Source organism: Lamprocystis purpurea DSM 4197, assembly GCF_000379525.1.
In the GTDB taxonomy this organism is placed as follows: domain Bacteria; phylum Pseudomonadota; class Gammaproteobacteria; order Chromatiales; family Chromatiaceae; genus Thiodictyon; species Thiodictyon purpureum.
Genome location: NZ_KB902430.1, coordinates 57,672 through 101,171, shown reverse-complemented (window position 1 = coordinate 101,171; position 43,500 = coordinate 57,672). Strand labels below are relative to the sequence as shown.

Here is a 43,500-nt window from a genome sequence, read left to right as displayed (position 1 = left end):
CGCTGGGACACGTCAAAGCCGGTCGCCTCGAACAAATGCGTTCGCTGGTTCAGCCCATCCCCGCGACCGGATAGCCCCTCACCGACTGCCACGTCCGGCCAGGCCGCTCGCGCGTCGCCTGCGGGCGCGGCTGTCCGCGGGACAGGGTTGTTGAGAATAATTCTCAAATGGGCGCCCCGGCGACCCGATTTCGCCGATGCTCGCCAGGAAATGCCTGTGCGTCAGCCCACCTGGCGCCGACCCCGGGTTCCGGCGCGTCCGCGAAAAACGCCGCAGCGCAAATGTCTCAATCAACGCGGGTATGGACGCATCAGCAACACCGATGTAAACTTACCCGTCCGGTGGATCCATCAAAAATGGCATCCAGGTGACCCGTCAAGCCGCCAGGCCTTGGGTCCTTCCCGGTTCCCACGCGCCCGTAGCTCAGATGGATAGAGTACAGCCCTCCGAAGGCTGGGGTCACAGGTTCGAATCCTGTCGGGCGCGCCATTTTTCGATGCCATTTTCCAATGAGTTCCTGCGCGAGGCGCGCACCCTGGCCCAGATCGACCACCCCAACATCGTGCGGGTGCGCCAGTTCTTCGACGCCAACGGTACCGCCTATTTGGTCATGGCCTATATACCGGGGGCTGTCGCTCGCCGAGCACCTGGAGCATCAGGGCGGGCGCCTGCCGGAGGACCAGACCAAGCAACTGATGCTGCCGATCTTGGACGGCCTGCGGGCGGTTCATGCCAAGCACTTTCTGCACCGTGACATCAAGCCCCAGAACATCTACCTAGCACGCATCGACTCGGGCGGGACGCGGCCCGTCCTCCTGGACTTCGGTGCCGCCCGGCAGGCGTTGGGCGAGCCCAGCCGCTCTTTGTCCGTGGTGGTCAGCGCCGGTTACGCCCCCTTCGAGCAATATTACCGCAAGGACAACCAAAGCCCCCGCGTCTCCTGCGAGCCCCGAAACCTTCGGGATGGGATTGCAGAGCCCGTCTCGCTCAGAGCGACACGCAACGCCGGAGTCCCACCAGTGGGCCACCAAACTGAAGCTTCGAGACCAGGAAAGGACTGGTGGCAGCACGTTTAAGCGTCACTAAACGGGTTCAGCAGCCCGATACCGCAGTGCTCGAAGTCCCGCGTGTTGCGTGTCACCAGGGTCAGTTGATGCGCCTGAGCCGTCGCGGCGATGAGCATGTCCGCCTGATGCCGCACGACACCGCGGGCGGCGAGCTGGCCCCGCAGTTCGCCCGCGCGGCGCGCGATCACCGGCGAGATCGGCAGTGCCTCATGGCGCTGGAAATAACCGTCCATCCAGGCGAGCACGCGGGCGTTGGGACGCCACGCCAGTCCGAAGAAGACCTCGTCCACGCTGATGACCGAGACGGCATACCGGATGACGGTCCCGGCCCAGGCCAGAACGCCCGGATCGGGCTCGCGCCGGGACAGTTCGCTGATGACGTTGGTGTCAACGAGGTAGGTCACGCCCATCCGCCTCCAGCGTCTCGACCAGGGCGTTCGGTCGGGTGGACCTTGGTGAGGCGACCAGCGTACAGTTCTCCTCGGACAGGATTTGGCGCAGCTCGGCGAACTCGTCGGCGAGGGTAGGCCCGCCGCCCTTTTGCGACCATTGCTGGAAGGCGCGGTACTCCTCGACGTCGATGACCGCGGCGACAAGACGCTTGCGGTTGTAGATCAATTGCGGCCCCGCGGCCGCCTGTTTGACGAGATCGGAGAAACGTTGCTTCGCTTGCGCGATATTCCAGGGCACGATGGCCTCCTTATGTCTATTTGTTGCGTCCATTGTAGACAGGTTCGATCCGAGGAACCAAGAGCAACGATGACTCCCGATCAGCATCCCCATAAGCCCAGGTGCCACTGGCCCATCCCCCCTGGCCGCCGCCTGTCTGCTGCTCCCATAGATCGCGGCGGCAAACGCGCTCGCCGATGACATGGACGCCTCGACCGTGCGCGTGATCTGCTTCTCGAAGGAGGGCAACGTCGGAGCGTGCTCCGGTTTCGTGGTCGGCCGCGGCGACTACGTGGTGACGAACAACCATGTGTTGACGGCTGTCTAAGTCTGCGTCTAAACGGTGCACATCCGACGGCCAAGTAGGCCGTATGGTCGGCGCCACAGTAGGGTTCAGAACGGAACGTCGTTGCCGCGGGTCGACCGGTTGATGCGACTCCGGCGGCCAGCCCTGGTAAAGACTTCGGCTCTCACGGACATCTCCGGGGCGCCAGGCTCAGCCTGGCCAGGCGGCCGCCAGCAGGGCGGGCAAGACCTCGGCGCAGGTCCCGCGCAGGGTGTGGCGGGCCATCCCGTCCAGCGGCGTGGGGCTCGGATTGACCTGGACCAGGGCCGCCCCAGCATCGCGGGCGATCCCCGGCAGGGCAGCGGCCGGGTAGACCAGGGACGCGGTCCCGACCGTCAGGCACAGGTCGCAGGCGCGGGCCGCCGCCTCGGCCGCGTCCAGGACCGCGGGCACCAGCGACTCGCCGAACCAGACGACCCCGGGGCGGATGGCGCCCCCGCACTGCGGGCAGCGCGGCGGGGCCAGACGGCGTCCACCCTCGGGCTCGTCGGGAACACCCGGCGCAAGGTCGAACGGTCGGGCGCAGCGAACGCATCGCGGGGCGTGCAGACTCCCGTGCAGGTGCAGAACCGCCGGGCTGCCCGCCCGTTCGTGCAGGTCATCGACGTTCTGGGTGACGAGGGTCAAGCGCGGCACCCGCGCCGCCAGGGCGGCGATGGCCCGGTGTCCGGGATTGGGCGCGGCTTGGAGCGCCTTCATCCGCCGCCACGCGTACCAGCCCCAAACCAGGTCCGGATCGCGCGCAAAGGCATCGGGGGTGGCCAGCGATGCGGCGTCGAACCGCGACCACAGGCCGGTCAACGCGTCACGGAAGGTGGGGATGCCGCTTTCGGCAGAGGCCCCGGCGCCGGTGAGGACCAACAGATGCCTGGTCCTGCGGAGCGTCTCGATGAGGGCGGGGACGATGCGCATAGCGATGCGGCTCCTGATCGGACCGGGGATCGGATCGCGGGTCGGGCACCGGGTGCCCTGGCCAGGTCTCGTCGATTGCCCGACGCAGGGAGCATGTATCGAGCCAGTCTACCGCAGTCGGCTAATGGTTGGGATATTGGATTCAGGCAGCAGCAGTTCCACATCTTACTCGTCATCACTTGGCGCACTTCTTCCGGAGGCAAGCATGAGCGGATTCGTAGATAAACTCAAACTCAAGGAGCGGGCCGAAGAGGGTCAGTATTTCGCGCGTCAGGACCAAGCCCTGCTCGCCGCTCTGCGCCATCGAGAGGCCTCCCAGGACGCCACCCGACGGGTGTTTTCGGGCGGCCAGACCGGGGTCGAACGGGCCGCGCTGGAAGCCGCGCTGGCCCTTGGCCTGCCGATCGGCGGGTGGTGCCCCGCCGGGCGCCTCGCGGAGGACGGACCCATCCCGACCGGTGATGCCCTCACGCCGACCCCGAGCACCGACCATGCAACGCGCACCGAGTGGAACGTGCGCGACAGCGACGCCACCTTGATCCTGCACCGGGGCGACCTTGCGGGCGGCACCCGGCTCACCATTCAACTCTCCCGGCGCTGGGGCCGCCCACTCCTGCTGCGCAACCTCGACCACCCGGTCGTGGTCGCCGAGCTGGTGGCCTGGCTGCGGATGAATAGCGTGCGGGTGCTCAACTGCGCCGGCCCCCGTGAGTCTGAGCGTCCGGGTATCCAGGCGCAGGCGCAGTCCGTGCTGAGCGCGGTCTTTGGTGCCTGGCAAAATGCGGCGTAGACCCGAACGAAAAGGCACCGAATCGAATCGTGGTCAACTCTGGGGCTGGAAAACGTCATCGAGAGCCTGTGCGTCCAGCACCCGGTCGGTCCAGTATTCGAGGTCCACGTTGTTGGCCTGCTCCAACCGTTGATCCACCCACGCGGGCAACGCGCCGAAACGGCGGCTCAACAGTCGGTGCAACACCTTGGCCTCGCCTTCCTGTCGCCCTTCCTGCCTGCCTTCCTGGCGACCCTGCCGAAGTCCCTGCTGGAGACCCTGCTGCTTCCACTCCTCGATCCAGGTCTTGACCCGTTCGGCTCGCGTGGCCTGCATCTCTTGTCATCGACTGCCGCGAGCTTGACCTCGAGGAAGGCTGTGTAGAGCACCTATTTCCTCGATCCTCAGCACTCGCCCTGACCTATACTGCGGCCCAGTTACCAACGACCGCTCAACCCCGGGCCGCCGCAGCTTGCGACCCGGTTTACCAAGGTCCTGTCATGCCAGATCTGAGCCGTATCACCCTCGACCCGGACATTTGCCACGGCAAGCCGTGCGTCCGTCACATGCGCTGGCCGGTGGAAGTCGTCCTCGATCTCGTATCCGCGGGTATGGGGACGGACGAGATCCTCGCCGATCACCCGGAGTTGGAGCGCGAGGATATCCTTGACTGTCTGCACTATGCGCGGTTGGTGGTTTCCGGCGAGCCGCTACGGCGAGTCGCCTGATAACGCTTTGCTTGCCTTGTTCGACGAGCATTGGGAAGCGCTGGCCCAGGCACTTGCAGTAAGCCCTCGCTATGTCGAGCTGGGAAGCGAGAGCGTTGTCGTTTACGAATAGCATCCCCGATGCCTGTTGTCCTGCACAACTGGCTGAGACCTGCCCAAGCGGACGCCAAGTCTCAGGCCCCTCAATGTGCTGACTTCCGCCGTCCCGTCGCTCGTCTACCCCCCAGACCCCGCCTACAACCGCTTCTGTGTATTCGCCAAAGCCAACCCCAGGAGCAATGCGATGGCCGCCCCGACTATGGGCACACCCAGCGCCGGCAACGGCACCGGCGCCACGAGCAGCAGCAGCGCCCCGGTGACCAGCCACAGCACGACCCGCAACGCCAGATGATGGGTCAGCGGACTGGCATAGGCGAAGGAGAACTGCCGGATGGGCCGCCGCAGCCAGCCATCGCCCCATGCAGCAAGCCCCAGGAGACCGAGCAACGGCCACCACGAGAGCAACACCGCGAGCCGCTGACACGCCTGGCCGAGGGACCACCAGACGACGGTCAGCCGCCCGGCGAGCCATGCCCAACAGGGACTGTCGGCGAGCTTCGCGAGCCCCGCCCCACCGGTATCGGGACCCGGTAGCAGAATCTGGTCGCTCGCCGCGTGTAGAACTCCATCACGAACAGGATCAAGCCCGAGGCGAGGGTCCACAGCCAGACGCCTTTGCCGTCAAAATGGGTAACGCGCTCGGGATGCATCTGCCTGACGCGGTGTTGACACACATGCAGCTCGTGGACGGCGACCGTGTGATCCTGACTGAATCGCCCGAGGGTGGTTATCGACTCACCCCCTATGATCCGGACTTCCAGAAGCAGATGTCAGTGGCCGAAGCAGGCATGCGCCGCTATCGCAACACACTCAAGACGCTGGCTGAATGACGGAGCCGATCTGGATCAGGAACTTGGCGATGATAGCCTGCGGACGCGATAACCAGACGTAGAGGCGGGTTTCAAACCCGCCCCTACACGAAGGTCTGTCTGGCTATCAGGTGCGAACGCTAGAGCTGCTTCTGCAGCTTGATCCTGGACTCGGTGCTTGCTCCAGCGCCACGCGGATCGGCGCCCGGGCCTTGGTCATAACTCCGGCCATTGCGCGATCTGTACGGTCGTCGGTCCGCTTAGCGGACCCTACGGGTTACGGTGTTATCGTAGGGTCCGCTATGCGGACCGTCCGCTGTGCGGACCGTCCGCCGCTCTGGCATCCGCGTGATGCGATCGGTATAGCGCCCGACCTTGTCCGCGGATGCACCAATCCGTAGACGGCACCCAACGGGCGGATGCGCTGTACTCGAAAGGCGGAAGCCGAGGGTGCTGTTGCGATTGGACGGCGCGTTCCTGTTGCAGTACGCCGAACGGCAGTGAAGACCCGGACCAGCATCAGATGACCGCCGCGTCGCCGGGCGCCGGGACGCAGTGCTGCATCGGAGCGGTGCCGGGCATCCCGGCGCGGACGAGGGTAAGAGGGGAAAAGTACCAAGCTATACGGTCCTCGAAAGGCGGAAACCGAGGTCGCCGCGGCGGTAGGACGGCTCGCCCCTGCCGCGGTACACCGAGCGGCAGCCGCCGGCGGTGCTGCCCCAGGAGCCGCCGCGAATCACCCGGACGGAGCCCGACTCAGGGCCACTGGGGTTCACACTGGCAGACTGCTGCATGACACTGGCGCCTGCTGGGTTTCCACTGGCATCGATCCCAAGCGCATTGGCAGCGTGTCGCTGGCCGCTCGCGCGCTGCTGGCCGCCACTCGCCGCCTGCTCGGCGCTGCTCGCGGTTGCTAGCAGTGCGTCAGCGAGTTGCTGGTAGTAGCCCGGCGCATACCAGTCCGCACACCACTCCCACACGTTGCCGTGCGTATCGTGCAGCCCCCAGGCGTTGGCCCGTTTCTCACCGACCGGATGGAGCCGGCCGCCCGCATTCTCACTGAACCAAGCATAGTCGCCCAGCCCGGCCGCGTCGTCACCGCAACACCAGCGGGTCGCACCTCCGGCACGGCAGGCATATTCCCACTGCGCCTCACTGGGCAGTGCGTAACGCTCGCCGGTCTGATCGCTCAGCCACGCGCAGTAGGCACCGGCATCCTCCCAGCCGATGCCGACCACGGGCAGGTCCAGCGCCTCGCGGCCGATGCCGCGCTTCGCGTAATAGTCGTTGTTGCCGGTCTCCAAGTGGTACTGACCGCCCTTTTCCAACCATTCCGGCCAGTGGCTGTCGGTTGCCTCGCAAAAGCGCAGGTAGTCGCGCCAGGTGACCGGGGTGCGCCCCATGGCGAAGGCGGGGACGCTGACCGGATGGACCGGCTGTTCGTCGCTGCCGCCTTGTTCGTCGCCCATTAGGAAGGTCCCGCCGGGGAGATAGACCATCTCCGGGGCCGCGAGCGCCTGCTGCGCAGCGCCGTCCTGGCCCGCGCCATCCAGCGGATCGCGGAAGACCTCATAGGGCGCGAAACGGGGATGGGTGGCCGGTACTGTCGACGCAGGCGCCTTGGGCGGTGGCACGCCGACAAGGGTAAAAGGGTAAGAGTGTAAAGGGCCAGTCCTCGAAAGGCGGAAACCGAGGTTGCTGTAGCGGAGGGACGGCCCGTACCTGTAGCGGTACGCCGAACGGCAGTCGTCGGCGCCGGAGCCCCAGGAGCCGCCGCGAACCACCCGGCAGGAGCCCGTCTCGGGGCCACTGGGATCAGTTGCCAGTGGCTGCTCGCCGCTGCTCGCGGCCACTGCAGCGCCACTCGCAGCCACTGCAAGGCCACTCGCCGTAGTGCGAGTAGACTGCGAGTCGCCGTAGGGTCCGCTGTGCGGACCATGCGCCGCGCTCGCTTCGGGGGCGCCGGTCCGCACAGCGGACCCTACGAACGACTGGTAGTAGTCGCCCGAGTACCAGTCCCGACACCACTCCGACACATTGCCGTGCAGCTCGTGCAGCCCCCAGGCATTGGCTTGCTTTAGTCCGACCGGACGGGTCCCGTCACCCGCATTGCGGCTGTACCAGGCGTAGTCCCCCAGTTGATTCGCATCGTCGCCGAAGCAGTAGCGCGTCACACTGCCCGTCCCGCAGGCGTGCTCCCACTGCGCCTCGCTCAGCAGACCATAGGTCTGACCGGTCTCCTTGCCGAGCCAATCGCAATAGGCTTGGGCATCCTTCCAACTGATGCAGACCACGGGGTGGCGGTCGTCCTGCGCACAATAGGGGTTGCGCCAGCTCGCGTTCTTCTTCTTGCCCCATTCCTCTTTGGTCCGCACAGAGGCACCGTCCCCCTGCTCCGCCTCGGTGCGGTAGCCGGTCGCAACGCAGAACCGGCGAAACTCTCCGACCGCGACCGGATACTTGCCGACCGCATAGTGGCTCAAGGTCACGTCATGGACCGGCCGCTCGTCGTCGGAACGGGCACCTGCGAGGCTGCCCATGCGGAAGGTGCCGCCGGGCAGCCAGATCATCTCCGGGGCCTCACCCGAGCCATCCGTGAAAGGGTCGCGGAAGTGAACGGGCTCCCGCAAGTTCGCATGGGCCGGCGACCTTTGGGGAAGGTCCGCATCCGGCGGCGCAGCAGACGCACTGTCGGACGTCACCGCAACCAGCCGCGGCTCGCGCGCCTGGCGCGCTTGACCCAGCGCCGTGCAGAAGGATTCAACGTCGGGATAACGCTCACCGATCTCCCAGGCGATGGCACGGCACAGGACCGGCTTGACCGCGGCGCGGACCGCCAACCGGTCGATGAAGCGCGCGGCGTTGAACAGGGTCTCCTGCAGGGGCGGGTCCGCGCCGAACAGGGCAAAGATGGCGGTCATCCCCAAGCCGTAGACATCGGCCCGGGCATCGGCATCCTGTGGCCGAGACAGCAATTCAGGGGCCGCGTAGCCGAAGGTCCCGAGCGCGCCGGTGCGGGTGCCCCCGGTCGTATCGCCGGCCCGCACCAGATCGAAGTCGGTGAGCTTGGGCGACCCCGCGGCGTCGAGCACAATGTTGGCCGGCTTGATGTCCCGATGGATGATCCCGCGGGCGTGGGCAAAGGCCAGGGCGGCGCCCACGCTCAGGATCAGGTCCAGCGCCGCCTCGGCCGCCACGCTGCGGCGCAGCACGGCCTGGCGCAGATCCCCGCCGGGGAGACACTCCATGACGAAGAAGTAGTGTCCCTCATCCACCAGGTCGGAGTCGAAGACCTGGACGATGCCCTGGTGGTGCAGCTCCGCCATCTTGCGGGCACCACGGAAAAAGCGTTCCACCCGGCTCTTGTCGTCGCCGTACTGGCCATGCAGGACCTTCAGGGCGACCAGGCGGCGCGCATGCGTATCGAACGCCTTGAAGATCGTCGCGAATCCGCCGTGACCAAGCTTTGCGACGAGCTTGTAACGACCGAGCAGATCATCGCCAACGCGCAACCGCCCGCCTTCGCGGATGCGCCGCTTGAGATCCAGTATCCGCGCCTGGACCGCGCCGGCATCCGCCCCGGCACAGACGAGTCGCACTTCCTCGTCGCGGGCGGCGTCCAGGGCATCCGAGAGGGATTGGGTCTGCAGGTCCGGACACTGGCTGACGGGGCGCACGGCGGTGGCGTCGGGGCTGATCGCAGCGGTGTTTGCGCTTGAAGCCACCGGCACCTTGGTTGGCACGATCGGCGGATCCACCGGGCCTACCGGCGGGTCTGGGGGAGCGCGCGGATGGCCTTGATCATCGTTCCGGCCAGCAGCCCTGGGCGGCCAATCTCGTGATGTTCCGCCGGGACGGTCGCCGGTGATGCCCCAGATCAGCCGATCCAGTGGGGTCAGGTCGCCCGAGTCTGCCCGCGGGCGCAGATCGACCCAGATGCGTTCGGAACGATGATCGAGGCCCGCGTCCGCCGCGGGCTGGGTGCAGTCGAGGTCCGGATCGCACGCGGCGATGGCGTCCCGGATGCGGCGCAGGCGCTGTCGTCTCAGATCGTCCGTGATCGCGGGCTCCAGGCGCGCCAGCACGTCGTAGAGCAAGCGATGGCGGTTCACCAGGCGACCCTTGCGGATCAGCCAGAAGAGAAAGGCAAAGGGGTCGCCGCCGGGCGGAAAGTCGAGTTCGAGGCCGGGGGGTGCGCACCGCTCGCAATGGACCTTGAGGGCGTCGAGGGTCAGGCCCGCGGGGAGCGCCGAAAAGAGGTCGGCGAGCACCTGGACGGCATGGCCGTCGAGCGGCTGGCCCGGCAGGTCTTGCCAGACGGGCCTGGGGGCGTCGTCCGGCCAGATGGCGTTCAGGTGCTCGATGGAGATGGCGTAGCCGGCCTTCCCGTCGCCGTGCTTGTAGCGGGCCACGGCAAAGACGGCGTGCTGAGCCTGACAGATCACCGGCGCGCCGCTGAAGCCGTGGTCGATCAGGGGCGCTTGCGGGTCGAACAGTTGGGGGTCCGCATCGGCGAAACCCACGACCTCCAGCGCCCAGGCGTGCTGGATGGTTCCGGGCTTGCCTGAGAAACGCTTCTTGCGTCCGATCGTCGTCCGCAGCACGTCACACTGGCGATCCTCGCCCTGCGCCACGGCATGCCATCCGGGGATATCCGCCGCCTTGCCGTTCAGGGTGGTCAGATCCCAAGGCCGGGCATCCAGGCGGCCCTTGACCTTGAGGACGGCCAGATCAATGTCGGGGCGCTCCTTGCCGACAACCTGGGCCGGTCTGCCGTCGACCCTGAGCCCGTCCGGCGCGCCGTCCTCGATCACATGGGCACAGGTGACGACCCAGGTGGCGTCGTCCGCGACCTGGACGACGAAGCCTGTCCCGACGGTCTCTTTACTGCCGGACGGCCGGCCGGCAGTGACCTGAACGATCGAGTCCCAGTCGGCCTCGGCCCAGTGTGTCACCAAACGCCCTCCTTGCCGCGCCGCGGGATTCAGCCGACGCTGGGGTCCGGCTTCGGCTCCGGCTTTGGCTCAGGCTTCGGCGCCCCTTGATCAGCCGCGGTCCGTCGGCCACCTGCTCCACCTGCGCCGCGGTCGCCTCGACCTCGATCAAGGTGCCGTCTTCCAACTCGATCAGTCTGAACGCCATGGCAACGACTCCGCGGATTTGCGCTGGTGGATCCACGATTGAGGATAACACGCGCGGAAAGGTGGTTGACAGTGGACGGGACACCGGCCGCCCCAGGCAGTGCAGGACCAGAACGGCGGTTGGCGACTCCGCCGCGATGCGAGACTTTGCGCAGCAGTTCCAATTTTGGGTGGCTGCCCGCCGACAGCGTGCCGGCAGCGAGGCTGATGGTGGATGCGCTGCGCTTATCCACCCTACAACACCGACCCGCTGTAGGGTGGATAAGGCGCGCCGCTCGGTGTCAGGGACCCGGCACGCCGGTCGTGCGCGCCGCATCCACCAGGGGGGCTGCGCGATACTGCCCAAATTTGGAATTGCTGGACTTTGCGTCGAGCGGTCAAGCCTCCCGATTTGGGAGTTAAAATGTGCGGCAACAACCGAGTGGTGTTCAATGAATGACGATTCAGCCGATACGCAATGACGCGGACTTGCGCGCCGCGTTCGAACGGCTGGAGTCCATTTTCCAAGCAACTCCAGGGACGCCCGAGGCAGATGAGATGGAGGTGCTCGTGACGTTGGTCGAGGCTTACGAGAACCGACATTACCCCATCGGCCCTGCCGACCCGGTGGAGGCCATCAAATTCCGCATGGGTCAACAAGGTCTGGCGGCGAAAGACCTGGAGCCTTTCAGTAGTCAGGGCTTCCAGCCCTGACGGTGTCAGGCCAGGATGGCCTAACTACGCACCCGGCGAGCCCAAGTGGCCGGAATCTTGATCGAGGCCATCAGGGGCGGCGGTCACATGGCGGTTCTTGACCTCTGTCCCGACGGCCGCGCTCCCCCGTTCGATGTCAATCGGCCAGCAGACCGAAGACCCAGCGGTCCCGCGGCGCATCGAAACTCCGGACGTCGAGTCGCCCCCGGTCACCCAGCCGCGCCAGCACGCGGCCATCGGCGCTGGCCCGCAAGGCAATGCCGTCCGGGTCGATCGCCACCGGCTCGCCCACCGCCTCCGCCACATCGGCGGTATAGACCTTGACCTCCAGCGGCGGGTCGTCGAGCAAACAGTAGAGCCGATTGCCTTGCAGACCCATCACGGTCCCGCGTCGGCGTGGCCGCTCGGCCGCGGGGAGATCCAGGTCCGCCCGGAAGAGCGCATCGATGACGGCCCGGTTGAGATCCTTCACCAGCCGTGACTGGAGTTCCCGGGCACGGTTGGCGCCGTCGATGACCCGTTGGCGCAGCGCACGATCCTTGCTCGCACCGCTGAGCGCGGCTCCGGTCTGCTTCTCGATGGTTTCGTGGTGCAGGAAGATGCCCACGATCTCCCGCATGGGGGCGGTGAAGCGGCCGTAGACTTCGGCCCCCACCCCCGCATGGGGCGCCGGCTCGGCCGAGTAGGTGGCGCGCAGGTTGGTGATCACCGCCTGCCGGTTCACCACCTGGGCCAGCCGCCCCGCCTCCCCGTCGACCGGCAGCCCGCGCAGATAGTCGGCCAGGCTCTGACCCGCTTGCCGCTGCCAGGTCCAGACCGCCGGGGCGAGCTGCCGCAGCGCGACCAGTCCGGCAAGACGCCGCTCCAACGCGGCCAGCGCCGCGGGCGGCGGGGCCGGGTGGACCCGGTAGATCGGCTCGATGGCATCGTCGGCGTTGTCACCCTCCAGGAGGAAGCACGCGCCCTGCGTGTTGCAGAGCACCGAGACCTCTTCATTCCAGCGCTCCACGGGGTTCACCACCGGCCGCACCGGGACCAGTCCTCGGCCGCCCTCGATCAGGGTCAGATCGACCTCATCGCGCCGATAGCGCACCACCCCCTCCCGGTCGCGCCGCCGCGCCAGGGTCTCGCCCAGGTCGCGAAAGGCGGCCAAGCTCGCGAGTAATGCAGGCGCGTCCGGGCCGGCGCCGGCATCACCGGCAAGCATCCGCGCCACCTGCCCGAACGCCAGCTTGGCGCGGCTGCGGATCCGCGCCCGCACCCAGTCGCGCCGACTGACCTGGCCGTCGGCGTCGAGTTCCAGAACCATGACCAACGCCCGCCGTGCAACCTCAGGGGCGAGCGAGACGATGTCTTCGGACAGCACCCTGGGGAGCATGGGGATCGTGAGCCCCGGCAGATAGAAGCTCGATGCCCGCCGCAGGGCCTCCGCGAACAGGGCGCTGCCCAGGGGCGCGAACCAGGCCGCGTCCGCCAAGGCGTAATGGAGCCGAAAGCCCGTCGCCAAGGCTTCGACGTGGAGCGCCTGATCCAGGTCGCGGGTCGTGGGACCATCAATGGTGCAGAACGGCAGTTCCGTCAGGTCCGCGAGCAGGGGGTCGTCGATTCCTGGGCGTGCGCGCAGCGCATCCGCGTCCGCCATGACCCGAGGCGGAAACACGGGATTCAGCCCGTGGCACACGGCCAGCGCATAAACCGCGGCCAAGGCGCTGCCGGAGGTGGCGAGACGCTCGCGCACCCGCGCGCCACGGGGGTCCGTCTCGGCGAGCACATAGTCGCCCTCACCGACCGCCTCGCCCGCGGCCAGCGGCGACCGGCGCGCGGGGGTGGGGTCGAAGCAACGTTCCAAGAGCGGTCGGCCCTCGACGTGGATGCCGAAGCCCAGAAACAATTCGCGGTCAGACTGGTTCATGGCAACCTCGGCGTGGCCCTCGGGGCGCTTGGTACAGGTAACTCATCGGGGGACTGCCGGAGCGGAATCCGCCGGCCGGTATAAGGCGATCCGGATCAACGAATCGCACGATACCGATAGCCGACAGGCTCAGGATCAGGCGCCCAAGTTGGGCCCAACCTCCCCGATATCGGCGAGCCTGAGCCGTCGCCAGTCGCACCGGCCCGCGGATGTTAGCGGCTTCCGAGAAGCGCTACAGAATGGCAGAGTCACGGACGGCGGTGCAACCGTTGGCGCCCGGAATGCGGCCGGGAAACGCGGGACCGTCAAGTCGTGGAGGTCGAGGCTTTAGCCGGTCCGGCGCGCAGGCACCGCTGATTTTCTTTGAGATCTCGGGAATCGCCACCGGCTAGAGCCTCGATCTCCAGTTGCGGACAGGCCGTCGCCGGCCGGAACGATGATCAAGGCCGCTTGCGGATGGCTGGTTTTCCTCTCCGTCCTTCCTGTACTCTGACCGTGCCTCTTCCCGGCTGACCTCAACCATGTCCTTGTCTGATTAGGAGTCTGCTATGCGTGTGCCCCTCGATGCTCGATCACTGCTCCTCTGCGTCTGCTTGGTCATCCCCATGATCGGCAGCGCGAAACCACCGGGCCATTGGACTGGCGAGGTGAGAGCACAGACCATCATCCTCTCAAGTGGTGATGTTGCCGACGTCTACGCCCCCGTCATTCCGCGCAAGTTCAACCAACGGTTCCAGGACGCGTTTCCCCTGGTGGTGGTCCTGCAAGGCGCGCTGGTGGATAAATCGAATTACTCCCGGTTTGGACGGCGGCTCGCGGCAAATGGCTACGTGGTGATCATCCCGAACCACGAACAATTCATACCGGGTTTCGGTGACGCACTGTTTACCGAGGTCAGCGTGTTGACCGAAGCACTGGATCAAATGATTGTCGAGGATGGCGATCCCTCCTCGAACCTGTTCGGAATCGTCGATACCAACCGCTTGGGCGTGGTCGGTCATTCCTTTGGAGGGTCGGTCGCCATCAATGCCGCCGCCGGCGTCTGTGAACCTCCTTTTCTGTGCAAGGATGTCGACGGCGACGATCAGGTCAATGAGATCAGCTTTTTCGATCCCGGCCCACTCAAGGCCGTCGTGGTTTACGGTAGCAACCGCACCGATGTGGACCGGGATACATCGGGGGTCGCCGTCGCATTGCTGCAGGGAACGGTGGACGGTGTCGCCGCCCCGATCAAGGCCGATCAGACCCTGCCGTTGCTGGAGCAGCCCCACGCCTTGATCGCCATCGCCGGAGCGAACCATTACGGGATCTGCAATGAAAACGATCCCGCGGCCGACCCGAATACCCCTACTTTGGATCAGCAGGCGGGGCTCGATCAGATCGTCTCATGGACGGATCAGTGGTTGCGGGCGAACCTGGGCGGCCTGTCGCAGGACTGATAAGGTATGGGTGATCGTATGAACCCCGGCGATCACGTGATGATCGGTCTGTCGGGCGGGGTGGACTCGGCGGTGGCGGCGCACCGGCTGATTGCGCAGGGATACCGGGTCGAGGCCCTGTTCATGAAGAACTGGGAGGAAGACGACGCACCCGGTTACTGCGCCGCCGCCCAAGATCTGGCCGATGCCGCCGCGGTGGCCGACCGGCTGGGGATCCGGCTGCATACGGTGAACTTCGCCACCGAGTATTGGGACCAGGTGTTCGCGTATTTCCTGGAGGAATACCGGGCGCTGCGCACCCCCAATCCGGACGTGCTGTGCAACCGCGAGATCAAGTTTCGCGCCTTCCTGGATCACGCCCTGGGGCTCGGCGCCGACTGGATCGCCACCGGTCACTATGCCCGGATCACCCGCGACACGGAGGGCTGCCAACTGCGGCTATGCGCCGATCCGAACAAAGATCAGACCTACTTTCTTTACCTCCTGGACCAGACTCAACTCGCCCGCAGCCTGTTTCCGCTGGCCGATCTCACCAAGCCGGAGGTCCGGGCCATCGCCCGCGAGCTCGGGCTGGCCAATGCCGGAAAGCGCGACAGCACCGGCATTTGTTTCATCGGCGAACGGCGATTTCGCGACTTCCTCGCCCGCTATCTGCCGCGCGCGCCCGGTCCGATCGAGACCCCGGACGGACACCGCCTGGGTGAACACCAGGGCTTGTCCTATTACACCATCGGCCAACGCCAGGGACTCGGCGTCGGCGGGGTGGCGGGCGGCGGCGCGGCACCCTGGTTCGTCGCGGCCAAGGATCCGGCCCACAACCGCTTGATCCTGGTCCAGGGCGGCGACCACCCACTGCTCCAGTCCCAATCCCTGACCGCCGACCGGCTGCACTGGATCAGCGGGTCGCCACCCGGCCCGCTGCCGTTCCCCTGTCACGCCCGGCTGCGCCATCGCCAGCCGTTGCAGGCCTGCACGCTGACCCAGATCACGGAGCAACGCTGCGAGGTCCGGTTTGCGGAACCCCAGCGGGCGGTGACACCCGGCCAGGCATTGGTCTTCTACCGGGGGGATTGCTGTCTTGGCGGAGCCACGGTGGACCGGGCACAGCCGTAATCGCCTCAAGGCAAAACGGGGCGGTCGCTGGTATCCTGTCACCTTGCAAGCAATCGCCCCAAGGAGCCGAATCCCCCATGGCCCATGACGATCAGGATCGCATCACCGCCCTCGCCGGCATGTTTCAGGCGGTCGCCAGCGTGGTACGCATCGCCCGCACCGGGAGCGCCGACGTCAGCGCCATGGAGCCCTGCATCCATAGTCTGTTCCAAGTCGATGCGGATGACGTGACCGCCGTCTACGGCCCACCGGGGGCCGTGGCGAATGGGGCGCGTCAGGTCGTCGCGCACCTCACCGGCCGACCCGAGCGCGACCTGGAACTCACCCGTTGTATCGTCTCGGTCCTCAAGCTCGAACGCAGCCTGTCCGCCCGCCCCGACCTGCTCGCGCGCATCGGCCAGGGCATCAAGGCGGCCGCCGAGAAGCGCGAACACTTCCCCTTGCTGCACCCCAATCTGCTCGCCCACTTCGCCGACCTCTACAGCGAGGTGCTCAGCCGCCTGTCGCCGCGCATCCTGGTGCGCGGCGTCGCGCTGCACTTACAGAACCCGGACAACCAACACCGCATCCGCGCCCTGCTCCTGGCCGCCGTCCGCTCGGCCCTGCTGTGGCGCCAGATCGGTGGTAACCGGTGGCAGATTCTGTTCGGACGCAAGCGACTGCTCGCCGAGGCCCGCCATTATCTGGATCAGGCGGGCAGCCTCCGGCCGGCCGATCCCGCACCGCGGGATGACGCGAATTGAGCGCCCATGCCTTGCGGTAGAGCGCTGATCAACGCTCGCTTGATCCAACCCGCGGCCGCGATGCTCCGTGACGGACCGCAGCGGACGCCGCTTGCCTCCCAGGATCAACCGAGACGCACGGGTGAGTACCACGCGGCCCCGTGATACACTGATCCCGTTGGAGAATACGCGCGACCTCGCGACCACCCGACGCGCCAAGGCCCACATCCTTTACATCGAAGACCTGCAGAGCGGCCGCGACAGCGACGGCATCAAGGTCGAACACCCCTTCCGCAAACAGCCATGACCACTCCAAGCCGATCCACCGCCAACTTCATCAACGTCGGTGAACGCACCAACGTCACCGGCTCCGCCGTCTTCAAGAAGATGATCCTGAACGGCGACTTCGATGCCGCCCTGGACGTGGCGCGCAACCAGGTGGAGAACGGCGCCCAGATCATCGACATCAATATGGACGAGGCGATGCTGGACTCCAAGGCGGCCATGGTCCGCTTTCTGAACCTGATCGCGGCGGAGCCGGACATCGCCCGCGTGCCGATCATGATCGACTCCTCCAAATGGGAGGTGATCGAGGCCGGGCTCAAGTGTGTCCAGGGCAAGGCCATCGTCAATTCCATCAGCATGAAAGAGGGCGAGGACGTCTTCCGCGAACACGCCCGCAAGTGCCGACGCTATGGCGCGGCGGTCGTCGTGATGGCCTTCGACGAACAGGGTCAGGCCGACACCGAAGAGCGCAAGTTCGCGATCTGTCAGCGCGCCTACCGCATCCTGGTCGACGAGATCGGCTTCCCGCCCGAGGACATCTGCTTCGACCCCAACATTTTCGCGGTCGCCACCGGCATCGAGGAACACAACAACTACGCGGTGGACTTCATCGAGGCCACCCGCCGGATCAAGGCCCACCTGCCCCATGCCAAGGTCTCGGGCGGGGTCTCCAACGTGTCCTTTTCGTTCCGCGGCAACAATCCGGTCCGCGAGGCGATCCACTCGGTCTTTCTCTACCATGCCATCCGCGCCGGCATGGACATGGGCATCGTCAACGCCGGCCAACTGGCGGTCTATGACGACCTGCCCGCCGAGCTGCGCGACGCGGTGGAGGACGTGATCCTCAACCGACGCCCCGACGCCACCGAGCGTCTGACCGACCTGGCCCCCAAGTACAAAGGCGACGGTTCCGGGATCGAGAACAAACAGGATCTGACCTGGCGTGAACAGCCGGTCGAAAAGCGCATTGCGCATGCCCTCATCAAGGGCATCACCGACTTCATCGAGGCCGATACCGAGGAGGCCCGCCAACAGTTGGGCAAACCGATCAACGTCATCGAAGGCCCGCTCATGGCGGCCATGAACGTGGTCGGCGATCTGTTCGGCGAGGGCAAGATGTTCCTGCCGCAGGTCGTGAAATCGGCGCGCGTCATGAAGAAAGCCGTCGCCTATCTCGAACCCTATCTGGAGCAGGAGAAGTGCGAGGGCGACACCCAGGGCCGCATTCTGCTCGCCACGGTCAAGGGCGATGTGCACGACATCGGCAAGAACATCGTCGGCGTGGTGCTCCAGTGCAACAACTATGACGTCATCGACATGGGCGTCATGGTCCCGGCCGACCGCATTCTCGCCAAGGCGCGCGAGGTCAATGCCGACCTCATCGGGCTCTCGGGGCTCATCACCCCCTCGCTCGATGAGATGGTCCATGTTGCGAAGGAGATGCAGCGCCAGGGCTTCACCGTGCCGCTGCTGATCGGCGGCGCCACCACGTCCAAGCTCCACACCGCGGTCAAGATCGAGCCCCAGTACGCGCACCCGGTGGTGCACGTGAAAGATGCCTCGCGCGCCGTCGGCGTGGCCGGCAGCCTGCTCTCCAAGGATCTGAAGCCCAACTACGTGGCAGCCATCCGCGCCGAGTACGAGGAGATCCGCATCCGCCGCGCCGCCCGCGACGAGGCGCGCGACCTGATCCCGCTGGCGCAGGCCCAGGCCAACCGGGTGCCGATCGACTGGGAGCATTACCAGCCGCCCACTCCGGCCGAGCCGGGTATTCAGGTGCTGCGCGACATCCCGCTGGATGAGATCGCCGCCTATATCGACTGGACCTTCTTCTTCCACGCCTGGCAGCTCAAGGGGCGCTTCCCGCAGATTCTGGACGACCCCGAGAAGGGCGAAGAAGCGCGCAAGCTGCACGCCGATGCGCTGGCCATGCTGCACCAGATCGTGACCGAACAATGGCTGTCCGCGCAAGCCGTGATCGGGCTCTTTCCCGCCAACGCGGTCGGCGACGATGTCGTGATCTATACGGATGAGACCCGAAGTGATGAGCGTCTGCGCTTCCACTTTCTGCGCAAACAGGGCAAGCAGCCCCCGGGCCGGCCCAACGAGTGTCTGGCGGACTTCATCGCCCCGGCGGAGATCGGGATTCCGGACTATCTGGGCGGTTTCGCCTGCACCGCGGGCGCGGGAATCGATGCCCATGTCAAACGCTTCGAAGCCGATCACGACGACTATTCGGCCCTGCTGCTGAAAGCGCTCGCCGACCGCCTCGCCGAGGCCTTAGCCGAACTGCTCCATCACCGGATCCGCACCCGTCACTGGCGGTATGCGCAGGACGAGGGTCTCGACACCGCGGCGCTGATCGACGAGCAATATCAGGGCATCCGCCCGGCCATCGGCTACCCGGCCTGTCCGGATCACACCGAGAAGGACTTGCTGTGGGAACTGCTGGACGCGGAACGCAATACCGGTATCTGGCTCACCGAGTCCAAGGCCATGGTCCCCACCGCGGCGGTCTCCGGGCTTTATTTCTCTCACCCCGACAGCCGCTATTTTGCCGTCGGCAAGATCAATAAAGACCAGGTGATCGACTATGCCGAGCGCAAGGGCCTGCCGCTCGCCGAGATAGAGCGCTGGCTGGGACCCAATCTGGCCTATGACATTTAAACCGCGCCCGGCGCGGTATGCGATGCTTTTGGATGGGATCGGCTTGGGCAGACTTGACGATTGCTGGAGCGGGCGCGGTTTAAAGGGTCTCGACCTCAAAGCCGACCACGCCGCGCTGCTCGCGGCTGAATTCGATGCCGATCAGATGGATCGGCTGGCCCGCCGCCCGGTATTTGTCCGCGTAGCCCCGATCCTTGAGCTGTTGCAAGGCCCGCCCAGCGGGTTCGAGTTCGACCACCTTGAACTCGAACAGCCAAATCCGGCCGTTGAATCTCAGCGTCAGATCGACCCGACCCTGGCGGCTGGCGTCCTCCGCCGTCAAGTCCAGGCCGAGCGCGGCCAGGTGGCTGTAGAAGACGCTGGCGTAGTAGCCCTCATAGCGGGCGATGGGATTGCCGGTATGCCAGTGATAGGGAATGGCGGCAAACAGGCTGTCGAGATGGGCGCGCAGGCCGTCGAAATCCGCTGCCAGCAGCAGATCGTAGAGCCGGCTCGTCAGCTCGCTGGCGCGTCCCGGATGGCCGATCAGTGCTTTGATCAGGCTATCGTTCAGCGCGCTCTCGACTTCCAGATTGGGATAACCCAGGGTGTATTCGAGTCGGGCACCGATGCGCCGCGCGCCGGTGAAGGTGAGATAGCCGGTCTGCCACAGCAGCGCCTCGGTGGCCAGATGATCCACGTCGAAGGCCGACAGCAGCGCTTCGTCGGCGCGCAGGCGCGCCAGACTGGGGCTGAAAAAGCCGCGCTGCATGAGCAGATCCACCAGAAAAGTCGGCGTGCCGGTTTCGAACCACCAGGTTCTGAATTCGCGTTCCTGAAACAGCAGCAGCAGATCAAAGGGATTGTAGACGGCCGCGCCGGTCCAGTTGTAACCGTTGTACCAGCGGCGGATTTCGTCCCGGTCCAACTCGGGAAGTTCGGGGGCGAAGACGGTCTCGACATCCTGCTCGGTATAACCGCAAAGGGCTGAATAATCGGCAGAGACCGTGATGTCACGCAGGTTATTCAGCCCCGAGAAAATGCTCACCTTGCTGAACTTACTCACCCCGGTGATGAATACAAAGCGAACATGGGCGTCGTTGTCCTTGATGACCGAATAGAGATCGCGCAGCCCATCGCGGGCGGCGCGCGCGGTGTCGGGATCGGTGAGATTGTCGAGGATCGGCTTGTCGTATTCGTCGACCAACACCACCGCCCGCTGGCCGGTCGCGGCATGGGCCAGCCGCAGCAGTTCCGCGAAGCAGGCACCACTGCCGGTTTCGGTGCAGCGCAGCCCCAGCGCGGCCTGATTGATGCGCAGTTGTTCCCCGATCTTGTCGTCCAGCTCCGCCCGGCTGTGCACGAGACCGCCGCCGAAGCTGATCCGGATGACCGGATAGCGGGTGGCCCAGTCCCAGTGCGGATGAATAGCGAGATCGCGAAACAGCGCCTCGTTGCCGGCGAAAAGTTCTCCCAAGGTATCGAGCAGCAGCGATTTGCCGAAACGGCGCGGGCGCGACAGAAAATAGTGCGTGCCCTCGTCGGTCAACTGCCGGATGAAGCCGGTTTTGTCCACGTAATAGTGATCATCCGCGCGGATCTTGGCGAAGGTCTGAATGCCGATCGGCAGTCTGCGGCGGTGCATGGCGGGCCTCGGAAGCAGGGACGCGAGTCGTCGGGGTGCAGGGTAACGGGTTCGCGGAAGCCTGTCATGATTCGGATTTATCCACAGATGTCACAGACGTTCACAGATGAAGAAAAACATCTGTGACATCTGTGGATCAGCGTTCCGAACCAGTCCGTGTCGATCGGGTTCGGGGTTAGCGTGAACGCCAGGCCGGTCTCCCTTGTGGGAGCGGCCTCCGGCCGCGACGGGGCCTCTCAAACTGCCGCTGGATCGCAGGTGACCGCGGCCTCGCATCGCGGCCGGAGGCCGCTCCCACGGCGGACGTTCATCGTCCGGGGGGCTTATGCACCTGTTTAGCGCGGCGTCACCCGAGGTTCCGAGACGGGACGTCGGGTGACTGCGCGCGTTACCTCCGGAGGGTGGTTCAGGGCACGACCGTGTAAGGCTTCATCCAGTGGTTGTTGCCGTCGTAGGCCTCCGCGCTGATGCAGGTGGCGTCGACGAAGGCGCGCAGTGACTTGGCGGCGGCCGTCCCGGCCGGGAGGCCGTCCAGCGTCAGGGTGCGGCTGGCCCCGGCGGCGAGGGTGCCGACGGGCAGCGCGGCGTCGCCCGCGGCGCCGCAGGCGGGGACGTCCGGCCGATCGACCCAGAGGGCGAGCACGCCGGCGTCGCCTGGTGCGGTGCCGCGGTTCTTCACCGTCACGGCGGCGCTGAAGGTCCCGCTGGCGGTGGGGCGCTTGGGCGTCAGGGCGATGGCGGTGACCGCGAAGTCGGCGATCGGCTGGGCGAAGACCCGGTAGCCTTTGCCGACCTGGTTGTTGGTCTCATTGAGTTCCGTGGTCTGACACTGGCTGTCGATGAAAGTCCGCAGCGTCTTGTAACCGGCGGTGCCGGCCGGCAGGGTGATCCGCACGGTCTGATTGGCGCCCGCGGGCAGGCTCGTCAGGCTGATGTCGACGTCCCCTGGGGCATCGCAGCTTTGGGTCTGGGGCTGGTTGGCCCAGACGCGCAGGGTGCCTGGGTTGCCGGCCTGGGTGCCCCGATTCTTCAAGGTGATCCAGGCATTGAAGGTGCCGCCGGCGAGCGGGGCGCTCGGGTTCAGGGTGACGTTGGTGACGGTGAAGTCGGCGTCGGGGGTGAGTGATCCCCCAAACCCGACCACCGGCACTGGACTCAGGTGAGTCGCGGTGGTGCCGTCGCCAAGCGGGCCGACGCCCCAGGCCCAGAGGCTGCCGTCGGTCTTGAGGGCCAGGGTGTGATCACCACCGGCTGACACGGCCGCGACGCCGGTCAGAACCTGGACGGGCCTCAAGCGATCGGTGGTGGTGCCGTCGCCGAGCCGGCCGCCACTGTTGTACCCCCAGGCCCAGAGGCTGCCGTCGGTCTTGAGAGCCAGGGTGTGATAATCGGCTGACACGGCCGCGACGCCGGTCAGAACCTGGACGGGCCTCAAGCGATCGGTGGTGGTGCCGTCGCCGAGCTCGCCGAAGTAGTTGTATCCCCAGGCCCAGAGGCTGCCGTCGGTCTTGAGGGCCAGGGTGTGGGCGTAGCCGCCTGCCATGGCCGCGACCCCGGTCAGGACCTGGACCGGCGTCGACCGATTGGTGGTGGTGCCGTCGCCGAGCTGGCCGTTGTAGTTGTCTCCCCAGGCCCAGAGACTGCCGTCGGTCTTGAGGGCCAGGGACGTTGTGACCCCAGGCCCAGAGGCTGCCATCGGGCTTGATGGCCAGGCTGTGATAACCGCCCGCAGCCAGCCGCTGCATCTCCGACGTACCGCCCGTGGTCACCGCCGCCGCCCATGGGGAGCCCAGTAGCGCATCCAGTCCGGCGGCATCGACCCGCAGGGCCAAGCTGGCTGAGTCGGCGCCGCCCTCGACCACCTCATATGACCCGACCGGCAAGGCGAACAGCAGGTCCTGGGCCGTCTGCTCCAGGTCCTCCGCCGCCGCGACCGACGCCACCGCGCGCAGATCCACCCGCACGGTCACCCAGCCCGCGGCGACCACCTGCGCGCGCAGGGCAGCGCCATGGGTCGCCGCCGCGTCGCCGGGAACCGCCAGCCCGGCCGCGGCCTGGCCCAGGGCCAGACTCAGGACCAATATCAAACACAAGGCAAAAAGTGCCGCGCGTTGGCCGCGCAGCCCCGGATGGCGTTGGAGCAGTTCAAAAAACATGTGGATTTCCTTTTCGTGGGAATGGCTGAGGCGGTGCGGATGGACGGTAGCATGGACCCGCATTCGTGTTCAATGGCCTCCGGTTTCGATAGCGCCTTGAAGAACCTTGGCGTCTTGGCGCCGTGGCGTGAGACATTCCGGATCTGAACCAGTCGGTGCGGCGGATACGCCCGTTTGAGCGCAATTCGCCACCCGTCCGATCAACCGCGTGGATCTTGGCGAAGGTCTTGTTCAAGATCTCGCGAGGCCCGATCGCGGCCGGAGGCCGCTCCCACGATCGCCGTTGCGGCCAAAGCGATCACTCAGACCCGCCCGACGCTCCATTCTCGCGTGCCGCGCGATCCAGTGCGCGCAGGCGGTCGAGCTTCTCGCGGATCCGGATCTCCAGACCGCGGTCGGTCGGCTGGTAATAGCGCCGTTCGCCCAAGGCTTCGGGAAAATAGGTCTCGCCGGCGGCATAGGCCTCCGGCTCGTCATGCGCATAGCGGTAGGCGTGCCCGTAGCCCAGGCCCTTCATGAGTCGGGTGGGGGCGTTGCGCAAGTGGTTGGGGACCTCCGCTGTCCCGAATTGGCGGGCGTCGGCCAGGGCCGCGTTCCAGGCCAGATAGATGGCATTGCTCTTGGCCGTGCTGGCCAGATAGACGGCGGCCTGAGCCAGGGCGAGTTCGCCCTCCGGCGAGCCCAACCGCTCCTGGGCATCCCAGGCATTCATGGCCAGCGCCAGGGCTCGCGGGTCGGCATTGCCGATGTCCTCGCAGGCCATGCGCACCAGCCGGCGGGCGATGTAGAGCGGATCGCAGCCGCCGTCGATCATGCGCGCCAGCCAATAGAGTGCGGCATCCGGGGCTGAGCCGCGGATGGATTTGTGCAGGGCCGAGATCTGGTCATGAAAGAGATCGCCGCCCTTGTCGAAACGGCGCACCTGACCCGCTGCCACCGCGGCCACCCCCGCCGCGTCGATGATCCCGCCCTCAGCCAGTTCGGCCGCCAACTCCAGCAGGTTGAGCGCGCGGCGAGCATCGCCATCGGCCGCTTGCGCGAGCAGATTGGCCGCGTCCGCGGGGAGTGTCAGGCCGCTCGAACCCAATCCATTGACCGGGTCTTGCAGCGCACGGGTGACCACGGCGGCAATGGCATTGAGATCCAGCGGCTTGAGCACATAGACACGGGCGCGCGACAACAGGGCGTTGTTGAGTTCGAATGAGGGGTTTTCGGTGGTGGCGCCGATGAACGTGAGGGTACCGTCCTCGACATGGGGCAGAAATGCGTCCTGCTGACCCTTATTGAAGCGGTGCACCTCATCAATGAAAAGCACGGTGGCCCGGCCCTCACTCCGGCGCATCTGCTGCGCCTGCGCCACCGCCTCACGGATGTCCTTGACCCCGGCCAGCACCGCCGAAAGATTGATAAAATGCGCACCCGAGCGCACCGCCGCCAGCCGCGCCAGGGTGGTCTTGCCGGTGCCCGGCGGCCCCCAGAAGATCATGGAATGCAGCCGACCCGAGTCGATCGCCTGGCGCAGCGGCTTGCCGATGCCGAGCAGATGGTCCTGACCGACGAAGCCGTCGAGGTCGTGCGGGCGCATCCGATCGGCCAGGGGTGCGTCAGGCGTCGGCGTGGTCATGCGGTTTGGACCCGCGGTCTCAGTCGAACGACAGGAAGTCCCCGCCGGCCTTTTCGTCGACCTCGAACAGGGCGGCGTCGAGTGACGGGTTGCGCTTGATCTCGGTGAAGTTCAGCCGGGTAGTCTGGCCGAAACTGTCTTCCATGATCATGCTCTCGATCCCCGTGTCGCCGAACCCCAGTTCGATCCGGATCACGTCGGTGTCCGCCGCCTTGGGCGTCAGCTCGACCCACTCGCGGCCGTCGGTACTGTCTATCGGCTTGGCGGTGAAATGCCGGTCGATAGGGTCGTTGTTCGCCAGCAACAGGGCCGGCGTGCCGCGCAGGGCCTTCTCCTCGGACTGGTGCGAGACCTGATCCAGTTCCAGATCGTGTAGATAAACCCGCTTGCCGTCGGCGATGATCACCTGTTTGCCGGGGGTTTCGTACTGCCAGCGGAACCGTCCAGGGCGCTGCAGATAGAAAGTGCCCCGCCCCTCCATCATGCGCGTCCGGTCGGCATTGAACGTGAACTGGGCGAAATCCGCCTCCAGGCTGGTCAGCCCCTTGAGGTAGGCGTCCAGGCGCTGCGTTCCCTCGGCGCCGGCCGGCAGCCAGATCAGGCTGAGGATGGCAGTCAGAACGTACGCAATCGGCGCGGAAAGTCCGCGCCGCGCCGCGGTGCGGGGGTGCAAATGACGCATAGGCATTCAATCCTCGTGGACAACAGGGGGGGCCAGCACCTCACGGTTCCCATTCGTCTCCGGGGGGCCGACGATGCCGATGCGCTCCATCTCTTCGATCATGCGCGCGGCACGGTTGTAGCCGATCTTGAGCCGGCGTTGTACCCCTGAGATGGAGGCGCGTCGGCTCTCTACAACGATCTGCACCGCCTCATCGAAGAGCGGGTCGCTGTCCTCGACATCACCGCGCGGCTCCGGATCGATCCCCGGCAGCGACTCCTGGGACTCGCGCAGGATATCCTCGATATAGTCGGGCGCGCCCTGGGTCTTGAGGAATTCCACCACGCGGTGCACCTCATGATCGTCGACGAAAGCCCCGTGCACCCGCTGCGGGATGTTGCCGCCCGGCGGCAGGTAGAGCATGTCACCGTGGCCGAGCAGTTGCTCCGCACCCATCTGATCCAGCACGGTGCGCGAATCGATCCGGGAGCTGACCTGGAACGAGATCCGGGTCGGGATGTTGGCCTTGATCAGGCCGGTCAGCACGTCGACCGAGGGCCGCTGGGTGGCGAGCATCAGATGGATGCCGGAGGCGCGCGCCTTTTGAGCCAGACGGGCGATCAATTCCTCCACCTTCTTGCCGACCACCATCATCATATCGGCCAGCTCGTCGATGATGACCACGATATAGGGCAAATGGCCGATGGTGGGCACTGCCCCCTCCATCCCCGGATTCTTGGCGAACTCGGCCGCCAGCACCGGGTCGCGCAACGGCTCCCCGGCCGCCTCGGCATCCGCGACCTTGCGGTTGTAACCGCCGATGTTGCGCACGCCCAGGGCGGCCATCAGCCGATAGCGGCGCTCCATCTCACCGACACACCAGCGTAGGGCATTGGCCGCCTCCTTCATGTCGGTCACCACCGGCGTCAGCAGGTGGGGAATGCCCTCGTAAACCGAGAGTTCCAGCATCTTGGGGTCCACCATGATCAGGCGGACGTCCTCGGGTCCGGCTTTGTAGACCAGGCTCAGGATCATCGCGTTGATGGCGACCGACTTGCCGGAGCCGGTGGTGCCGGCGATCAGGGCATGGGGCATGCGCGCCAGATCGACCGAGACCGGCAGACCGGAGATGTTGTGACCCAGGGCGAGCGTCAGGGGCGATTTGGACTCCAGATAGTCGGTGGAGCCCAGGATTTCGCTCAGAAACACCGTCTCCCGTTTCTCGTTGGGGATCTCGATGCCGATCACCGATTTACCGGGGATGACCTCGACCACCCGCACGCTGATCTTGGACAGCGCGCGCGCGAGATCCTTGGAGAGACCCAGAATCTTGCTGGACTTGGTACCGGGCGCCAACTGCAACTCGAGCAGCGTCACCACCGGTCCGGGGTAGGCGGCCACCACCTCCACCTGCACGCCGAAGTCCTTGAGCCGCACCTCCACCAGACGCGACAGCGCCTCGATCTGCTCATCCGTATACCCCTTGCCGGTCTTGCGCGGCAGGTCCAGCAGGTCGAGCGGAGGGCGGCGGCCCTCCCCGGTCGGCACGGACTCGGACCGGACAAGCGGGCACCCGGCAGCCGCCGGAGTGCGTCGCACCGTTTGGACCCGCGGCGCTTCTTTGGGTACCGGCCGCTGGCCCTTGATCAGATCGGTCAGGGTGAGAACCGGCTCAGACGCGGGCTCGGCATCGGGCTCGGACTCCCTGACCGCGGTGGTCGCGGCCTGGGGCACAGCGGCCGCGGCAGGTGCGGGCGCATCCAGCCACTCGGGGTCCCGATCCGCCAAGGACTCCGACGGCGGCTCCGCATCGGCCTCGGGCTGCTGACGCTTGGCCACGCGGGCAACCGCCTCCGATTGGGGCCAGTCCCAGGCCCCCGACGCGTCCGCCGCATCCGCCGCATCCCGCGTCGGAGCCAGTTCAGCGGCGTCGATCAGTTGGAGATCCTTGGGGAGCTCGATCGGCACGGACCCGCCCCGGCGCCTGGCCAAGGCGGACAGCCCACCCGCCGCGCCGGCACCCAACGAGCGCAGCCCCTGCAACAAGCCGTCACCCAGCGACTCGATCAGCGCGAACCAGGAGATCCCCGAAAACAGGGTGAATCCGACCAGGAGCACGCCGGCCAGCAGGACCTCGGTGCCGGCCCCGAAGCGCTCGGCCATGAGACCGCTGACCGCGTGTCCCAGGCCGCCGCCGCTGCCGTTGGGCAGCCCCGTACCCAGCGCGATGAAGTGCATGGTCGCAAAGCCGCAACCCGCGGCCAACGTCAGCAGAAAGCCGATCCAACGCAGGGCCAGCATCCAGGCCCGCGGTGCGCCCTCCTCCTCGCGCCCGCGGAACAACACCCAGGCGCTGAACCCCACCATCAGCGGCACCAGATAGGCAAAATAGCCGAAGAGATACAGACTGACATCGGCGAACCAGGCCCCGGTCCGCCCCCCGGCGTTGCTGATCCGCGTCGTCTCGCCGACGTAGGACCAGCCCGGGTCATCCGGCACGTAGGTCACCAGCGACAACACCAAGTAGAGAGCGACACACATCAGCGTCCACATGGCCCCCTCGCGGAGCGCCCGTTCGACATAATCGCTGAAATTCAACTGTCCGCTACGCGTCGCCTGAGCCATAAGCACCTCCCGGAATCTGAGTCGACAGTATAGCTTTGCCTACCACAGTTAGGGTGATTTCCGGATTGCATCAGAAACCTTCGTGCAAAAAAGACAACATGTGCTATTTTTGCATCTGGCGCTTGGATCGGGACGACCAACCCCAACTGAACGCCTGACCTATCATCAGTTATTCGGGTATCGCTCCATGAAAAACATCTATCGAAGCACACTCTCCGCCCTCGTCCTCGCCGCTCCGCTGGCCGCGATCGCACAAACCGATTACCAGACCGACACGCTGCCGCGGTTCGATGACCGCTGGTACATCCTCCCCTTCGCCTCCTACACCTGGGCGGACGAGAATCGGGGCGTCGATGACGGCTTCGGCGGCGGGTTCGCCGTCGGCAAGCCGCTCAACGAACGCCTCAATCTGGAACTGCGGATGACCTACACCGACCTGGCCAGCCAGGACGACGCCGGCGGCGACTTCCGCATCGGCGACCTGGGTGTGGACGGCCTGTTCTTCCTGAGCCGCGGCCGCTTCCAGCCGTTCCTGCTGGCCGGCATCGGCATCATCAACGACGATTTCGAGTGCAATATTTCCGAGGTGAACATCGGTAACTGCAAATCCGGCAGCGGCTTCAGCTTCATGGCCGAGGCCGGTGCCGGCTTCGTGGTGCCGATCACCGAATATGCCTCCTTGCGGGTCGACGGCCGCTACCGCTACGACGATAATGCGGCCCGCCTGATCGACGATGAAGACTTCGGCGACTGGATCGTCACCGCCGGCATCGTGATTCCGCTGGGCAGCCGCGCCAAGCCGGCGCCCGTGACCCGGACCTTCGAACTGTCGGCTGACGCCCTGTTCGCCTTCGACAAGGCCACCCTCAAGCCCACCGGCGCGGACCGGCTGAACACCTTTGCCGGCGATCTCAACCAGGTCAATTTCAACGACATCCAGGTGGCCGGCCACACCGACCCGATCGGCTCGGAAGCCTACAACCTGGCCTTGTCCGACCGCCGCGCCAACACCGTCCGCGACCATCTGGTCGGTCAGGGCATTCCCGCGGATAAGATCTCGGCACAAGGCTTCGGCAAGAGCCAACTGAAGGTCACGCCGGCCGACTGCGCCGGTGCCAAGTCCAGAGAGGCGCTGATCGAATGCTATCAACCCAACCGCCGCGTTGAAGTGACGGTCGAGGGCATGGTCGAGAAGTAATCCGCCGGGCGGGCAGCCGCGTCCTGAAGGCAGGCCGCGGTTGCCCGCTGACCCGCTCCCGATCAGTGCCCGTCGAGGAACGGATAATCGGTATAGCCGTGTTCATCGCCGCCGTAGAAAGTCGCCTGGTCGGGCGCGTTCAGGGGGACGTCAAGGCGCAGACGCTCCACCAGGTCGGGATTAGCGATGAACAACTTGCCGAACGCGATCAGGTCGGCGTGGTCCGCGGCGCGGGTGGTCAGTGCCAGTTCGCGTGAATAGCCGTTGTTGCCGATGTAAGTGCCCTTGAACAGCGGGCGCAGGGTCGCGAGATGAAAGCGGTGACCGGTCTCGCGCGGGCCGCCGGTGACACCCTCGACGACATCCAGGAACCCGATACCGCGGGCCGAAAGCTCCCGCGTCACATAGGTGAAAAGCGGCTCCGGATCGCTGTCGGCGATGTCGTTCGCCGGCGAGAGCGGCGCGATGCGCACGCCGACACGGTCCTTGTCCCAGACCTCCAGCACCGCGTCGGTCACTTCGAGCAACAACCGGGCACGGTTCTCGATGCTGCCGCCGTAGGCATCCGTGCGCAGATTGGTCTTGTCGCGCAGGAACTGGTCGAGCAGATACCCGTTGGCCGCGTGGATCTCGACCCCGTCGAAGCCGGCCGCTCTGGCATTGCGCGCGGCCTGCCGGTAGTCGGCGATGAGGCCGGGAATCTCCTCGAGCGTCAGCGCCCGCGGCGTCACCATGTCGACCATCCCCCGGCCGGTGAACACCTGCCCCACCGCTTTGACCGCCGAGGGCGCCACCGGAAGCGCGCCGCCCTCCTGCAGCTCGGGATGCGAGATGCGCCCGACATGCCAGAGTTGGCAGAACATCTTGCCGCCCTGATCATGCACGGCCGCGGTCACCTGCCGCCAGCCGGCGATCTGCGCCTCGCTGTAAATGCCGGGCGTCTGAATGTAGCCCTTGCCCTGCGGCGAGATCTGCGAGGCCTCGCTGATGATCAGACCGGCGCTCGCGCGCTGCGCGTAATAGGCCGCCATCAGCGGCGTGGGCACATCGCCGACACCGGCGCGGCTGCGTGTCAGCGGGGCCATCACGATGCGGTTGGCGAGCCTCAGGCTGCCGAGCTGGTAGGGAGAAAACAGGTCACTGGTGTCGTGGTCGGGCATGGATCGCTCGTATGGAGTGGTGGTGGCGTGCATGGGATTCCATCACGCCGGAAGTGGATGACCAGTATATCGCCTTCGCATCTGATATCCGGACATCGCCTTGGTCGTTGGCCGCATCATCCGGACCCCCGTTGACACGGCGTGAAGCGGGCGTAGACTGAGCGCCGAACCGCACTTACGGCGGTGTATTGGCCGACCTCGAGCAGCCTTCCGGCCAGGCCACTGGACGCACGGGCGGGGCTGCCGCGATCCCCGGACGGGGGATCGCCCTTGATCGAGGCCCCTCTTCCATCCTCGCCGCAGGACGATCGAAACGACCATGAACTCCCCAGCCACCGCACTGAAAGGCCTCGTCGTGATCGCGCTCCTGGCGCTCGCCGCGGGCTGCGCAAGTGATTTTCAGGAAAAAGAGAACCTGGCCGTCGCCGCCGGTTTCAAGGCGATCACCCCCACCAAGCCCGATCAGGTGACACTGCTCTCAACGCTGCCGGCGGATCGGGTCACCCAGGTCGCCTATAACGGCAAGACCTATTACATTCTGCCCGACGTCAAGAACAACCAGGCCTTTATCGGCGGACCCAAGCAGTATCAGAGCTACCAGCAACTGCGTCTGGCCAAACAAATCAGCAACGAAAACCTGGAGGCCGCCGAGATGAATCAGGCGGCCGCGATGAACTGGGGTGCCTGGGGCGGTTGGGGCGGCTTGGGCGGCCCCGGCTGGTATTGAGCCGAGCAGAGCGACCGGAGCGGCCGCACCTCGGGGACAGGGCAGTCCCCGTGGGAGCGGCCTCCGGCCGCGATTGGACCTTGCGGACCATCGCGACATCGGCATTCACCGTGAGACCGAATCGCGGCCGGAGGCCGCTCCCACAGCACTGATGCCCATCAGCTTTTGCGCCGCCGCCGTCCTGAGCCCGCCGCGCGCGTCTCCTCGACCGCCGGCGGCGCCAGCACGAAGTCGATCTTGCGGTCGTCCAGATTGACCGCCGCCACCTGAATCCGCAGCCGGTCGCCCAGACGATAGACGGTGCCGGTGCGCTCGCCGGCCAGCCGGTGACCGATCGGGTCGAAGTGATAATAGTCGTTGTCCAGCGCGGTGATGTGCACCAGACCATCGACATGGATCTCATCGAGCTGAACGAAAATGCCGAAGGAGGTCACGCTGGTGATGAGCCCCTCGAACTGCTCGCCCAGCTTGTCCTGCATGAACTCGCATTTGAGCCAGTCATTGGCGTCGCGGGTTGCCTCATCGGCGCGCCGCTCGGTGCCTGAGCAGTGCTCACCGATCTGCTGAAGATCGGACTTGGCGTAATCCAGATCCGCCGGCGCGCCGCCGTCGAGCAGGTGCTTGATGATGCGGTGGACGATCAGATCCGGATAACGGCGGATCGGCGAGGTGAAGTGCGTATAGGCCGCATAGGCCAGGCCGAAATGACCCAGGTTATCCGCGCTGTACATGGCCTGCTGCATGGAGCGCAACAGCACGGTCTGGATCAGTTGGCGGTCCGGACGATCCTTGATCTCGATCAGCAACTGGGCATAGTCCGCGGCCGTCGGCTTGACCCCGCCCGGCAGCTTGAGCGCGAGCTGACCCAGGAACTCGCGCAGATCGTTGAGCTTCTCCTCGCTCGGCAGGTCATGGATGCGGTAGAGCGCCGCGATCTTCTTGCGCTCGAACAACCGCGCCGCCGCCACGTTGGCGGCCAGCATGCACTCCTCGATCAGCCGATGGGCATCGTTGCGGATCACCGGAACCACGGCGGCGATGCGCCCTTGCTCATTGAACTCGAATTTGGTCTCGATCGAGTCGAATTCGATGGCCCCGCGCGCCGCGCGGGCGGTATGCAGCGCCTGATACAGGGCATAGAGTTCGTGCAGATGCGGCAGCAGCTTGGCGTGGCGGACGCACAAGTCCGGGTCGCCGTCCACGATCATCGCCGCCACCTGATCATAGGTGAGCCGCGCCTGCGAGCGCATCACCGCCGAGTAGAACCGGGTGCGGGTGACCTTGCCCTCGAAATCGATGTACAACTCGGCGGTCATGCACAGCCGATCCACCTCCGGGTTCAGCGAGCAGAGCCCGTTGGACAGGATTTCCGGCAGCATGGGGATGACGCGGTCGGGGAAATAGACCGAGTTGCCGCGCGCATAGGCCTCGCGGTCCAGGGCCGTGCCGGGGACCACGTAAGCCGAGACATCGGCGATCGAGACCAGCAGCTTCCAGCCCTTGGGCTTGCGCTCGCAATACACGGCGTCGTCGAAGTCGCGGGCATCGGCCCCGTCGATGGTGACCAGCGGGAGTTTGCGCAGATCCATGCGGCCGGCCTTCGCCGCCTCCGGCACCTCCGGGGTCAGCGCCGCGATCTCGGCCTCCACCGCGGCCGGCCATTCCACCGGCAAATCATGGGCGCGGATGGCGATGTCCGTTTCCATGCCGGCGGCCATGTGGTCGCCCAGCACCTCGGCGATGCGGCCGATCGGCGGGGTGCGCACCGTCGGCTGATCGGTGATCTCGGCGACCACGATCTGGCCCTGGGTGGCGCCGCCCAGACGGTCGCTGGGAATGATGATGTCGTGGGCGAGCCGCTTGTTGTCCGCAGCCACGAAGCCCACCCCGCCCTCCTGATAAAGCCGGCCCACCACGGTGCGGGTGTTGCGCTCCAGGGTTTCGACCAGCGACCCCTCCAGACGCCCGCGCCGGTCGCGCCCGCTCACCCGCACCACCACCCGATCGCCGTGGAACAGCGCCTTCATGTCCTTGGGATACAGATAGAGGTCATCGCCGCCCTCATCGGGGCGCACGAAACCGAAGCCGTCCGGGTGTCCGATCACCCGCCCCACGATCAAATCGCGGTGATTGACGATGCAGAAAGCGTGCTTACGATTGCGCAGGAGCTGACCGTCGCGGACCATGGCCCCCAGCCGGCGCTCCAGCGCCACCAGATCCTCGGCGGCAGTCAGATCCAGGATCTGCGCGAGCTCCGGCAACTCCAGCGGGGTGCCCTGCGCGGTCAGGGTTTCGAGGATGAACTCCCGGCTGGGAATCGGGTTCTCGTACTTCTTCGCCTCGCGTTGGCGATGCGGGTCCTTGTCGCGGGCGGTCCGGCTCGGGGGCGGGGTTTCGGTCTTCTCGGGGGTCGTCTTGCGTCTTGCCACGTGGTGTTACTGACTCTGCTCTGAAAAATGTCTAAGGTCTGATAGTGTACCGTTGACAAGGCGCCCTTGTCTCACTAAGATGCGCGCTCCCGGTCACAGTCAGCCTTCAGGCCGACCAGCCGCCGGGATAAGCCGAGGTGGCGGAATTGGTAGACGCGCTAGTTTCAGGTATTAGTGGGGCGACCCGTGGAGGTTCGAGTCCTCTCCTCGGCACCAATTGCTGATCAGCAATCCAACTGATCAAGAAATAGAGAAGGCGCTGTGCAAACAGCGCCTTTTTTGTTTCCGGCGGATATTCCCGGTCCGCTTTCCGGTGCGGTCACCACGCTCCCGCCAACGGAACATCGGTTGAAGCGCCGAACGCGAAGGTGAGGGTATCGCCGCCGGTCGCCCCGTCCCACCGCTGGTTTGCGTTGACATCGAGAAAGAACTGGCGGGTACTCGGGCGCCAGCAGCCAATCTCGTCGGCGCCGTCACCGTTCCAATCGCCGGTCACCGGGAGGTCAGCCGCCGACCCGAACGCATCGGTCAGGGTATCGCCGCCCGCGGTGCCATCCCAACGACCGTTGCCGTTGGTGTCCAGCCGGAAGCGGCGGTCCGTCGAACGCCAAAAACCGACCTCCTCGCGACCAACCCCGTTCCAGTCGCCGACCACCGGGCGGTCAGTGGCCTGTCCGAAGGCATCGGTCAGCGTATCGCCACCGGTCACACCGTCCCACCAACCGTTGCCGTTGCTGTCCAGCCGGAATCTGCGGTCGCTCGGGCGCCAGGTGCCAACCCCATCAGTCCCCTCACCGCTCCAGTCGCCGGTCACCGGCAAGTCGGTTGCGAGACCGAAGGCGCCGGTCAGGGTATCGCCGCCCGCGACTCCATCCCAACGGCGGTTGCCGTTGGTGTCCAGGAAGAACTGGCGGGTACTCGGACGCCAGAAACCGACATCATCGGTGTGGTCGCCGTTCCAGTCGCCGACCACCGGGCGGTCAGTTGCCTGTCCGAAGGCAGCGGTCAGCGTATCGCCGCCGCCCACTCCGTCCCAACGGCCGTTGCCGTTGGTATCCAGCCGGAACCCACGGTCGCTCGGGCGCCAAACCCCAAGGGCCGCTGGGGCAGCGCCTTGTACTTCGTAGGCGCCGATATCAAGGCGGCCGTGACCCACCCGCGCGTACGGGTCGCCCCGCTGGTCGAAATCCGGCGGCGGCGCGAAGTCCGGGTCACCGCGGTCAAGCGCCGGGTTGCCGGCAAGCAGGGCATGGGTTGGCGTCGGACCGCCGTTATCCTGCAATGGACCGAGCCCAGGATCGACACCGATCAGATTTGAGCCGGCAACAGGTTCGTGAATGGTGGCCGCACCTGGCGCTTGAATGAGACAGTACGCGGCAGTGAAGACACCCTCCAGATCAGAGCCGGAACCACCGACAGAGTTGCCTGCCACGATGCTATTCTCCAGCATGGCACTCGCTTCGTTCTCAAAATAATAACCCCATTGCACACCGCCGCCCTGAGCATCCGCCGAATTCCCGACAATCGTGCTGTTGCGGATACGCAGAGGTCCTTGTTCGGCAGAGTAAAACCGCACGCCGCCGAAGGCGCCGAAATTACCCGAGATCGTGCTGTTGCTGATGTCAAGCTCATTGTGAACCCAGCCGGTGAAATTCGACACCTCGATCCCGCCGCCCTGATTGTTATCGATCGTGCTGTTGCTTACGGAACACATTGAGTTCGCGTAACCGTCAGAGGATTCAACAACTCCGACCCCGTCATTGCCGGAGATCCGACTGCTCTCGATCACAATGGCGCCGCCGCCGGTCGTAAGATAAACCCCATCGCCCCGATTGCCGGAAACCTGGCTGTTGATCACGCTGGGATGGCCGAAACGCCGCGCCAGCACTCCAGACCCGTCATTACCCACAATCTGACTATTTTCGATAATTGTTGGCGATGGCCCATAGTTCCAGTCGCATTGTCCGCCATGCGCCAAGACACCACCGCCACCGTTTCCGGAGATAGTACTGTTAATGACCGAAACAGCCGTGCAGCCACCGCGTATTCCAACGTCTTGGTTATCAAGGACGCTGCTGTCCTGAATGACAATTTGGGCGTTATAATATGAGTATAACCACGAACTCTGATCAGTATCGCCACGCAGTCCAGGCCCCCGGTTCCCGCTGATCGTACTGTAATTTACCTGCAGTGTCGGAGTTGCCTTGTTTTCATAGGTCTCGAATGTCACCCCACCATCGGAATTCGCAGAAATGGTGCTGTCATTTATTATGATCAGAGCCGTGCTGTCGGCGGGATACGGTGAGTATTCAGGCGAAGTGAAAACGCTAACGCCGATTCCGACTCCAACATTACCTGTGATCACCGCGTCGTTGATCGTCAGCGTCGACCCTGATTGGTCAACCGCAATCTCGCACGTGATGGCCCCGCCCCTGCTGTCCCCAGCGGCGCCGCGAGTCAAGGTCAGCCCGGAAAGCGTGATATCGGCGTCCGTAATATTGATCTGAATCAGTGGCGCGGCAAGATTCCCGTCGATCGTCAGCAGATCCGAGCCCGGCCCACTGATCGTGGCTGAATCGGTGATCGCGAGCGACCCGGAGGTCAGCGTCAGAGTGCCGCTGACACTGCTGAGCGTGACTTGATCTGCCCCAGGATGCGTGTTGGCGTCCTGTAATGCCTGCCGCAGGCTTCCGGGACCGGAGTCGAGCAGGTTGGTGACGGCGAACGTATCGCCCTGACTCAAGGAAGGCACGGCCATGGCCAGTGTCAATACGGCAGCCGAAGCCAGACGCATCCCTGAGCCCTGCTGCAGGCAGCCCGTGATCGCCATGGAGAGCGGGTGCGCCCGATAGGACGCCGTGACCGCAAAATCAGTGCGAGTGGCCATGACCATACCCCCAATGCGCTCATCGGTCGATACAGAGAAAAAGCCACGGAAATCCTATCGGGATTACAACATTCTTATGCATCCGGAAACCCGATCCGGCTGATGATCGCCGCTGGTCCGCAGCCTGTCCTGCCAATGAGTCTAGCACCGCTCACTCCTTTTTCAACTGAGAAACCAGGGTTGCATGAAGTGAACTTTGTAGCCAACCCAGTCCACGCCGCGCTTGGTGCTGTAGCGCGCCTGCGGGTGTCGGAAGCGTAACCTAAGGCCGTCACGCGGGAGACTCCTAGGATGCGGTGAGGAACGGACACTGATGGCGAATTCGCTAACCCATTGAAGCCCAGCGTCTCCTGAACATGCTTTCAAGGGGTTACGGGGCTCTCCGGGCATTTCGCGGCCAGGGGGCGTTGGGGTTTGCTCTCGCTCACTCCAACCTACGGGCTCTCACCGAAAAAGAAGATGCTCTCACAAAGACACAAAGACACGAAGAAGAAAAGAGAGCTAAAAAGCCATGAAAGGCTTCTCTATCTTTGTGTCTTTGTGAGAGGATTTCTTCTCTTTCTTCCGTGTCTTCGTGAAAAACCCTTGATCGGGCCCCCAGGCTCAAGGCTCGAACCCCAGGGCGCGCAACCGCTCGGCCAGTTGCTCCGCACGCGCGTGTTCCTGCTCGGCACGGGCACGCTCCTGCGCGGCGCACGCGCGCTCCTCCTCGGCACGCGCACGCTCCTCCTCGGCACGCGCACGCTCCTCCTCGGCACGCGCACGCTCCAGCGCGGCACGCCCCGCCTCATCGCGCAAGCGCGCGGCCAGTTCAACCGAGGTCAGGAACGGCTGGCCCTGCGGATCGAAGATCTCCAGCGTCTCGCCGGTCAACGCAAAGCGAATACCCAGCCGCGGACTGACCCAGCCCTTCAAGTGGGACATCCGCCGCACCCGCCCCTCCTGACGCAGCCAAATCTCCAGCGTGTTGGCGGACGGATCGTAGACGTAGTATTCCTCGACCCCGTAGGTGTCGTAGTAGGCCAGCTTATCCGCCATCTCCTTGAGACTGTTCGCCGGCGAAAGGATCTCGAACACCACCTGGGGAGCGATACCACCCTCTTCCCACTGCTTGTAACAGCCGCGGCGGCCCTTGGGCCTGCCGATGGCGACCATCACGTCCGGGGCCACCGGGCCGGCGATCCGCCGGTCGGGAACCGGATACCAGAAAAGATCGCCGGCGACGAAGACCTGCGGGTCCTGCGCAAAGAGGATCTCCAGATTCTCCTTGATCTTGACCAGCCACTCATACTGCTCGGTATTCTCCGCCATGGGCTCGCCGTCGCTCTCCGGATAGGGGTCATCGGGATCGAAATGCGCGAGGGGATTCATCGCCGCGGTCCTCCTCTGGGGGTTGGCGTCAGTCGGAAGTGTAACCGTAGGATGCGGTGAGGCACGAACCGCATCGCAGGTCGCGCGCTGGGTGATGCGGTTCGAGTACTCACCGCATCCTACGGGCTCCAACCTACGGGCTCTCACCGAGAAAGAAGATGCTCTCACAAAGACACAAAGACACGAAGAAGAAAAGAGAGAAAAAAAGCCATGAAAGGCTTCTCTATCTTTGTGTCTTTGTGTCTTTGTGTCTTTGTGAGAGGATTTCTTCTCTTCCTTCCGTGTCTTCGTGAAAAACCCTTGATCGGGCTCTCAGGCTCAAGCCCGGTAGGTTGGGGTGAGGAACGAACCCCAACGATCGGCGGCCGGGATGTTGGGGTTCGTTCCTCACCCCAACGGTCATGATCGCCGCGCTCACCCCCTCCCATGAAAGTCGGGCTATGCTTAGGAGGCCGAGCCAAGGCCGCGAAGTTATAGGCATCTACGGGGTGGTGCTTGACTGAGCGCCGGAGGCCCGGCCAACGCCGTACCCTTATCGTGTCTCTGCGAGACTGCGAGGGTTGTTGTCGTCTCTGGCCCCGCCCGACTTTCATGGCAACCTACGGGCTGCACCAGCCGGGGCCGAGGCCGCCGCCCGTGGGGTCTAGGCCGCCGCGGCCCGCACGATCAATTCAAGGCGCACCGTATCATGCGGCAGGCTTAACTTGCCCTCGCTGGTCTTGTCGATCAACCCGCAGTCGGCCAGCACCTGGGCATCCGTGTGCACGCCCTTCACGTCGCGCCCGACGCGCCGCGCCAGCGCGCGCACCCCGAGCGGCCCGGCACCGGTGAGGGCCTTGAGAATGGCCCAGCGGTTCGCGTTCAGGGTCGTCAGCAGTTGTTCTTCACTGGGGAAGGAGTAGGTACAGCCCTGCGGCACCCCGCTGAATGCGGCCTTCATGCTCGCCTGCACGGTCGCCAGGTCAGCGACATCAATGGTCAGCGTGGTCATCGCGGATTCCTCGCCTGGTCATAAGTCCGTCCACCCCGCGCTCTCGTGACACCGCTCCGGCGGTGTCACGCATGTCTTGGCGCTCCACGCCCAGGGCCTGGGGGCCACGTTATGATCAAGGTCTCACGGCTCCGGCCACGCGGCAGGGCGGACCAGCGCCTCATCGCGGCGCAGCCCTTCGCTGAGATACGACTTCAACAACGTTTGATACCCGGAGAATCCCTTAAGCGGGGCAATCACTTCCAGCGACTCCACCACGTCCACCGGGATGCGTAGCGTAATCGTGGTCATGGGCCGATCTTTCGCCAACCGTTTCTGCAAGCGTTCAGACAGCATACAGCGCCTCCTCGATAGAGCCTTCGTATCTGATATCCAGACAGACCTTTGCTGTAGGGGCGGGTTTAAAACCCGCCCCTACGTCTAGTTATCACGCCCGAATGCGCTATAGGTTGTCAATCACCCGGCGCATCCACCTCACCGCCTGATGGAACTTGCGTCTCCTCGCCCACCGCGTGGCCTGACCGCCCGCGCCTTCCGCTCGCTCCCGCTCGCTGCCTGCGCGGGCAGTCCGGCCCCGCTCCTCACTCGCCGGGCTGGCCGGGCTCGGGACCTAGGGCAAGCCGGAAACCGTAGTGGAGGACGCGGTGGCCGGGGCCGAGGCGGTAGCGGGACGCGGAGCGCAGGTACAGCGCCTCGTAGAGCCAACTGCCGCCGCGCAGCACACGCCCCTCGCCCGAGTCAGGGCCGACTGGGTCAGTGACCAGCCCGGACGGATAATCGCCATACCAGTCGCGGCACCACTCCCGGACATTGCCGTGCATCTCGTACAGGCCCCAGGGGTTGGGCAGCAGGGAGGCCACCTCAATGGTCTCTTGCCGATAGAGCCCCTTGCGGTTACCGCGATAGGGAAAGTTGCCGTCGTAGTTGGCCTGCTCCGGGGTGATGTCGTCGCCGCAGGAGAATGGGCCAGTGGTCCCGGCGCGACAGGCATATTCCCACTCGGCCTCGGTCGGCAGCCGTAGGGTCCGCTGCGCGGACCGACCCTCCGCCACCGCCCCAGGCTGCGCTGAAACCCGACCCGGAAAAGCAGCCAGTTCGGCATTCAGCCGGTCAATGAACCCCTGCACATCGTCCCAGGAAACGTTCTCCACCGGCCGCCGCTCGCCTTTGAACCCACTTGGATTCCCGCCCATCACCGCCGTCCACAGGGCCTGGGTGCAGGCGGTCTCGGCCAGCCAGAAACCGCGGGTGAGGAGCACCGGGTGCTGCCGCTCGTCGCTGCGATGCTCATGCTCGGATTCGGGCGAGCCCATGAGAAACGGCTCAGCCGTCGGCGGAATCCACCGAAACGCCTGCCGCACTCCACGATAAATCAGCGATTGCCACAGACCGAAGGGGTCCTCACCCCAATCGCCGGCCCAGCAGGCGGGGAACTGCTCCGGAGGCGGCCCGGGCGGCGGCCCCTTCATCGCGCGCCGCACCCGATTGAGGGCGGCCGGACGGCGAGCCTTCGGGAGGCATCCGCTCCCCCTACCAACACACCGCCGGCCCTGTGCTTTTCGCCTGCCGGGCGGCAGGACAGGATGAGCGTCTGGTCCATGGGGCAACTGCCGCCGCCCCGTCGAGCTAGGGCAAGCCGGAAACCGGTGTTGTGGTTGCGGTTGCCGGGATCGTCGTGGTTGCGGTACGCGGAGCGCAGGTTCTGCGCCTCGTTGATCCAACTGGCGCCGCGCAGCACACGCCTCTCGCCTGATGAGACCCTCACCCCGTAGGGTCCGCTGTGCGGACCAACCCCCTCGTAGGGTCCGCTGTGCGGACCAACCCCCTCGCAGTCAACCCCGACGCCGCAGGTGCCCGTACGTACCTGGNCCGCGCAGCGGACCCTACGGGACCTGCCCAAGCACGCGGGCTCGTAGGGTCCGCTGTGCGGACCAACCCCCTCGCAGTCAACCCCGACGCCGCAGGTTCCCGTACGTACCTGGCCCGCGCAGCGGACCCTACGGGACCTGCCCAAGCACGCGGGCTCGTAGGGTCCGCTGTGCGGACCACCCCCCTCGCAGTCAACCCCGACGCCGCAGGTTCCCGTACGCGGCCGGTCCGCGCAGCGGACCCGACGGGGCTCAACCAAAACCTCCCGGTTCTCCGCAACCATCCGACAAATCCCCGAATTCAAGGGCGATACACCCCCAATCCTCGGGGTAAACGCCGGCCTGCCGATAGCGGTGGAACGACGACCAGGGCCAATCCCGCGCGCAGGTCGCATAGCCGTGTTTCACCGGATTGTAATGGATGTAATCCAAATGGCTGCACAGGTCCGCCTCCCCCCGGATGCAGTGCTCCCAGAACTTGCGTTGCAGCACGCCGCGGCGGCGGTGGCGCTGCCGCGAGGCCGAGACCGGCTGTTCCGCACCACCGCCCGCCAGCCAGGCCTTGGTGAACTCCTTCTTGATCCAACCGATGCGCCGCGGGTAGGCGCAATCGCCCGTCGGCAGCCGCCATAAGGTATGCAGATGGTCGGGCAACAGCACCACGGCGACGATATCGAAAGGCCAGGTCCGCCGACAATCGCACAGCACTTGGCGCAGGATGGACCGACCCACGGGCGAGGTCAGAATCGGGGCCCGGCCTTCAGTGACCAGGGTAAAGGCGTAGGTACCGCCGGGCACCAAGACGCGCCGCCAATTGGACATCCGCTGAACCATTTAAGTGGGAGAGCCGGTTTGCGTAGTCTACCGTAGGGTCCGCTCCGCGGACCGAGAACCTCAATGAACGTTCGCGATTTGATTCGGGGGGAGGGGCTGGGGGATGGGCTGGGGGATGATCCGCGAAGCGGACCCTACGGGTTATACATCCGGGGGATGAGCCGCGGTCCGGGTCGTTGGATAGGCGACGGGGTGGTCCGCGCAGCGGACCCTACGGGTTGCGCCCGGCGCGCCGGGGGCGGTCTCGGTGTCGGCGTAGCAGACGGACAGCGCCCAAAAGCTGCTCCAGCCGTCGGCGACCAGATGACGGTCGACCGACAGAATGCGGTATTGAGCGAGCAGGCGATTGAGCTCCTCGGTCGCGGCCTCCGGCTCCAGGGCCGGAATGTGGAAGAAATGGTATTTCATGTTTTTGTGCTCCCCTTGCCCCCGCGGGGCCGGACCGCCCGCGCCTTCCGATCGCTCCCGCTCGCTCCCTGCGCGGGCAGTCCGGCCCCGCTCCCTACCGGCTGGCCATTTCCTGCCTGGCCGGGCTCGGGACCTAGGGCAAGCCGGAAACCGCAGTAGTGGCCGCGGAAGCCGGGAGCGCCGTGGAAGCGGCACGCGGAGCGCAGGGAGTGCGCCCGGTAGACCCAACCGCCGCCGCGCCGCACACGCCTATCGCCTGAATCAGCCCCCGCGGGGTCGATCACCGGCCCGGCGGAATAGTCACCGAACCAGTCCTGACACCATTCATCGACATTGCCGTGCATCTCGTAGAGCCCCCAGGGGTTAGGCGGCAATGAACAGACAGCAACCGTCTTGCTGCCGATATTCGCCAGTTTGGAATCGAACACATCACCGAAAGAATACGCCGTGGTGGTCCCGGCCCGACAGACATATTCCCACTCCGCCTCGGTCGGGAGGCGAAACCCTTGGGTCGGCCGCGCAGACCGCTCGACCGACCCGCCCAGCCAGGTATTCAAACGCCCGATGAATACCTGGATGTCCTCCCAACTGACCTGCTCGACCGGCAACTGTGGCCCCTTTGTGTAGCTGGGGTTCTTATCCATCACCGCCTCCCACAACGCCTGGGTGCAGGCAGTCTCCGCCAGCCAGACACCGCGGGTGAGGATGACCTCATGTTGCGTCTCGTCACTGTCGCGACCCTGCTCTGTCGGCGGCGAACCCATCTGAAAAACGCCTGGCCAAATCCAGCGCAGCCCGATGGCGACGCCTTTGATGCTGATCTCCGCACGCAGCCCATACCGATCACGGCTCAGGGTCCAGCCGGCGCCCGCCGGGACCAGTCCAAACGACCGCAGCGCCTTGAATTGGTCCGCATCGACAAAGGCGCCGTGACCGTCCCAGGGCGAGTCCACCGCCGGACCCACGGGCAAGCCGGGCCAGCGCAGCCATTCCAGCGGGGTGCACCAGGAGGCGCGCCGCTCGCCCTGACCCGCCGCGACGCCGACAAACAGGCCGTCCTGATCCCGCCCCAGGGTCTGCGCCCAGGGGGGCCGCTCCATGAGGGTGATGAGCAGTTCCTCGAAATCGGTGCGCAGCCGCCAGCCGTGCTCGCCCAACGGCAGTGCACCCGCGCCGCCGGCGGCCGGGTCCAGTCCCAGACTCATCCATGGCGCACCGGCCCGCTGCTCCTGCACCGCAATCACGGGGCGGCCGGTGGGCATTTCCGCGATCACCGGGCTGCCGCTGACGATGGCCCCGGCGGGCGCCGCCGCCGGTTCCCATTCCAGCCAGTCACCGCGCTGCATCAGGCGCCAGTCTTGCCGCTTCCGCGATGTTCCGGCAGCCGCGAGCGCTCGGTGGATGTCGAAACCAAGCGGCAGCGTTGCCCCCTCCTCCAAGGCCCGCGGATTGACCTTGAGCCACAGGGCCTCCGAACGCGGGCTGTACCGCCAGGCATCCTGGTGCATCCGAGCGGCACGGCGGTTGACCCAGGCTGCAAGATACCCGGCACGTTCGGCATCGTCC

The 43,500-nt window shown here is 65.6% G+C and carries 37 protein-coding genes, 2 tRNA genes and 1 pseudogene (1 of these 40 cut by a window edge); 16 read left to right on the top strand and 24 right to left on the bottom strand.

Annotation, left to right across the window (positions count from 1 at the left end):
• Window positions 1-412: 412 nt before the first annotated feature.
• Together A39O_RS0107755 and A39O_RS36365 are read left to right on the top strand one after the other, a co-directional pair.
• Window positions 413-489 (top strand) — tRNA-Arg (locus A39O_RS0107755).
• A gap of 20 nt (window positions 490-509) precedes the next feature.
• Window positions 510-1,076 carry a protein kinase domain-containing protein gene (locus A39O_RS36365; protein ID WP_245561820.1) on the top strand — a complete coding sequence of 189 codons (567 nt, stop codon included), beginning with the start codon at window positions 510-512 and terminating at the stop codon, window positions 1,074-1,076.
• On the opposite strand, the gene A39O_RS32530 is transcribed toward A39O_RS36365, so the two are convergent.
• Together A39O_RS32530 and A39O_RS40550 are read right to left on the bottom strand one after the other, a co-directional pair.
• The gene (locus tag A39O_RS32530) at window positions 1,073-1,477 is read right to left on the bottom strand and encodes a type II toxin-antitoxin system VapC family toxin (protein ID WP_157639801.1); all 405 of its coding nucleotides are present in this window, start codon (window positions 1,475-1,477) and stop codon (window positions 1,073-1,075) included. The genes A39O_RS36365 and A39O_RS32530 overlap by 4 nt on opposite strands.
• Complete coding sequence (locus tag A39O_RS40550) at window positions 1,455-1,757, bottom strand: type II toxin-antitoxin system Phd/YefM family antitoxin (protein WP_083924575.1); 303 nt, start codon at window positions 1,755-1,757, stop codon at window positions 1,455-1,457. The genes A39O_RS32530 and A39O_RS40550 overlap by 23 nt, the downstream gene beginning before the upstream one ends.
• 181 nt (window positions 1,758-1,938) lie before the next feature.
• Between A39O_RS40550 and A39O_RS42620 the strand changes: the two genes are divergently transcribed.
• Window positions 1,939-2,064, top strand: a complete 126-nt coding sequence (locus A39O_RS42620; protein ID WP_020504116.1) for a hypothetical protein — start codon at window positions 1,939-1,941, stop codon at window positions 2,062-2,064.
• 168 nt (window positions 2,065-2,232) lie between these two features.
• Here A39O_RS42620 and A39O_RS0107730 read toward each other — a convergent pair whose 3' ends face one another.
• Window positions 2,233-2,994, bottom strand: coding sequence for an SIR2 family NAD-dependent protein deacylase (locus A39O_RS0107730; RefSeq protein ID WP_020504115.1), 762 nt, complete (start codon window positions 2,992-2,994; stop codon window positions 2,233-2,235).
• Window positions 2,995-3,199: 205 nt separating this feature from the next.
• Here A39O_RS0107730 and A39O_RS0107725 point away from each other — a divergent pair, with 205 nt between their 5' ends.
• Entirely contained in the window at window positions 3,200-3,784 is a 585-nt protein-coding gene (locus tag A39O_RS0107725; protein ID WP_020504114.1) for a putative molybdenum carrier protein, read from the top strand.
• Between the two features lie 33 nt (window positions 3,785-3,817).
• On the opposite strand, the gene A39O_RS43105 is transcribed toward A39O_RS0107725, so the two are convergent.
• Window positions 3,818-4,099: a DUF4351 domain-containing protein gene (locus A39O_RS43105; protein ID WP_020504113.1), complete on the bottom strand. Its 282-nt coding sequence runs from the start codon at window positions 4,097-4,099 to the stop codon at window positions 3,818-3,820.
• Window positions 4,100-4,263: 164 nt separating this feature from the next.
• On the opposite strand from A39O_RS43105, the gene A39O_RS0107715 reads away from it, so the two are divergent.
• A complete protein-coding gene (locus A39O_RS0107715) occupies window positions 4,264-4,491 on the top strand; it encodes a DUF433 domain-containing protein (RefSeq protein ID WP_020504112.1) in 228 nt (75 codons plus the stop codon).
• Between the two features lie 234 nt (window positions 4,492-4,725).
• Here A39O_RS0107715 and A39O_RS36355 read toward each other — a convergent pair whose 3' ends face one another.
• A complete protein-coding gene (locus tag A39O_RS36355; protein WP_020504111.1) occupies window positions 4,726-5,193 on the bottom strand; it encodes a DUF4400 domain-containing protein in 468 nt (155 codons plus the stop codon).
• Window positions 5,194-5,264: 71 nt separating this feature from the next.
• Between A39O_RS36355 and A39O_RS0107705 the strand changes: the two genes are divergently transcribed.
• Window positions 5,265-5,420, top strand: coding sequence for an AbrB/MazE/SpoVT family DNA-binding domain-containing protein (locus A39O_RS0107705; protein WP_245561818.1), 156 nt, complete (start codon window positions 5,265-5,267; stop codon window positions 5,418-5,420).
• 599 nt (window positions 5,421-6,019) lie between these two features.
• Here the strand turns inward: A39O_RS0107705 and A39O_RS0107700 are convergent.
• Complete coding sequence (locus A39O_RS0107700; protein WP_157639799.1) at window positions 6,020-10,354, bottom strand: SUMF1/EgtB/PvdO family nonheme iron enzyme; 4,335 nt, start codon at window positions 10,352-10,354, stop codon at window positions 6,020-6,022.
• A 621-nt stretch (window positions 10,355-10,975) separates the two neighbouring features.
• Here A39O_RS0107700 and A39O_RS32515 point away from each other — a divergent pair.
• Complete coding sequence (locus A39O_RS32515; protein WP_020504107.1) at window positions 10,976-11,233, top strand: helix-turn-helix domain-containing protein; 258 nt, start codon at window positions 10,976-10,978, stop codon at window positions 11,231-11,233.
• Window positions 11,234-11,369: 136 nt separating this feature from the next.
• Here the strand turns inward: A39O_RS32515 and A39O_RS0107685 are convergent, their stop codons facing one another.
• Window positions 11,370-13,145: a ribonuclease catalytic domain-containing protein gene (locus A39O_RS0107685; protein ID WP_020504106.1), complete on the bottom strand. Its 1,776-nt coding sequence runs from the start codon at window positions 13,143-13,145 to the stop codon at window positions 11,370-11,372.
• Between the two features lie 548 nt (window positions 13,146-13,693).
• Between A39O_RS0107685 and A39O_RS0107680 the strand changes: the two genes are divergently transcribed.
• From A39O_RS0107680 to metH, 5 genes are all read left to right on the top strand, one after another.
• Entirely contained in the window at window positions 13,694-14,584 is an 891-nt protein-coding gene (locus A39O_RS0107680) for an alpha/beta hydrolase family protein (protein ID WP_020504105.1), read from the top strand.
• Between the two features lie 6 nt (window positions 14,585-14,590).
• Window positions 14,591-15,697, top strand: a complete 1,107-nt coding sequence (mnmA, locus tag A39O_RS0107675; RefSeq protein ID WP_026199234.1) for a tRNA 2-thiouridine(34) synthase MnmA — start codon at window positions 14,591-14,593, stop codon at window positions 15,695-15,697.
• Between the two features lie 77 nt (window positions 15,698-15,774).
• The gene (gene hflD, locus A39O_RS0107670; protein ID WP_020504103.1) at window positions 15,775-16,440 is read left to right on the top strand and encodes a high frequency lysogenization protein HflD; all 666 of its coding nucleotides are present in this window, start codon (window positions 15,775-15,777) and stop codon (window positions 16,438-16,440) included.
• A gap of 121 nt (window positions 16,441-16,561) precedes the next feature.
• A complete protein-coding gene (locus A39O_RS40545) occupies window positions 16,562-16,726 on the top strand; it encodes a PIN domain-containing protein (RefSeq protein ID WP_157639795.1) in 165 nt (54 codons plus the stop codon).
• A complete protein-coding gene (gene metH / locus A39O_RS32510) occupies window positions 16,723-19,371 on the top strand; it encodes a methionine synthase (protein ID WP_020504101.1) in 2,649 nt (882 codons plus the stop codon). The genes A39O_RS40545 and metH overlap by 4 nt, the downstream gene beginning before the upstream one ends.
• Window positions 19,372-19,450: 79 nt before the next feature.
• On the opposite strand, the gene A39O_RS0107655 is transcribed toward metH, so the two are convergent.
• The 3 genes and pseudogenes from A39O_RS0107655 to A39O_RS43490 all read right to left on the bottom strand — a co-directional run.
• Entirely contained in the window at window positions 19,451-20,995 is a 1,545-nt protein-coding gene (locus tag A39O_RS0107655; RefSeq protein WP_020504100.1) for an ATP-binding protein, read from the bottom strand.
• A gap of 406 nt (window positions 20,996-21,401) precedes the next feature.
• Complete coding sequence (locus tag A39O_RS42140; protein ID WP_020504099.1) at window positions 21,402-22,691, bottom strand: RCC1 domain-containing protein; 1,290 nt, start codon at window positions 22,689-22,691, stop codon at window positions 21,402-21,404.
• A gap of 1 nt (window position 22,692) precedes the next feature.
• A pseudogene (locus tag A39O_RS43490) lies at window positions 22,693-22,740 on the bottom strand (hypothetical protein); the annotation flags it as partial.
• Between the two features lie 264 nt (window positions 22,741-23,004).
• Here A39O_RS43490 and A39O_RS42135 point away from each other — a divergent pair.
• Window positions 23,005-23,298 (top strand): hypothetical protein, encoded by a 294-nt coding sequence (locus tag A39O_RS42135; RefSeq protein ID WP_020504098.1) that lies wholly within the window; start codon window positions 23,005-23,007, stop codon window positions 23,296-23,298.
• Window positions 23,299-23,449: 151 nt separating this feature from the next.
• Here A39O_RS42135 and A39O_RS0107640 read toward each other — a convergent pair whose 3' ends face one another.
• The 3 genes from A39O_RS0107640 to A39O_RS0107630 are packed head-to-tail and all read right to left on the bottom strand — an operon-like array spanning window position 23,450 to window position 28,061.
• Complete coding sequence (locus tag A39O_RS0107640) at window positions 23,450-24,775, bottom strand: replication-associated recombination protein A (RefSeq protein WP_026199233.1); 1,326 nt, start codon at window positions 24,773-24,775, stop codon at window positions 23,450-23,452.
• Between the two features lie 19 nt (window positions 24,776-24,794).
• The gene (gene lolA / locus A39O_RS0107635) at window positions 24,795-25,457 is read right to left on the bottom strand and encodes an outer membrane lipoprotein chaperone LolA (protein WP_020504096.1); all 663 of its coding nucleotides are present in this window, start codon (window positions 25,455-25,457) and stop codon (window positions 24,795-24,797) included.
• A 6-nt stretch (window positions 25,458-25,463) separates the two neighbouring features.
• Entirely contained in the window at window positions 25,464-28,061 is a 2,598-nt protein-coding gene (locus A39O_RS0107630; RefSeq protein ID WP_020504095.1) for a DNA translocase FtsK, read from the bottom strand.
• A 187-nt stretch (window positions 28,062-28,248) separates the two neighbouring features.
• Here A39O_RS0107630 and A39O_RS0107625 point away from each other — a divergent pair, with 187 nt between their 5' ends.
• Window positions 28,249-29,259 (top strand): OmpA family protein, encoded by a 1,011-nt coding sequence (locus A39O_RS0107625; RefSeq protein ID WP_020504094.1) that lies wholly within the window; start codon window positions 28,249-28,251, stop codon window positions 29,257-29,259.
• A gap of 62 nt (window positions 29,260-29,321) precedes the next feature.
• On the opposite strand, the gene A39O_RS0107620 is transcribed toward A39O_RS0107625, so the two are convergent.
• Complete coding sequence (locus A39O_RS0107620) at window positions 29,322-30,419, bottom strand: alkene reductase (protein WP_020504093.1); 1,098 nt, start codon at window positions 30,417-30,419, stop codon at window positions 29,322-29,324.
• 319 nt (window positions 30,420-30,738) lie between these two features.
• On the opposite strand from A39O_RS0107620, the gene A39O_RS0107615 reads away from it, so the two are divergent.
• On the top strand, window positions 30,739-31,146 hold the full coding sequence (locus A39O_RS0107615) for a hypothetical protein (RefSeq protein ID WP_020504092.1): 408 nt from the start codon (window positions 30,739-30,741) through the stop codon (window positions 31,144-31,146).
• A 158-nt stretch (window positions 31,147-31,304) separates the two neighbouring features.
• Here the strand turns inward: A39O_RS0107615 and rnr are convergent, their stop codons facing one another.
• Complete coding sequence (rnr, locus tag A39O_RS0107610) at window positions 31,305-33,575, bottom strand: ribonuclease R (protein WP_020504091.1); 2,271 nt, start codon at window positions 33,573-33,575, stop codon at window positions 31,305-31,307.
• 131 nt (window positions 33,576-33,706) lie between these two features.
• On the opposite strand from rnr, the gene A39O_RS0107605 reads away from it, so the two are divergent.
• Window positions 33,707-33,791: transfer RNA gene (locus A39O_RS0107605), tRNA-Leu, on the top strand.
• Window positions 33,792-33,894: 103 nt separating this feature from the next.
• On the opposite strand, the gene A39O_RS38040 is transcribed toward A39O_RS0107605, so the two are convergent.
• The 9 genes from A39O_RS38040 to A39O_RS42610 all read right to left on the bottom strand — a co-directional run.
• Window positions 33,895-36,468: a right-handed parallel beta-helix repeat-containing protein gene (locus A39O_RS38040; protein WP_083924570.1), complete on the bottom strand. Its 2,574-nt coding sequence runs from the start codon at window positions 36,466-36,468 to the stop codon at window positions 33,895-33,897.
• Between the two features lie 597 nt (window positions 36,469-37,065).
• Entirely contained in the window at window positions 37,066-37,833 is a 768-nt protein-coding gene (locus tag A39O_RS0107595) for a Uma2 family endonuclease (RefSeq protein ID WP_020504090.1), read from the bottom strand.
• Between the two features lie 643 nt (window positions 37,834-38,476).
• The gene (locus A39O_RS0107590; RefSeq protein WP_020504089.1) at window positions 38,477-38,824 is read right to left on the bottom strand and encodes an HVO_A0114 family putative DNA-binding protein; all 348 of its coding nucleotides are present in this window, start codon (window positions 38,822-38,824) and stop codon (window positions 38,477-38,479) included.
• Window positions 38,825-38,947: 123 nt separating this feature from the next.
• Window positions 38,948-39,160 (bottom strand): hypothetical protein, encoded by a 213-nt coding sequence (locus tag A39O_RS32495; protein WP_051088779.1) that lies wholly within the window; start codon window positions 39,158-39,160, stop codon window positions 38,948-38,950.
• Window positions 39,161-39,405: 245 nt separating this feature from the next.
• On the bottom strand, window positions 39,406-40,293 hold the full coding sequence (locus A39O_RS0107580) for a formylglycine-generating enzyme family protein (RefSeq protein ID WP_020504087.1): 888 nt from the start codon (window positions 40,291-40,293) through the stop codon (window positions 39,406-39,408).
• Window positions 40,290-40,976 carry a formylglycine-generating enzyme family protein gene (locus A39O_RS43485; RefSeq protein WP_407635631.1) on the bottom strand — a complete coding sequence of 229 codons (687 nt, stop codon included), beginning with the start codon at window positions 40,974-40,976 and terminating at the stop codon, window positions 40,290-40,292. Before A39O_RS43485 ends, A39O_RS0107580 begins: the two co-directional genes overlap by 4 nt.
• On the bottom strand, window positions 40,945-41,514 hold the full coding sequence (locus A39O_RS0107575) for an REP-associated tyrosine transposase (protein WP_051088778.1): 570 nt from the start codon (window positions 41,512-41,514) through the stop codon (window positions 40,945-40,947). Before A39O_RS0107575 ends, A39O_RS43485 begins: the two co-directional genes overlap by 32 nt.
• A 153-nt stretch (window positions 41,515-41,667) precedes the next feature.
• Window positions 41,668-41,934 carry a hypothetical protein gene (locus A39O_RS0107570; RefSeq protein WP_020504085.1) on the bottom strand — a complete coding sequence of 89 codons (267 nt, stop codon included), beginning with the start codon at window positions 41,932-41,934 and terminating at the stop codon, window positions 41,668-41,670.
• A protein-coding gene (locus tag A39O_RS42610; protein WP_020504084.1) for a formylglycine-generating enzyme family protein crosses the window boundary here: on the bottom strand, window positions 41,931-43,500 show its 3' portion. The gene runs 1,388 nt beyond the window's last position; the window shows 1,570 of its 2,958 coding nt (coding positions 1,389-2,958); its start codon lies beyond the right edge, outside the window; the stop codon is at window positions 41,931-41,933. The genes A39O_RS0107570 and A39O_RS42610 overlap by 4 nt, the downstream gene beginning before the upstream one ends.

What these genes read in the sequence shown, in the direction of transcription:
- A39O_RS0107615 (WP_020504092.1), top strand. Translation starts at nt 30,739, where the DNA reads ATGAACTCCCCAGCCACCGCACTGAAAGGCCTCGTCGTGATCGCGCTC.
- A39O_RS0107730 (WP_020504115.1), bottom strand. Translation starts at nt 2,994, where the DNA reads ATGCGCATCGTCCCCGCCCTCATCGAGACGCTCCGCAGGACCAGGCAT.
- A39O_RS0107625 (WP_020504094.1), top strand. Translation starts at nt 28,249, where the DNA reads ATGAAAAACATCTATCGAAGCACACTCTCCGCCCTCGTCCTCGCCGCT.
- A39O_RS0107580 (WP_020504087.1), bottom strand. Translation starts at nt 40,293, where the DNA reads ATGAAGGGGCCGCCGCCCGGGCCGCCTCCGGAGCAGTTCCCCGCCTGC.
- A39O_RS42140 (WP_020504099.1), bottom strand. Translation starts at nt 22,691, where the DNA reads ATGGCAGCCTCTGGGCCTGGGGTCACAACGTCCCTGGCCCTCAAGACC.
- A39O_RS0107575 (WP_051088778.1), bottom strand. Translation starts at nt 41,514, where the DNA reads ATGTCCAATTGGCGGCGCGTCTTGGTGCCCGGCGGTACCTACGCCTTT.
- A39O_RS43105 (WP_020504113.1), bottom strand. Translation starts at nt 4,099, where the DNA reads ATGCAGGCCACGCGAGCCGAACGGGTCAAGACCTGGATCGAGGAGTGG.
- A39O_RS0107705 (WP_245561818.1), top strand. Translation starts at nt 5,265, where the DNA reads ATGCAGCTCGTGGACGGCGACCGTGTGATCCTGACTGAATCGCCCGAG.
- A39O_RS0107595 (WP_020504090.1), bottom strand. Translation starts at nt 37,833, where the DNA reads ATGAATCCCCTCGCGCATTTCGATCCCGATGACCCCTATCCGGAGAGC.
- A39O_RS0107685 (WP_020504106.1), bottom strand. Translation starts at nt 13,145, where the DNA reads ATGAACCAGTCTGACCGCGAATTGTTTCTGGGCTTCGGCATCCACGTC.
- mnmA (WP_026199234.1), top strand. Translation starts at nt 14,591, where the DNA reads ATGGGTGATCGTATGAACCCCGGCGATCACGTGATGATCGGTCTGTCG.
- A39O_RS0107655 (WP_020504100.1), bottom strand. Translation starts at nt 20,995, where the DNA reads ATGCACCGCCGCAGACTGCCGATCGGCATTCAGACCTTCGCCAAGATC.
- A39O_RS32530 (WP_157639801.1), bottom strand. Translation starts at nt 1,477, where the DNA reads ATGGGCGTGACCTACCTCGTTGACACCAACGTCATCAGCGAACTGTCC.
- A39O_RS38040 (WP_083924570.1), bottom strand. Translation starts at nt 36,468, where the DNA reads ATGGTCATGGCCACTCGCACTGATTTTGCGGTCACGGCGTCCTATCGG.
- A39O_RS42620 (WP_020504116.1), top strand. Translation starts at nt 1,939, where the DNA reads ATGGACGCCTCGACCGTGCGCGTGATCTGCTTCTCGAAGGAGGGCAAC.
- A39O_RS0107620 (WP_020504093.1), bottom strand. Translation starts at nt 30,419, where the DNA reads ATGCCCGACCACGACACCAGTGACCTGTTTTCTCCCTACCAGCTCGGC.
- A39O_RS0107630 (WP_020504095.1), bottom strand. Translation starts at nt 28,061, where the DNA reads ATGGCTCAGGCGACGCGTAGCGGACAGTTGAATTTCAGCGATTATGTC.
- A39O_RS0107590 (WP_020504089.1), bottom strand. Translation starts at nt 38,824, where the DNA reads ATGACCACGCTGACCATTGATGTCGCTGACCTGGCGACCGTGCAGGCG.
- A39O_RS32495 (WP_051088779.1), bottom strand. Translation starts at nt 39,160, where the DNA reads ATGCTGTCTGAACGCTTGCAGAAACGGTTGGCGAAAGATCGGCCCATG.
- lolA (WP_020504096.1), bottom strand. Translation starts at nt 25,457, where the DNA reads ATGCGTCATTTGCACCCCCGCACCGCGGCGCGGCGCGGACTTTCCGCG.
- A39O_RS0107640 (WP_026199233.1), bottom strand. Translation starts at nt 24,775, where the DNA reads ATGACCACGCCGACGCCTGACGCACCCCTGGCCGATCGGATGCGCCCG.
- A39O_RS0107570 (WP_020504085.1), bottom strand. Translation starts at nt 41,934, where the DNA reads ATGAAATACCATTTCTTCCACATTCCGGCCCTGGAGCCGGAGGCCGCG.
- A39O_RS0107715 (WP_020504112.1), top strand. Translation starts at nt 4,264, where the DNA reads ATGCCAGATCTGAGCCGTATCACCCTCGACCCGGACATTTGCCACGGC.
- A39O_RS0107680 (WP_020504105.1), top strand. Translation starts at nt 13,694, where the DNA reads ATGCGTGTGCCCCTCGATGCTCGATCACTGCTCCTCTGCGTCTGCTTG.
- A39O_RS42135 (WP_020504098.1), top strand. Translation starts at nt 23,005, where the DNA reads ATGGGTCGCCGCCGCGTCGCCGGGAACCGCCAGCCCGGCCGCGGCCTG.
- metH (WP_020504101.1), top strand. Translation starts at nt 16,723, where the DNA reads ATGACCACTCCAAGCCGATCCACCGCCAACTTCATCAACGTCGGTGAA.
- A39O_RS32515 (WP_020504107.1), top strand. Translation starts at nt 10,976, where the DNA reads ATGACGATTCAGCCGATACGCAATGACGCGGACTTGCGCGCCGCGTTC.
- A39O_RS36365 (WP_245561820.1), top strand. Translation starts at nt 510, where the DNA reads ATGAGTTCCTGCGCGAGGCGCGCACCCTGGCCCAGATCGACCACCCCA.
- A39O_RS0107725 (WP_020504114.1), top strand. Translation starts at nt 3,200, where the DNA reads ATGAGCGGATTCGTAGATAAACTCAAACTCAAGGAGCGGGCCGAAGAG.
- hflD (WP_020504103.1), top strand. Translation starts at nt 15,775, where the DNA reads ATGGCCCATGACGATCAGGATCGCATCACCGCCCTCGCCGGCATGTTT.